This is a genomic window from Propioniciclava tarda (assembly GCF_900182665.1).
Taxonomy (GTDB): domain Bacteria; phylum Actinomycetota; class Actinomycetes; order Propionibacteriales; family Propionibacteriaceae; genus Propioniciclava; species Propioniciclava tarda.
Map to the genome: position 1 here is coordinate 1 of NZ_FXTL01000003.1, position 56,722 is coordinate 56,722.

Sequence of the window (56,722 nt, forward strand, 5' to 3'; positions counted from 1 at the left end):
GGCCGGCCGAAGTGTTGCGCGATCGCGACCAGGGCCATGAACCGGCGGGTGCCGGTGGCGATCATCTGCGACCCGTTGTCCGATACCGCCAGCAGTAGCGGGGTGAGGCCGTCGTCGGCGTCGGGGTCGACCCGGCCGGTCGCCGTCCGAGCCAGGGCTTCCTTCAGCAGGCCCTCGGATTCCAGGGCCGTGGTGAACGCGGCCTGCACTTGGGTGGTGGTCTCCTCGCTGGATACCAGGTGGGTGAGCCACTTGCGGGACACGAGGTCCTCGATGATCAGCACCTTCGCCCCGCAGCGGGTGAAGTGGGTCGTGTCGTAGATCCATAGGGAATTCGGCTTGTAGGACGCCCAGTCCGGGAACGGCTTGCGTTCCCCACGGACCGGCCGCGGCAGCGGACGAAAGTGCTTGTCAGACTCGATCAACACCCTGCGCACGGTGGACGGTGATGCCCAGAACCGGCCCACATACGAGCCCCGATGCGCCAGCCGCCGGTGGGAGCGGTCCCGTTCGCCCCACTCGTTGAACACCGCCAGAATCTGCTGAACCTCATCGTCGAGGAGACCGTTGACTGCGACCCCGCCGGGCTTCCGGTCGGCCAGGTCCGTGCGCCGGGCCTGCCAGCGTTCGACCCGCCGCCGGCTGATCTTGAGCACCTCGCACACGGCCTGCAAGCTCCAGCCCTCGCCGACCGCGTGGTCCACCAGACCGAGGAGGCCGGCCTTGCCGACGGCGTCGACACGCACCGGAACAGGCCCGGTCACCGCCATCCGGAGCCCCCTTTTCCCTCCAGCAAGGTGAGCTTGACCGCCAACTCCTTCACCGCCTCCGACAGCCGGGCGACCTCGGCGTTCGCGGCCTCCAACTCGACATCCCGGGGGGTCTTGCCCACCCCGGGTTTCGACGCCGACAAGGCCGCCATCGCGCCCTCCTTGGCGACCTGGCGGAGCTTCATGATCGTCGAACGGTCCACCCCCGCCGCCTCCGCGGCGGCGTTGATGGTCGTCTCGCCACGCACGAGCTGGAGGAAGATCTCGTACTTCACCGACGGCGCCAACAACTTCTTCGCGCGCCGCGTAGGGCTCGCCGGGCTCGCCCCGGCATCCTTGTTCGTCGAGGACATCGACACTCACTCTCGGGTCAGCCAGACCCCCACAGTGTGGTCTGATTCAAACCCCGAAATGCGACACGATCCCTGACGCAAGACAGGAGCGTCGTACGAGGCGCCTTGGCCTTGCTGACACCGCGGAGCCCGTTGATCCGCATCAGCCGTTCCACGGTGCACCGGGCGACATCGGTGTGCCCCTGCCGACGCAGTTCGTGCCAGACCTTCCGCACGCCGTACACGCCGTAGTTCGCCTGGTGAACCTCAGAGATCAACCGGACCAGACCGGCATCGGTCAACGCGCGCCGGCTCGCCGGCCTCGACCGGAACGCGTAGTAGGTGCTCGGGGCGATCGGGATCCCGTGAGTGGTCAGGACCCTGCAGATCGGCTCGACCCCGTGCTCGTGCTTGTGGTCGTCGATGAACGCGACGATCACCGCTGTGGGCGGTCGAGCTCCGCCTGCGCGAAATACGCGCTCGCTTGCCGCAGGATCGTGTTCGCCCGCCGCAGCTCACGCACCTCACGCTCCAAGGCGACGATCTTCGCCTTGTCGTCGCTGCTGACACCCTCCCGCACGCCGGTATCGACCTCCGCCTGGCGGACCCAGTTCCGCAACGCCTCCGGATGAATCCCCAACTGCTTGCCGATCCGGCTGATCGCCCCGGCCCGGCTGGCTGGATCCCTCCGCGCCTCCACCGCCATCCGAGTGGCGCGCTCCTTCAATTCTTCCGAATACTTCCTCGGTGCTGCCATGACTCCCATCCTTCCGTGTGATGAGAGCCTCCATCAGACCCGGGGCGATGCAGGCTCATCACCGGGCAGTCGCTCCCCGCCTTGCCAGACGGATGACCCCGAGCGCTCCCCGCCCCAGCCGGCTGGCTTGCGCGCGCAGAACCTCGGCGGCGTTGGCCGGATGACCCACTTGATGGTCGACCCGGTCGGACTTGGGATGGATTGAATACAGGATCGCCCGGACGCGGTCCAAGGCCGTCGGCGCGGCCTTCACGAAGGCCACCCACAAGTCGAAGACGTCGGCGTCCGGTTGGCCGAGCAGTCGCCAGAGGTCGTACTCGGGACGATGGGCAAACTCATCAAGGCGTCCGGTGGCGCCGGCCAAGGCCACATCGGCGCCGAACGCTACCGCCAACATGCGCACCCGGCCTTGGATGGCCGTTGTGGCGTTAGTCCACGGGGGGCCCACGTCGGCCGACGCGGGCCCCCCGTTCCGTGCGGCGTGCAGGAGAAGCAGCAACCGCTGCGCGTCCACGCTTGGGGCTGGGCACGGGCGGCCCGCGATGTCCCTCGACTGCCGTTCGCTCCAGAGGGCTGCGAAGGCACGTTCGGGGGTGACTCGGATGCCGGGGAAACGGATGTGGACGTCGGCACCGCCGAGTTCGGGGTGCGACCAATCCTCCGAGTGCTCCACGGCGCCGCCGCTGTACAGGCGCGTCTTGCGTTGCCAGCCGTGCCGCCTCAACGCAGCCTGAAACCGCTTGAGGTGCTCCGGGCGGACAAGGATGTCGGCGTCCGCGCTGAGTCGGGGGAGTGCACGCTCCTCCGCGCTGGCGTCGGCGGGGGCCTCCGGTCTGGTGGGAAGGAGCGAGGCGTCCACGGCCGCCCCCTTGATGTGCAGGATGTCGGCGCCGCAGGAGTCCGCGATGGCCTGCAGTGTGGCGTGGGCGAGGCGGGTGCGGAGGTCAGCGGGATCGGCGGCAACTCAGCCATGGTCGACCTCCCGCAGGACCCCTTGGGCGATGAGGGTGGCCACCGCCGCGCGGGTGGCGTCCACTGCGCTGCCCTCGGCAGGCGCGCCGAAGGTGGCGACGAGGGCGTCCGCCAACTCGTCGAGCGTGCGCGGCGTCGTGGTGTGCGTCACCAGGTGGGTCCCGAGCGGGCCAAGCCGGACGTAGCGATCCTCGTAGAGCAGGATGCATTCGCCGCCGAGCACCAGCTGGTCGAGCGCGTCGGCGCGCAAGTACGAGGCGGTCACGCGACGTCCCCGATCAGGTCGGCGGCCAGCGGCACCAGGTCGTCGGCCTCGGCGTACGAGCACCGCAGCACGGGCCCCCACCGGTCGGCCAGGTCAGCCAGCCTGCGCAGAGGTTGGGGGAGCCGGCTCAGCGACGAAGTCTCCGGCAAGATCTGCTCGACGGCGTCCAGGGTGCTGAGGTCGACGATGTCCGGTGCGCCGGCGTGCCCGGGTGGGCGATCCAGCAGGATCACCCGGCGGACGGTCGGCTCGGGGTGGGCCCGGGCCAGGCCGAGGTCGTCGGGGGACGCCTCCTCTTTCTGTCCGCCTCCGGGCACGCGTAGCGACAGCGGCTTGGGGTACTGGTGGACGCGCCCGGAGTCGTCGATGCCGACTGTCTCGTCGGTGAGGTAGCCGTACCGGCGGCCCAGGGTGCGAGCCAAGGTGGTCTTCCCGGTGCCGCCGGGAGCCACGAACACGAGGCTCTCGCCCGTGACCGGGTGGCTGACCGCCCCCGCGTGCAGCATCAGCAGTCGACCGACCTGCGCCGCGATCAGGCGACGTGTCACGTCCTGGGTGAGTCGTTGGAGGGCCATCGCCTGTCCGAGCCCGGGATTGCCGGGCGCTCCCACGGAAGCTGGACCGGGGGCCGGAACGAAGACCTCGAGCGGCTCCGCAACGCGGGCGGGCGCGCGGGGGCCCTCGGCTAGGCACCGCGACCAAGCGCGCTCGGCAGCGCCGAGAAGGAGCTGGGTTGCTGGCCCAACGAACCGCACCTCGACCGACGCGTCGAGCGCCGCGAGGTGCAGGGCGTGGAGCATGGGGGCGACGTTACCAATTCGGGCCGTCCCGCCCGAATTGGCTCGGGCCAACAGGGAGGCAACTCCTATTGGGAGGCTCTCGCCCGTTCCGGTAACCTGACTAGTGTTCACCCCGCGACACTGGGGTTTGCCGCGAACGGAAGGGCGACGTGGAACTCCTCGATTACTGGCGACTGGTCAGGCGCAACTGGGTGGTGCTCCTGGCCTCGACCCTCGTGGGGTTGGCCCTCGCAGCCGTCTACACGCTGGTGCAGCCCACGCTCTACTCGGCCACCGCGTCCGCCTATGTGGTGGCTGGCACGACGGGCACCACAGGCGACGCCCTCGCTGGCAGCGCGCTGGCGAAGGCTAAGGCGCAGACCTACCTTCCGTTGGTGACCAGTCAGCAGGTGGCAACCCGCATCACCGAGGATCTCGGGCTGGGGTCGACGGAGGGTATCGCGTCCAGCCTCGAGGGCACCGTTGCCAAGGAGTCGGTGCTCCTCCAGATCACCGCCACATCATCCTCCGCCGACGCGGCGAGCCGGCTCGCGGACGCCGCCATCCGCGCCACTGCCGCCGAGGTCGAAGCGCTCGAGACGATCAATCCCGCAGGTGCGGCCAACCCGTCGACCGTGATCAAGGTCGTGCCGGTGCAGCAGGCTGCGACCCCGGCCGTCCGGACCTCGCCGACGTTGTCGCGTAACTTCGCCATCGGGCCCCTGCTGGGTCTCATGGCCGGCTTCGTGATCGCGCTCGTGCGTCGTGTTGCCGACCGGCGCGTCCGGACCTCCGTCGAGGCCGAGGAGCACACAGGTGTCGGTACGCTCGGCATCATCCCCGACGCCCCGGAGCTCGCCGGAGGTGTCGTCCTCTCCGGCAACATGGGGCCCGCGGCCGAGGCGATGCGCCTGCTGCGCACCAACATCCGCTTCGTCAGCGTCGACCAACCCCCGCGGAGCATCGTGGTGACGTCCGCCAACCCTGACGAGGGCAAGTCCACCATCGCGGCGCACCTTGCGGTGATGCTGGCCGAATCCGGGCAGCCGACGGTGCTGATCGACGGCGACCTGCGGCGTCCGACGTTGGCTGGGCTGTTCGACGTCGACGGGACAGTGGGCCTCTCCCAGGTGCTCGCCCGGACCGTGCCCCTGGCGGACGTCCTGATAGACGGCCCCCACCCGAACTTGCGGCTGCTGGCGGCCGGGCGTGTTCCCCCGAACCCGAGCGAGCTCGTCGGTTCGGAGCGGATGCAGGGCTTGATCGCCGAGCTCGCCGCCACACACCTGGTCATCATCGACGCCCCGCCGCTGCTGGCCGTGACCGACGCGGGGCTGCTGACGGTGGCCAGCGACGGTGCCCTGCTGGTCATCAAGGCCGGGGGAACCTTCAAGGAGCAGGCTTCGCTCTGCCGTGACACCCTCGACAAGGTCGGGGGCGTCCTGCTGGGGACCGTGCTGAACCTCGTCTCCAAGAAGGACATGGGCTCGGCGCGCTACGGCTACGGCTACTCCAGTCACGTGACCGAGTACTACTCGCGGCGCGAAGCCCAGCACGGGCCCTAGGGTCGGGGTGCCTTCCGCGATAGCAGTCGCGCACAGCGGGCCGTCGAAGAACCCTTGAAGGCCCCGGCCCGTCTCGCGGGCCGGCCGACAGGCGCCGAACGCTCGCACGCGCTAGGCTCCTGAGCGACGCATTTCCTGCCGCCACTCTCACGGGCGCACGCGCCCACTGATTCCCTTGAGGTTGCTCTAGAACGAGGAGACCAAGATGTCTGACCTGACCGACCTGACTGAAAATTCCGTGGGCCGTCCGAGCCGGCGCCAGGTGCTCGTCGGCACCGCATGGGCCGTGCCCGTGGTGATGGGTGTCGGGGCTACGCCGGCGATGGCTGCCAGCAGCGTGGTGAGCGTCGGGGTTACTACTTCGGGCAACAATGGGAAGACTGTCACGTTCACGTTTACGTTCACCGACGCCAAGCCGAACGATACGGTGCAGATCACCGCGTTCGGCGACGGCTTCAAGGTGTCAGGTCAAATGCCGAGTGCCGTAACTATTTCCAACAACAGCGCCGTCATCACTGTCCACACCCCGACGAACCCGAGCAATCCGAAGAAGACTTACAGCGTCACTTACTTGGTGTCGGGTGTGGTGGGTTCGAAGACGACTTACTTCAGTTACTGACATTGGTCCAAGCTAGGGAGTTTTTCGCTCGCCAGACAATTCCCACCCTGAGTGCCGACACGGCAACTGCGGGCTGGGCGCCTCAGTTGGGTTGGCCAGGAGCCCAGCGCCGGACAGGTCCTGCAAGAACGTCCCGACGGCTTCTGCGATGTCAGCGGACGGGCGCCCGACCAGTCTGGCGACCTCGCTGGCCACGTCGCCGCCCTCGATGGCGACCAGCCAGATCAAGCGTGCAGTGCCCTTGAGGAGCACGGTCCGGCCCTCGGGGACGACTGTCAGGTACAGCTCCTCGGCCACGCCGAAGTCTGGGCCATCCACCCAAGCGACGTTGTCCGGCACGCGGTAGGAATGCGACGGCTGGGCTTGCTCGTGGGAACTCACGCGGGCTGACCTCCCGAGCCGGCCAACCGGGGCAGGATTCCTGCCAGGAGACGATCGAGGTGCGTGGCGCACTGGGCGGCCGCCTCGGCTCCCCGTCCGTACGGGTCGGGCACGTCGCCTGACGCGTGAGTCGGCCTGCGAATCCGGTGAGCCTCGGCGAGGAGACCACGGGGGTCCAGGCCCGGTGCGGCGGCGGCCAGGTCGGCGAACTGCTGCAATGTGAAGGTGTGCCGGAACGCCCCGGGCCATTCGTCGAGGATGAAATCGCGGTGCAGGGATTCCGCAGTGAGGATCAGTTGCACCTCGCGGATGATTTCCGGGGTGAGCCGCCGCGACCTGAACCGGGAGGGGTCTCCGTGCCGGGAGCGCACCTCCGCTGCCATGGGCGGGTCCATGGGCTGGTCGACCCAGCCGTGCGTGCCGGCGCTGGAGACCCGAACCGGGGCGTCCGCACCGAGCAGCTGTTCCGACCGGACCGTCGCGTACGCCGACCGACAGATGTTCGCCGTGCACACGAACAGCACGCGAAGCGGGTCAGTCATCGGGCGGGCGGTGCAGCCAGGGCGTCGGCCACTGTTTCCGCCCACAGCCGGGAGCCCTGTGGGGTCGGGCTGCCGTCGACCTCCACCAGCCCGTCTCGGGGGCTGGGGTCGCCCGTGAACGCGCTGTAGATGTCGACGGTGGGGAAGCCCTTGGCGTCTGCCCACTTCTTGATCGCCTGAGTCGTCTCCTGCTGGATGGCTTCGGTGCGCGCGCGCTCCGGGTTCTGGATCAGCACGACGACAGAAGCCGTTTGGCTCTTCGCGCGGACCGCTTCAAGGACGGCGTCGAGCTGCGCGGGGATCTCCGTGGCGGAGCGGCGGTGACCGTAGCTGAGGAGCACGACGTCGGCCTCCTGCCAGGCCCGGACGACGCGATCGGGTTCACGCGCCATGTCGGGCGTCCTGACGCTCGCGTTCCAGACCCTGAGGCTGCGGGACGCCGATCCGAACGTGACGGGGTCGGCGTACCTGCCCGAGGTCCAGTTCCAGGCGTTGTAGGAGACCGTGGCCTGCCCGGCGAGGTGGTCGCGCGCCCACACCGACACCCATTCGTCCATTTCGTCGCCAGAGCCGTCGCCGACCACGAGGATCGACCCTCCGCGGGGAGACTTGATGATGTCGGCGACGCCGTTCAGGTCTTGGCGGGACGCGTCTGCGGTTGCGGGTGCGAGCTTGGACGGGGTGGCGGCCGGCGCTGTGCTGGCCCCCCGTACCGGTCCCGGGAGTGCCTCGTCAGGTGGCGCCCACGTCTTGAGGGCCGCCAGCATCACCAAGTTCGCGGTGACCACTGCCAGAGCCGCGAGACCCACCAGCGGCCACTAGCCCCTTGTCAGTCGCGCTCGTGCCACACGGGTCACCCTACCCGAGGTCTCGGCTTGGTCGGGCGATCCCGCGGTCTGGTCGCCCGAGTGGCCCCTGAGGTCCGTCGCGTTGCGCCGCAGAAGGGGAGCCGGCCGAGTCCCTCAAGCCCGGCTTGGGAAATGGCCGCGAGGTCCACAGGGCCCGCGATGTCTCCCACCGCCACGGTTCCGCTGGTCGGCGCTGCCACCGAGGTCGAGCTCAAGGAGAAGAAGCACCGCATCGAGGACGCCGTCTCCGCGACGCGCGCCGCGATCGAGGAGGGCATCGTCGCCGGTGGCGGCTCGGCTCTCGTCCACGCGGCGTCCGTGCTGGCCGATCACCTCGGCAAGACGGGTGACGAGAAGGCGGGCGTCCAGATCGTGGCGAAGGCTGTGGCCGAGCCGCTGCGCTGGATCGCGGAGAACGGCGGCGAGCCGGGCTACGTGATCGTGTCCAAGGTCAAGGAGCTGCCGGTGGGCCAGGGTTACAACGCCGCCACCGGTGTCTACGAGGACCTGGTCCAGGCCGGCGTCATCGACCCGGTCAAGGTCACGCGCTCGGCGCTGGCGAACGCCGCGTCCATCGCCGCACTGCTGCTCACCACCGAGACCCTGGTGGTCGAGAAGCCGGCCGACGAGGACGAGCACAAGCACTGAGTTGCTCAGCAAGGCGCCGGTCGGGTCTCCCGACCGGCGCCTTCGTCATTGACCGCCGGACGCCGTGGGCGCCGCAGACTGCCCCGCTAGGATGCCGAGCTATGCCCACCACGACGACGTCACACCCGATCGAGGCGGTTCGCGGAACCGTCCCCGCGTCGGCTCTGGGGTTCGTCGCCACCGCGCTGGTCGCCTGGGGCACCACCGACGACTACTTCTCGTTCGACCCCGCCGGTTGGCCCGCCGCAGGGATCAAGGCCCTCGGACGCCTCGCGCCGTGGGGCGTCCACGTCGCCGCCATCATCGTCGGGATGGCCGTGCTGGTCGCGCTGTGGTGGGCCATCCGGCCCTGGGACGGACGACCGGGCGTGCGGCGTCCGGGATTCGTCGTTGCGGTCTGGAGTCTGCCGATGCTGCTGGCGCCCCCGATTCTCAGCGGGGACGCGACGCTGTACGCCGACGCGGGCTACGCCGTCCTGCACGGCGTCAGCCCGTACACGGCCGGCCTCGGCGGTGCCGGCGGCCCCTTCGCCGCCGCCGTTGACCCCCTGTGGCTGGGCCACGGGGTGGCCTACCCGCCGCTCACGCTGCTCGTGGACGCGGCCGTCGTCGCCCTGGCTGGCGCGCATCCGTACTGGTCGGTCGTCGCCATGCGCCTCCCCGCGCTGCTGGGGGTCGCGCTGCTGGGGCTGTCGATCACCCGCATCGCCCGCTCACGAGGCAAGAGCCCGGATGTCGGCCTGTGGTGGGGACTGCTGAATCCGCTCTTGCTCTTCCACTTCGTGGGGGGTGCCCACAACGACGCGCTGATGGCCGGTGTGGCGCTCGCGGCCATCTGGGTCGCGGTGGAGTTTCCCGCCGCCTGGGCCCGGTGGGTCGTCGCGCCGGTCCTGGTCGGCATCGCGATGAGCCTCAAACAGCAGTCCGGGCTGACGGTCCTGGCCGTCGCCGGCGTCCCGATTCTGCGCGAGCTGCGGCGGGCCACTATCGGCCGTCGGCTGCACCTGCTCGGACGCCGCACCGCGGCCGTGACCGCGATCGCGCTCGCGGTGTTCGCGGCCATCTCTGCGGCGTCCGGACTGGGGCTGGGCTGGACGAAGTGGCTCTCGCTGATGGGGGTGGCGGGCACCATCGCACCGTTCGGGATGGTGGCGCAGTACGGAGGGATCCTGCTGACGAACCTCGGCGTGGACCCGACGGCCTTCAAGGTCGTCGTCAGCGTGGTGTCGAACGTCGTGCTGCTGCTGGTGCTCGTGTGGATCGTCGTGCGCTGGAGCGATCGTCCGATCCACGCGGTGGGCTGGGGCTCCCTGGCCGTCGCGGTGCTGGGGCAGGCGCTCCACCCGTGGTACGTCCCCTGGAGCCTCGCCGTGCTCGGGCTCGACAAGCTCACGCCGCGGCAGCGGGCCTGGCTGACGGCCTTCGTGATCGCCTTCGTGGTGTGGAACTCGATCCAATCGAGCGTCTGGTACAAGGTCCGGATCTAGCCGTCCACCGGATCGGCGCGGGGCGATAGCGCCCAGAACGTCAGCTCGCCAGGCGCGGCTGATGCCGCCGAGTGAGCTCGTCACCGCCGGAGTCATGCCGGCGGATCTCGTGCGACAGCCAGAGGTGGTCACGCATCGCCGACATGGTGGAACAGGCGAACAACGTCAGCTGGCGGTGGGGCAGGTTGCACACGTAGGTGACTCCGGAGGGCTCGAACTGGCGCATGGATCAACCGTAGGACGCGGGGCCGCCGCCAGGAGCCGCTGTTACCACGCGGCCCACAAGTCAGTACTTTCGACGGAGGCAGTAGCTGGAGAATTCATCCTTTGGTGCCGGTCGGGGTGTGCGGCGGTCACGACCACCACTGAGGCACGGGTTGTTCGCGTCCCACATCTGAACCTGGCCGACCCTGCCTCCGTCCCCCCGCGTCGCGGTGCCTACGCCCTTCCGACCTACCCGAGACCGGACCAGCGCCGAGGCGCGCGTCGGCGTCCGGATAGGATCGAGGCTCCCGAGAAGAAGGTGCCCATGGACCTCGACGCCCTGACCGCAGCCGGTGTTCCCGAACCTTTCGCGCCCCTCGGACTGACGTTCGACGACGTGCTGCTGCAGCCGATCGAGAGCGACGTGGTGCCGTCCGAGGTCGACACGTCGACGCTGGTGTCCAAGCGGATCAAACTCCGGACGCCGCTGCTGTCGTCGGCGATGGACACCGTCACCGAGGTCCGGATGGCGATCGCCATGGCGCGCGAGGGCGGTCTCGGGATCATCCATCGCAACATGACGGCGTCCGAACAGGCGCGGATGGTGGACCAGGTCAAGCGGTCCGAGGCCGGCATGATCGACGAGCCGATCACGACGACGGTCGACGCGACCCTCGGCGAGGTCGACGAGATCTGCGGCCAGTACCGCATCTCTGGGCTGCCGGTGGTGGACGCCTCGGGCGTCTTGGTCGGCATCATCACCAACCGCGACATGCGTTTCGCCGAGGATCTGAACGAGCGGGTCGGCACGGCCATGACGCCGATGCCGCTGGTGACGGGTCCGGCCGGGATTTCATCAGCGGACGCGTTGAAGATCCTGGCCAGGCACAAGATCGAGAAGCTGCCCCTGGTGGACGCCGCCGGTCGGCTGACCGGGATGATCACGCTCAAGGACTACGTGAAGTCCGACAAGTACCCGCTGGCGACGAAAGACGACGTCGGACGCCTCCGCGTCGGGGCCGCGGTGGGCACTTTCGGCGAGGCCTGGGAGCGGGCCATGCTGCTGGTGGAGGCCGGCGTTGACGTGCTCGTCACCGACACCGCGCACGGCCACTCGCGTTCGGAGATGGACCTGATTCGTCGGCTCAAGGCCGAGCCCGCGGCGGCGCACGTCGACATCATCGGTGGGAACGTCGGCAGTTACGCGGGCGCGAAGGCGCTGGTCGAGGCTGGCGCGGACGGCGTCAAGGTCGGGATCGGTCCCGGCTCGATCTGCACCACGCGCGTGGTCGCGGGCGTCGGCGTCCCGCAGGTGACGGCCATCTACGAGGCCGCCCGGGCGTGCAAGCCCGCCGGGGTGCCGGTCATCGGCGACGGGGGACTGCAGTACTCGGGCGACATCGCCAAGGCGATCGTGGCGGGGGCGAACACGGTGATGCTCGGCTCGCTGCTGGCCGGCTGCGACGAGTCTCCCGGCGATCTGGTGTTCATCAACGGCAAGCAGTTCAAGAGCTATCGCGGCATGGGCTCGCTGGGGGCCATGAAGGCGCGCGGCAAGCAGGGCTCGTTCGCGTCCGACCGGTACTTCCAGGCGTCCGCGACGACCGACGATCAGTTCATCCCCGAGGGCATCGAGGGCCAGGTCGCCTACCGCGGGCCGCTGGCGGCCGTTGCCTACCAGCTGATCGGCGGGCTGCGGCAGTCGATGTTCTACTCGGGTGCCCGGACGATCCCCGAACTGCAGGCGAACGGCAGGTTCGTTCGCATCACCGCCGCGGGGCTGAGAGAATCGCACCCGCACGACATCCAGATGACCGTCGAGGCGCCGAACTACTCGCGCCACTAAGGAACGCAGCAATGATCGAAATCGGACGCTCCAAGCGGGCCGCCGTCGTCTACGGCTTCGACGACATCGCGATCGTGCCCACCCGGCGCACGCGGACGCCCTCGGACGTCAACCTCACCTGGTCGATCGATGCGCTGTCGTTCGAGTTCCCGCTGGTCGCCGCGCCGATGGACTCGGTCATGTCGCCCGCGACCGCGATCGAGTTCGGCAAGCTCGGCGGCCTCGGCGTCCTGAACCTCGAGGGCCTGTGGACGCGCTACGAGGATCCGACCGAGCTGTTCGCCGAGCTGGCAGCCATCAGCGATCCGATCAAGGCGACCCGCCGGCTGCAGGCGATCTACGCCGAGCCGGTCAAGGGCGAGCTCATCGCGGCCCGCATGAAGGAGATTCGGGACGCCGGCGTCCCGGTCGCGGGGTCGCTGTCGCCGCAGCGGACGCGCGAGTTCGCGTCGATCGTGGAGAAGGCGGGGGTGGACTTCTTCGTGATCCGCGGCACCACGGTTTCGGCTGAGCACGTGGCCACCAGCGAGGAGCCGCTCAACCTCAAGGAGTTCATCTACGCGCTCGACGTTCCCGTCATCGTCGGCGGCTGCGCGACCTATCAGGCCGCCCTACACCTGATGCGGACCGGCGCCGCGGGCGTCCTCGTCGGCTTCGGTGGCGGGGCGACGAAGAAGACCCGCAACGTGCTGGGCGTCGAGGTGCCGATGGCGTCCGCGATCGCCGACGTGGCGGCGGCGCGTCGGGACTACCTGGACGAGTCCGGTGGCCGGTACGTGCACGTGATCGCCGACGGGGCGCTGGGCAAGTCGGGCGACATCGCCAAGGCGATCGCCTGTGGCGCGGACGCCGCGATGGTTTCGACGCCGCTGGCGCGAGCCACGGACGCCCCCGGCCGCGGCTGGCACTGGGGTCCGGAGGCCTGGCACCCGCGGCTCCCGCGCGGTGAGCGCGCGCGCTTCGACCAGGTCGGGACGCTCGAGGAGGTCATGTTCGGCCCGGCCGTGACGGCGGACGGCACGATGAACCTCGTCGGGGCGCTGAGGAAGTCCATGGCCACCTGCGGCTACACCGAGGTCAAGGACTTCCAGCGCGTCGAGGTCGTCGTCCACAACTAGGGCGACGCCGGCCGGTGGTTGGCCGTTCAACGTCAGGTTCGGGCCCCTTGGGGGGCGCGAAACCAGCAGAGATTGCGCTCGTTACGACGCCGAACCGGTCGGTGTCCCCGTGGAGGCATCCACTGTGATGCCCGGCACCGCGGAGGCCGCGGCGTCGGCGTCCCGCTGGACCAAAGACCTCATGCGGGACTCCTGGTCCGGCGACGACCAGCGGACGCCGTCGAGTCCGGTCCGGGACTCGGAGACGACCCGATCGAGCCCGGCGCGCGAGATGAGTCCCAGCTCGAGCGCCTTCGTCGCGCAGCCGACGTAGGTGTCGTGGAAGAAGATGCCCTTCGCCGCGTACTCGGCGCGGCGGGTGTCCGGGGTGTCGACGACGTCGTGGATGAACGCCGCGCGCAGCGTGCCGGGGAAGCGTTCGGCGAGCTTCTCGCTCAAGATGACGTCGCCTTGGCCCGAGTCGCCCAGGAACACCAGGTGATATTCGGGGAACAGGCCGTGGTAGTGCTCGATGTTGACCAGTTTCTGGCCCGCCATCAGGTCGTGGGTGAACAACGACAGCCAGGTGCCGGTGATCACCGACGACTGTGCGATGCCGGCCTTGGCGAGCGACGACCTGGTGGCCGTCTCGATCAGCCCCAGGACGTCCCCCGGACGGGCCGTCACGAACGTCAGGTCGCCGAGCGAGAAGGGGTCATCGTGGGGGCCGTGATCGAGGGCGTCGTAGAGCGCCAAGAGCCCCGGGTAGAGGGTGCCCTTCGGGTAGCGGTTGTCGTGCAGTCGGCAGAAGGCCGTGTCGTCGATGTCGGAGATGATCTTCGCCTCGTCGCACGCGAAGGTGTCCGCCTCGGCGGCGAGGTGGTCCAGGATCTGTCGCCGCAGATCGCCGTCGTCGACGGCCCCGAACACCAGCCCCTCGAGGTCGTAGACGTCGGTCCGGCTGTTGATCTGGTTCTTGAGGTGAGTGAGTTCGACCCCCGTCCGCGCTAGCAGCAGGTCGCGGATCGCCTCTTCGCGGGCGCGTCCGGACCAGCCACGTTGCAGCCCGTAGATCACCTCCGCGGCCGCCGCGACGCTCAGCTCGGACTGCCGCTCGCGAGTCAACAACTCGATGAGGGCGGTCCGGTTGTCGGGTCCGAGCAGGCGATCGTCCAGGCTGGCGAACAGCCGGTGCATGTCGGTGCCGACGATCATGTCGTTCAGCTCGGCGGTCGTCGCGCCCCGCAGGAGGACCAGCGCCTCGCCCTCGCGGGTGGCGTCCGTGGGGCCCTCGATCAGGGCTCGCAGCAGTGCAGTCGGGTCGGTCATCTCAGCCCTTCTTCGGGGTCAACACCATGAGTTCGGACGCCGCGACGCGCCAGCGCGCCTCGTCCACGGCCGGGAACGGGTCGCCGTCGAGGTGGACCGGCTGCGGCGTCCGCGGACGCACCACGACGTCGTGGGCGCGTCCGTAGTCGAGGGCAGCGACGTCGGACGACACGTGCAGGACGCCTTTGGCCGCGACCGACGCCCAGTGCCACGGACGCTTCACGGCGACGATGAGCGTGTCGAGGACGCCGTCGTCGGCGCGGGCGTCCGCGAAGACGGTGATACCAGCCGGGAGGCGTCCGCAGTTGCCGGCGAGCACGCACCAGGCGTCCACCTCGCGCGCCGGACGCCCGTCGATCGCGACGGTCATCGGCAGCGGTGGACGCCAGGCGTGCCGCAGGCCCGCCTCGAAGTAGGCGAGCCAACTGAGCCTGCGCTTGAGCCAGGGCCGGGTTGCCAGCACCGTCGCTGCGTCGCGACCGATGCCGGCGACCACGAGAAACGGTTGCTCGCCGGACCACTCGTCCCCGTGCCGAGACCGCGCCCAGCCGATGTCGCTGCTGGTCGGCGTCCCAATCAATGCCGTGCTGACTTGGCCCGATAGGCGAGCGGGCAGGCCGAGGTTGCGGGCGAACAGGTTCGCCGTCCCGGTGGGGACGATCCCGAGGGGCACGCCGCTGCCGGCCAGCGCGCCCGCCACCTGCCGGACGGTTCCGTCCCCGCCCACGACCACCACGAGCCGCGCACCGGCGTCCAGGGCGGCCCTGGCCTGGCTCCCTCCCGGCTCGGCGACCGACGTGCGCAGGATCGTCAGCGGACGCCCCGAGGCGGCCGCTTGGCGCGCCAACTCGGACGCCGCCCGTCGGGCCGAGCGGTGGACGGGGTTGAGCACGACGAACACGCGCTGAGGAGTGTTCGGTGGGTGCACGCGGCCATTGTCGCAGCACCGTCCACCGCCGAGCTGGGACGGTGGCGTCGCCCGACCGAGCTGGACTCATGGCCCTGGCTGATCCGCCCGTTCGGTCGGGAGACGTCACCGGTCGTTATGGCGCTTCCGCGAGATCGGCCAGCGAGCCCGGGAGCGCCGATTACGCTGCGCCCATGTCCGAGACCCCCGACGAACTGCTCCGGCTCCGCGCCAGCATCGACAACATGGACCAGGTGATGATCCGGGTCCTCGCCGAGCGCTTCAAGATCACGCAGCAGGTCGGTCACCTCAAGGCGAGCCTCGGTCTGCCGCCGTCGGATCCTGCCCGCGAGGAGCAGCAGATCGGACGCCTCCGCGAGATCGCCGTCGACGCGGGCCTCGACCCCGAGTTCGCGGAGCAGTTCCTGGCGTTCGTCGTGCGCGAGGTCATTCGCAATCACGAGGCGATCGCCGACCGGCATCCTGACGAGGCCTAGTCACAGCGCGGCCACCAGGGTCGGGAGGCCGGTCGCGGCGGTGGTCCGCCACGTCACGTCGCACGAGGGCGACAACTCAGTGGGCTCGGGATTGATCTCGACGACGGGCACGCCCATGGATCGCGCCAGGTCGGGAAGCCCGGCGGCCGGGTAGACGATGCCGGACGTGCCGACGACGAGCAGCAGCTCCGTGTCGCGACAAGCCAGGACGCCGTCGGCAAAGGCCTTCTGGGGCAGCGGCTCGCCGAACCACACCACCCCCGGGCGGACGAGTCCGCCGCAGGGGCAGCGTGGAGGAGCGGCGCGACCGACAGCGTCCGGCTCGGGCAGGTCACCGTCGAACGGACGCCCACAGTCCAGGCAGCGGAAGGCGGCCAGCGAACCGTGAAGATGGGCCAGCACCTCGCTGCCCGCGCGCTCGTGGAGGTCGTCGACGTTCTGGGTGACGATCCGCACATCGGCCGACCGGGCCCACTGCGCCAGCGACAGGTGGCCCGCGTTCGGGCCAGCCTCGCGGACGCGTCCGAGGCGCCAGACGTACCATCCGAACACGAGCGCCGGATCGCGGCGGAAGGCATCCTCGGTGGCCAGTTGCGCCGGATCGAACCGGGACCAGAGGCCGCTCTGGGCGTCCCGGAACGTCGGCACGCCGCTCTCGGCCGACATCCCCGCGCCGGTCAGCACCGTGATCCGCCGCGCCGTTCGGGCGACATCGAGCACTTCGACAGGGACAATCGTCATGGTGTCCATTTCACTGCGCCACGTCGCGGGTGACCAGCTGGTCCGAGCGGCTGTGGTCGTCAAGGCGGTAGTTGTCGGGGTTGCGGAATCCGCGGGCGATGCGGCACGCAACCCCTAACGGTTCACCGAGCCGGCGGGTGACGTCCGGGCGCGGTTTGAGGTGCGGCGTCGCGAGATTGCCGTCTCGGCGCGCCTGGTCGCGGATCTCACCGCACGGCTGGCCGATCTCACCCCCTCAGACCGTTCCCTGAGCTTGTCGAAAGGCCCGGATGCCGCACAGGAGGCGTCCGCCGGTCTGGGGATCGTGGAGGGCTGGCGCGGGACGATCGTCCACCGCGTCGAACTGGACGCCGCCGGCACGGTCTCCCGCGTGAAGGTCGTCGATCCGTCGTTCTTCAACTGGCCGGCGATCGGTCCGGCGCTGACCGACACGATCGTTCCGGACTTCCCCTTGGCCAACAAATCGTTCAATCAAAGCTACGCCGGCAACGATCTTTAGCCCTGCTCACCAGGCCCAACGGCGTCCGAACGAGGGAGCGTCCAGCCCTAGACTGAGCGCCATGGCACACCCGCACGACTCAGTGATCGTCATCGACTTCGGGGCCCAGTACGCGCAGCTGATCGCTCGGCGCGTCCGCGAGGCCAAGGTGTTCTCCGAGATCATGCCGCACACCGCATCGGTCGCCCAGATCATGGCGAAGTCGCCGAGCGCGATCATCCTGTCCGGCGGGCCACAGTCGGTCTACGCCCCCGGAGCGCCCCAGGTCGACCCGGCGCTGTTCGCCCAGGGCGTCCCGGTCTTCGGCATCTGCTACGGCTTCCAGGCCATGGCGGACGCCCTCGGCGGACGCGTCGCCCGCACCGGCTTGTCCGAGTTCGGCCGCACCACCGCCTCCGTGGACGCCCCCGGCACGCTGCTGGCCGGGCTGCCGACGGCCTTCAGCATCTGGATGAGCCACGGCGACTCGGTCCAGGACGCCCCGGCCGGCTTCATGCCGCTCGCACATACCCCCGGCGCCCCCGTCGCGGCCTTCGAGGACGCCGACCGGCGACTGGCCGGCGTCCAGTGGCACCCGGAGGTACTGCACTCCGAGCACGGGCAGACGATCCTGACCCACTTCCTGTACGACATCGCCGGCTGTGAGCCGACTTGGACGCCGGCGTCCATCGTGGACGACGCGGTTGCTGCGATCCGCGCGCAGGTCGGGGACGCGGCCGTCCTCTGTGGACTCTCGGGGGGCGTCGACTCGGCCGTGGCGGCGGCGCTGGTGCACCGCGCGATCGGCGATCAGCTGACCTGCGCCTTCGTCGATCACGGGCTGCTGCGCGCCGGCGAACGCGAGCAGGTCATGCAGGACTTCCCGCGAATCACCGGCATCAAGCTCGTCGTCGCGGACGCCGAGGACCGCTTCCTGTCGGCCCTCGCCGGCGTCACTGAGCCGGAGACCAAGCGCAAGATCATCGGCCGCGAGTTCATCCGCACCTTCGAGCAGACGGTGCGCGACATCGACGCGGACGCCCACATCGAGTACCTCGTGCAGGGCACGTTGTACCCCGACGTGGTCGAGTCCGGGGGTGGCGAGGGTGCCGCCAACATCAAGAGTCACCACAACGTCGGCGGCCTGCCGGACGACCTGCAGTTCAAGCTCATCGAGCCCCTGCGGACCCTGTTCAAGGACGAGGTCCGCGCCGTCGGCACCGAGCTCGGGCTGCCCGACGAGATGGTCTGGCGGCACCCGTTCCCTGGTCCTGGCTTGGGCATTCGCATCATCGGCGAGGTCACGAAGGAGCGACTCGACATCCTGCGTCAGGCGGACGCCATCGCGCGCCACGAGCTCACGGAGTCCGGCCTGGATCGCGAGATCTGGCAGTTCCCGATCGTCCTGCTCGCGGACGTCCGCAGCGTCGGCGTCCAGGGTGATCAGCGGACGTACGGGCACCCGGTGGTGCTCCGTCCGGTGACGTCGGAGGACGCCATGACCGCCGACTGGGGACGCCTGCCCTACGACCTGCTCGAGAAGATCAGCACCCGGATCACCAACGAGGTCCGCGAGATCAACCGCGTGGTCGTCGACGTCACGAGCAAGCCACCGGGCACCATCGAGTGGGAGTGACTCAGCGGCGTCGCCACACGTAGGGCGTCGTCGTCGTGACCTTGACCAGCCCCGACCATTCGAGGATGGGGCGGGAGAACTCGGTGGAATCCGAGTGCAGGTAGCGCTTGCCCAGTGCCATGGCGGCGCGGGCCGTCGAATGATGCGTACGTCACGAAGCCGCGGCGTCCACCGACGACGGCCAGCCACAGCGGACCCATCCCGTGGAGCGAGTCGGCACCAACAACCTCGGCCTCGGTGCGCAGTTGCGCGTCGTAGGCGCGCAGAAGAGGCCTCAGCGGTCATGGGGGGAACCGACCCGGGTCCACGTGTGTCTTGGTCGGGGTAGACGCCAACAAGGTCACACGTGGAGCGAAGCTCGGCTCAGCCCAGGAGCGTGAACCCGGCGGGCAGCGGCTCGCGTCCGGCCGCGGCCAGGAGCAGCGGCGCGGCCAGGCCGCGTTCCGCGGCGATTTCGGACGCCAGCGCGAGAGCTGGTCCGGTAGCGCGATCCAGAGCCTCCGGTATCGGAAGACCGGCAGCGCGCGCGATGTCCAACCCGTGCACCGTCAGCTCGAAGGCCCTGGTCTTCACGAACTCGCCCAAGGGCAGCGGGCAGATTCTCGTGGGGACGAGCCGCCCCGGAGGGGTCGCCGCAACCAGGGCCATGGCCTCCGCCGCGAAGCCGCGCAGCGTCGTCGCGGGGTCATCCCCGAGCCCGAGTGCATCCTCGCGGCCGCGCGCCAGCACTCCGGCGTGGATCCCAGGCTGGACCAGTCCGCGAGCGACATAGGACGCCGCCGTTCCGACGCCCACGGCGCCCGGGGTGGGCTCGGCCAGGTAGGTGCCGAGCAGCGTCCAGGACCGACCCGTGTGCGCGACCAGCTCGCGCAGTGTCCAGTCCCCAAGGCCAGGGACATCCCACGTCCCGGCTGGAATCTGCTCGACCAATTCCAGGACCCCTTGGGTCGCATCGGTGAACCAAGCCTCAGCGGTCGTCATGGGGCCAGTAGATGCCGGTCAGCTCGGTGGGTCAACCCGGCCGAGGACGCCGTTGGGCTCGGGTCAGCGAACTACCATGGCCGCGTGAAGCTCACCCCGCCCCTGCCGACGCCGCCGATCCTGCGGCTGGGGAAAGCGGTGGGCAAGGTCCAGCAGACGTTCGGTGAGACCCTGCGATCGAAGGTGGCCGGCCCGGACGCTGCCGAGCGCGGCCAGACGATCTGGGGCAAGCCGGGGGAGCGGTGGTTCACCCCGGACGACCCCATCTGGCGCGTCCACGAGGACGCCTCGATGTTCGTCGGCGGCATCACCGCGCTGCTGTTGCAGTCGCTGCATCCGGCCGCCATGGCCGGTGTCGCCGGGCACTCGGGCTACCGCTCCGATCCCTGGGGACGCCTCGCCCGCACCGCCGACTACATCGCTTACACGACCTACGCCACCTTCGAAGACGCCGAGGCCGTCATCGCCAAGGTGCGCGGCGTCCACGACCGCGTCCAGGGCAAGGACCATGCCGGACGCCCCTACCGCGCGTCCGATCCGCACCTGCTGACGTGGGTCCACGTCGCCGAGATCGACTCGTTCTTGACCGCCTACCAGGCCTACGGCGCCGGACGCCTCACGCCCGCCGAGGCCGACACGTATGTGGCCCAGGCCGGACGCGCCGCTTCACTGCTCGGCGTCCCCGAGCCGCCGACGACCTTGGCCGACCTGCGCGCCACGATCGACGCCTACCGCCCCGAGCTCGAGGTCACCGAGCCCGCCCGGGACGCCGCCCGCTTCCTGATCGTCGAGCCGCCGCTTCCGCTCGTCGCTCGTCCCGGCTACGCCACCCTCGTCGCCGGCGCGATCGCGATCCTGCCCGACTGGGCGCGCACGATGCTGGACGTCCCGTTCGACCGCGTCGCGACCATCGCCGGACGCCCCCTCGGCCGGTTCGGGGCGGCGGCGGTCCGCTGGGGGCTGGCCGGCGTCCAAGACGGACGCCGCAGCGCCCCGCCCGCCGGCTGAGCCCCGCCGACGACGGCGATCAACCCTGCTTCGGCCCTAGGCGGTTGACCGTGAAGCGATGGCCCGTTGCCGTGTTCGTACAACTCGGACCGTCCGTTGTCATCGTGCAGCGGAAGTCTCCGGCCAGCGAGCTGACGCGTCTCGTTCGGCCAGGACGCGGTCCCGCCGAAGGACGCATCCCACCAGCGGGTGCCGTCCCCGTTCAGGAACGGGAAGGCCATCGGGTCGCTGCCGCAGGCCCAGGACGCCGGGCCGGACGCGTTGACGGCGACGCCCTTGACGACGCCCTGGGTGGCGCAGGTCGACGGATCCGGGAGCACCCCGGGGTCGGCCCCCTTGAGCCCGCAGCCGGCGAGGTCTCCGTCCAGGCGGCAGTAGACGTTGCCGTCGGGCGAGGTGAACTCGGCCGCCGGGTAGGTCGACACGTCACGCGCCAGTCCACTCCCGGGGGGTGTTGGGCGCTTCGGACGCCGACGGCTGGGTGGTGGGCCGGGGCCTCGAGGCCACGCCCCACGCCCCGCCCGCGACGGCGACGAGCGCGGTGGCGGCCAGCGCGGTGCGCCGGTGGCGGCGGACGCGGATGCCGAGCGTCGAGGCGATGGCGGCGTGATCGAGGTCCTCGTAGAACCGCAGGACGACGATCGCGCGCTGGCGGCGTCCGAGATCACGGAGACCGCGCCAGATCAGGTCGTTCTCCGCGATCCCGGACGCCTCCGGCGCGGCCGTCTCGGGCACCGCTGCCGACGCGACCTCGCCGCGTCCCCAGGCTCGCCACAGCGAGACATACGTGCGCGACATGGTCGTGCGCGCGTAGGCGCCGAGGTTGTCCCGGTCGTCGAGCCGGCTCCAGGCGAGGTACCCCTTCACCAGGGTGCTTTGGAGGAGGTCATCGGCGTCCGCGCCGTTGCCCGTGAGGGCGAGCGCGGACCGGCGAAGGCCGACCTGGTGGTCGGCGACGAAGCCCTCGAAGTCCCGTGCGTCGAGCGCGGGGACTGGGGTGGCCACCGCTGTCATGCCCCCTACACGCCGGACGCGTCAGGAAGGTTGCACGTCAGCATCGGGAGATCACGTCGTCCAGCATGGCGGTCGTCAGGCGTCCGGTGAAGGTGTTCTGCTGGCTGACGTGGTACGAGCCGATCAAGGCCAACCCGTGGCCGTCGGCGTCCACGATCGCCGCGGATCCGTGCCCGAACGTGGGCTTCGGCGACGGGACGCCCCAGCCGAGCCGCTTGGCGGCAGCCAGGGTGGCGTCCCAGGCGATCCCGCCCAGGCACAGGATCGAGCGAAGCTGCGGCGCCAGCACCGTCAGTTCCCGGTCGAGCCAGCCCGCGCACGTGGCCTGCTCTTCGGTCGTCGGTTTGTTGGCCGGCGGCGCGCAGTGGCAGGTTGCGGTGATCCGGACGCCGGTCAGCGTCAGCCCGTCGTCCGCCGCCACGCTGGACGCCTGCGACGCGTAGCCCGCCCGGTGCAGCGCGGCGAAGAGCCAGTCCCCGGACCGGTCGCCGGTGAACATGCGACCGGTCCGGTTGGCGCCGTGGGCCGCCGGCGCGAGTCCGACGATGAGGACGCTCGCGTCCACATCGCCCAGCGACGGCACCGGACGCCCCCAGTACGCCTCGGACGCGAACGCCGCCCGCTTCTCGGCGGCGACCCGTTCGCGCCACTCGACCAGGCGCGGGCAGGCCGCGCAGACCGAGACGGCGGTGTCCAGGCCGGTCAGCCCGAGGTCGGCGGCGATTCGCCGCACGTCGGACGCCGACCGCGCGACCGGCGTGGCGGCGTCCGCGGGATCGCCCGGCCAGCCGGCGCCGGGCTCAGCCGGGCGCCGGGAGACCTCAGCCACGAGCCGCCAACTGGTCCCGGACCTGCTTGCGCAGCACCTTGCCCAGCAGCGACGTGGGCAGTGCCTCGACGGCTACGAACTCGCGCGGGACCTTGTACGCCGCCAGCCGCTCCTTGGCCCACGTCCGCAGCTCGCCGCTGTCGATCGTCGCCCCGGCCGTCGGCACGACCGCCGCCACGACCCGCTCGCCGCCGGACCCGTCGCGCATCCCGACGACCGCGACGTCCGCGATGGCGGGATGCTCGCGCAGCTCGGCCTCGACCTCGGACGGCGCCACGTTGAACCCGCCCGTGATGATCAGCTCCTTGATGCGGTCGACGATGGTGGTGAAGCCGTCGGCGTCCACGATGACGAGGTCCCCGGTGCGCAGCCAGCCGCCCTCCAGCAGCGACTTGGCGGTCTCGTCGGGGGCGTTCCAGTAGCCCGAGAACACCTGCGGCCCCTTGATCAGCAGCTCACCGGGTGTGCCGGCAGGCACCTCGACGGACGGATCGTCCGGGTCGACCACCCGCGTCAGCGTCGACGGGAAGGGGACGCCGATCGTCCCCGTCTTCCGCGTGGGGGCGAAGGGGTTGCCGAGCGCCACCGGCGACGACTCGGTCAGCCCGTAGCCCTCGACGAGCAGGCCACCCGAGACGGACTCCCAGCGCGCCACGATGTCGTCGGTCAGCGCCATCGCGCCCGAGATGCAGAACTTGGCGCTGGCCAGGGAGATGCCACGCTCGGCGGCCCGCTGGGCGGTCCGGTCGTAGATCGGCGGCACGGCGCAATAAATCGTCGGCGGGGACTTCTTGGCGGCGTCCAAGACGAGGTCGACGTCGAAGCTGGGGAACAGCACCAGCCGCGTCCGCTTGAGCAGGCCGAACGTGAGGTACAGCGTCATCCCGAATGCGTGGAACATCGGCAGCAGCGCGTAGTTGACCTCTCGACCGTCGACGGCGTCGCACATCCAGGCCGCGCCCTGCAGCGCGTTCGCGTGCAGGTTGTAGTGCGAGAGCATCGCGCCCTTGACGTTGCCGGTCGTGCCCGACGTGTACTGGATGACGGCCAGGTCGTGCAGTCCGGGCCGGGGGTGGGACGCCGTCAGCCGGCTCCCCTTGAGGGCGGTCTTCCACGGCGTCGTGCCCGGGGCGTCCGCGTGCAGCCGGTCGCGGGTCGCGCGCAGTTTCTTGACGGGCAGCCCCAGCGCGAGGCGCTTCAGGCGCGGGAAGGCGTCCAGCAGGTTGACCGCGATGACGTGGTCGAGCGACGGCAACTTGGGCGCCGCGACGTCCCAGGCGATCGCGACGCGCGCGTCGTGGTCGGCGAACATGCCCGCGAGCTCGTGAGCGGTGTAGAGCGGATTGTGCTCGACGACCACGGCCCCCAGCCGCAGGACGGCGTAGAAGGCCACGACGTGCTGCGGACAGTTCGGCAGCACGATGGCGACCCGGTCGCCGGCGCGGACGCCGAGGCGACGGAGAGCGTCCGCCAATCGCGCCACGTCGTCGCCCAGCTGCCGGAAGGTGGTCGTTGCGCCGAAGAACTCACACGAGACGGCGTCCCCGCCGGCCGCGATCGCCCGGTCGAAGAGGTCGACCAAGGAGTCGGTCGGCAGCTCGATCTCTGCGGGGACGCCGGGGGCGTAGTTCTTCACCCAGGGTTGTGTGGTGGTCACATGCCTATTCTTCCGGACGCCGACGCGTCCGTCCGCCGGAGGTCGAGAAGGCTCAGCGCCATGCCCGCGGATCAACCGCGGCGGTGATGCGTCGAGCGCGCAGCACGGAGGCCTCCATGCCTACCTCGACGCGTCGCTTGGGGTTGGCTCGGGATCTCCGATCCGGACGCCCCGCGCGGTCAGCACGACGTCGCCGCGGTCCGGCTCGGCCCGCCAGCCGCGGGCCGAGACGATGCCGAAGGCCACGAGGCCACCGCCGAGCACCCCGGCGATGCTTCCCTGGATGAGATTGGCCAGCTGGCTGCCGTTCACGTCGGCGAATCCTTCCGCCAACGTCTTGACCCCGCCGGCGACGATGAGCAGCCCCAGCACGGCACTCAAGGCGGCTGCGGCGCCGCCGCGCCAGCGAGGCTGGTCGAAAGCGATGCCGAGATCCGCTTCTTGGGCATCCGGACGCCTCAGCAGCACGTCGCGGTGGGGGAGCCGCCGCCACACCAGAGGCGATGCCGCGATCAGACCGAGAACGATGCCGAGCAGTCCGTTGAGGATGAGGCCCTCCGCCATCATGAAGCAGCCGCCCACGACGACCATCGTCGCGACGAAGCCGACCAAGAACGCCATCCACAACGTCAGGCGTGGACGCGTGTTCCAGTCCGACGGAATGCCGAACGCCAACTGCTCGGGCTCTTGGCGAATCTCGTACGTCATGCCGGGGAAACGACCCGCGCGGCCCATTCCGGCCGCCCCCGCAGAAGATGAGGCGTGGGGCGGCCGAGGCTGGCGCACGTCAGCGGCGGTTGGACTGCTTGACCCAGTCGGTCAGCTGCGCCAGGCCGGACGGGCCGCCGTTGTCGGTCGGCATGAGCAGCCACAGGGCCGGGTAGAGCATCCAGCCGATGGGCTGAATCAGGAGCGCGATGAGCACCGCACCGATCCGGACGAGCGTGGCATCGATCCCGAAGTACTTGGCGAGGCCGCCGCAGACGCCTGCCAGGAACTTGTCGGAGGTGCTGCGGACGAGTTTCTTGTCCATCGTGGTGCCTTTCATGGGGTTGAGGGTTACTGGTGACGACTGATGTTGATGCCGAGGACGCCGATCGCGACGAGGGCCACGGGGAGCCCGACGCCCACGAGCGCCCAGTCCACCGTGCCCACGGCGGACCACAGCCCCACGGCCGCGATCGCACCGAAGAGCAGGCCGACGGTGACGCTCATTCCATCCGGACGCCCGGTCATCGGCGCACCTCCACGGTACCCATGCCCAGCGCCACCAACACGCGCAGGGTGGGCTTGGCGGGGTCGCTCGCGTAGGACTCGCTGAGTTGGAGGTCCATGCCCTGGGCGTCGCTCTGCTGAGGCGTCCGGACGCGGCCCGCGTCGACCTGGTAGGTCACCTCGACGTTGACGTCCGTGGGCAGCAGCAGGGTCAGCGAGCCGGCATCGCCGGTGATGGTGACCTCGTGATCCGAGGTGAGCGTCCGCTGGCTGAGGTCGACGGTGTTGCGGCCGATTCCCAGCTCGATGACCTCTTCGGACGCCGAGATGGGTCCCTGCGTCACGGCCTGCGAAGCCGGCGTCGCGGACGGCAGGATCAGCGACAGCGTGACGAGGGAGGTGGCCAGGCCAGCCAGCACCAGACCCCGCGGCCGCGGACGCGCGACGCCGCGCGGGCGGGCCGAGGCCAACAGCGCGATCGCCATGATCGCCAGTGCGATGGAGGGGTAGGCGACGGGCCGCACGGAGCCGGCCGCGACCGAAACGATCGCGAGCGCCAGCCAGGAGGCGCCCACGGCGCTGACGATCGGGACCCAGCCGCCCAGGGGAGCCCGTCGCGTCACAGCGAGCAGCGGGTTCTGGGCCAACCCGACCTGGGGCGAGCCGGGCGGCTGCTTCCACTGCGAGACCTGCTCGGCCGGACGCGTGGTGGACGCCGGCCGGCGCCGATGCCGGGTCAGGTACCAGCCAGCCGCCAGCAGGGCGAGGATGCTGAGGCCCACCGCCGCGTAGCGGCCCTCGGGAAGCGCCATGGAGATCGCGAAGACCAGCAGGGCGATGATGGCGATGACGTGCGTGGGGGAGAGGTTGCGCGTCGGCGTCCGCCGTGAGGCGTCGGCAGGAAGGGCCGCCCACAGCACCCCGTACAGCACCAGGCCGAGGCCCCAGCTGATGACGACGGCGACGAGGAAGCCGGCCCGGACCAGCAGCGGATCCACCTGCCAGGTGCGGGCCAGACCGGCGCACACGCCGCCCACGACGCCGTGGGACGAGTCCCGGCGCAGCATGGGCGTGTTGGTCATGGGCCCATCCTGCTACGCGTCCCCAGGGCGCCCTATCGGGACGGCCCCTGAAGCCACCCCCAACGACGTCGGCCCTAAGCTGGCACCGTGACCCTCGACCGCCTGGACGCCCCGGCCCCTCGGCTGGTCGTCCGGCTGCCCGACCAGGGCTGGCTCGGCGGAGTGTGCGCCGGAATCGCCGCCTACCTAGGGGTTTCGCCGCTGTTCCTGCGGCTGATCTTCATCGTGCTGGCGTCCTGGCGCCTGACCGGCGTGCTTGCGTACGTGTTGGTGTGGCTGATCGTCCCGCTGATGTCGGACGCCCCCGACGCCCCGGGCCTGGACGCCCACCGCCGCGCCGGGCTGCGGCCCCAGGGCGCAGCTGCCCAGGCCCACGGGCCGGGCGACTGGGGCCAGCTGATCGCGCTGGCGCTGTTCGGCTCCGGCCTGGTCTGGATCGTCCAGCGCTCGGGCCTGGGCCTGCCCACCAACTGGTTCCTGGTCGGCGTTCTGGCCTCGGGGGGCCTGGCCCTGGTGTGGTGGCAGGCCGACCACGCGTCGGCGAAGGACCTCAAGGCGTCCGACGGCCCCTTCGCCTGGCTGCTGCCCCTGCTGGCCAACTGGACGACGGCCCTCGCGCTCGGCGTCGGGCTGCTGGCGGGGGCGTCCGCGGTGGTGCTGACGGCCATGCTGCTGCCGCTCGGCGAGGGGGCGGTCGCGTCCCGCACGCTGGCGGCCATCGGGCTGGCGCTCGTGGGCCTGGCCGCCCTGGCGGCCCCGTGGCTGTTGCGCGTCCGGCGGGCGCTCGTCCAGGCGCGCGAGGCGCGCATCGTCTCGGACGCCCGCGCCGACATGGCCGCCCACCTCCACGACTCGGTGCTGCAGACGCTCGCCCTGATCCAGAAGCAGGCGTACGAGCCGCACGAGGTCACCCGGCTCGCGCGGCGGCAGGAGCGCGAGCTACGCACGTGGCTCTACGGAACCGAGGTGCCGATGGCCACCCTCAAGGCGGCCCTCGCTGACGCCGCCCAGGACATCGAGGACGACTTCCCCGTGAACGTCGAGGTGGTCGTGGTCGGGGACGCCGAACTGACGCCCCAGCTCGCCGAGCTGGTCAAGGCCGCGCGCGAGGCGATGCTGAACGCGGCCAAGCACTCGGGGGCGCCATTGGTCGACGTCTACGCCGAGGCGGACGCCGATCACGTCGAGGTGTTCGTCCGCGACCGCGGCCGCGGGTTCGACCCCGCGGCCGTCCCCGAGGATCGGCTGGGCATCGACAAGAGCATCGTGGAGCGCACGCGCCGCCACGGTGGGACCGCCCGCCTACGATCGAGTGCAGAAACCGGCACCGAAGTGACCCTGGAGATGACGCGATGAGCGAGAACGAGACCGCCCTGCCCGAGACCACGTCTCCCGGACGGGCCCCCCAGCAGCGACGAGTCGTCATCGTCGACGACCACGCGATGTTCCGCAGCGGCGTCCGCCACGACATCGGCCCGTTCGTGACCATCGTCGCCGAGGCCGAGGACGTGCCGTCGGCGGTGGACGCCATCACCCGGACGCTTCCCGACGTCGTCCTGCTCGACGTGCACCTGCCCGGCGGGGGTGGTGCGGAGGTGATCAAGCAGGTCCACGCGACGCATCCGGACCAGCGCTTCCTCGCGCTCAGCGTCTCGGACGCCGCCGAGGACGTCATCGGCGTGATCCGAGCCGGCGCCCGCGGGTACGTCACGAAGTCCATCTCGGCGCCCGAACTCGTCGAGGCCGTCGGACGCGTCGCAGAGGGCGACGCCGTCTTCAGCCCGCGGCTGGCCGGGTTCGTCCTGGACGCCTTCAGCGGGGCGATCGACCTGGCGTCCATCGACGAGGACCTCGACCGACTGAGCCCCCGCGAACGCGAGGTGCTGCGGCTGATCGCCCGCGGCTACGCCTACAAGGAGGTGGCCAAGGAGCTATTCATCTCGATCAAGACCGTCGAGACCCACGTCTCGTCGGTGCTGCGCAAGCTCCAGCTGTCCAACCGCCACCAGCTCACCCGCTGGGCGACCGACCGCAAACTGGTCTGACGGCGTCCGCTACACAACGAAAGGCCCGGGAGGAATCCCGGGCCTTCGCGGTTGGTGGGGTGGGTCAGCGGCGAGCGCCGAGGAAACGGCCCGCGACCCAGATGACGATGCAGGAGCCGCCGATGGCCAGCACCCACGAAATCGGATTGAAGAGGCTCAGTCGGCCGCCGCCGAAGAGCAGGTCGCCGATCCAGCCGCCGACGATCGCGCCGACGATGCCGAAGAGCAACGAGGACAGCCAGCTGCCGTTGCCCTCCTTCATGATCATCTTCGCGACGGTACCGGCGACGAGACCCATGATGATCCAAGCAATGATTCCCATGCCGACGACGGTACTGCCCGCCTCGGCGTCCGCAGAAGGGCACCGGGGGCTGCCCCAGGGTGCAATCAGTGACGACCGCGCTACAGCAGCGGACGCAGCGGGGTGATGACCTTCTCAGAGATCTTCGCCGCGAGCGGACGGTTCTGCCACTCGGTCAAGGTCAGCTCGATGCAGTTGCCGGCGTCCATCGCGAAGATCGACTCCATCTCGGCCGCGACGTCGGCGTCCGTGATCTCGATGTTGATCTCGTAGTTGCCCATCAGGCTCAGCCGGTCGAGATTCGCGGTGCCGATGGTCGACCACATGCCGTCGATCGTCGCCGTCTTCGCGTGCACCATCGCGTTCTGGTACAGGAACAGCCGGATGCCGCGGCTGAGCAACAAGGCGTAGAACCCGCGAGACAGCCAGTCGGCGACGATGTGGTTGGACTCGGCCGGGACGATGATGCGGACGTCGACGCCGCGATCCGCTGCCTCGAGCAGGGCCAGGGTCAGGTCGTCGTCCGGGATCAGGTAGGCGTGGGTCAGCCAGATCCGCTCGGACGCCCGATCGATCGCCTCCAGGTAGCTGTAGCGGATCGGGTAGACCCCGACGCTCGGCACGTTGCGCGTGACGCGGATCGGCGACTCCCAGGCCCGATCGGTCGGGCTCTCCAGGTATGGCGAACCTTTGGGCGAGATCTGATTCCAGTAGTCGACAAACGCGTTGGCGAGGTCAGCGACGGCCTCGCCGGTGACACGGGCGTGGGTGTCGCGCCAGCGGTTGGCGTACAGCGAGCCGATGTTGTAGCCGCCGACGAAGGCCACCTCGTCGTCGACGATGAGCATCTTGCGGTGGTTCAGGCCGGGGCTACGCCGAACGATCGGGCCCCGCAGGCCGGACCAGGGCAGGTGCCGAAGCACGTGGACGCTCGCCGGAAACTTGAAGAACGACTGCTTCACCACGAGGTTGCCGAAGACGTCGTAGGCGCAGAAGACGTCGACGCCGCGCTCGGCGGCCCGGATGAGGGCGTCCTTGAACCGACGACCGACGCGGTCGTCCTTCCAGATGTAGGTCTCGAAGTAGATGCGATCGACCGCGCCGTCGATGGCCGCCAGCATGTCGTCGTAGAGCGCGCGGCCCTTGGTGTAGATGGTGACGGCGCCCTTGTCGACGGGCAGTTCGCGCGGCGGAGCGCTCGGGAAGCGCTCGGTCACCTGGTTGCGCTTGCGGACCGAGTCGACCACGGTCAGCGCGGCGATCGTGACGGCCTGGGACGCCGCCAGCCCGGCCAGGGCCCACTTCAACAGCCGCTTGGGGGATGGGACGTTCACAGGGTCATCTTCACACACGGTCCCGGTGCTGCCCAGGGTGGCAGGCGGCCGAAGCCCCCCCGACCGCCTACCCTGGTACGGCCATGACCGACACGCTGTTCCCCGACCTGTTCGGCCCCGACTCCGGGTCCGGACGCGTCGCCGACCGGGTGCTGCGGGCGCGCGGACGGGCTGAGGCGCCGGTCGAGCCGCCGAGCCGGCCGGACGTCGCGTCCGCACCGTCGGCACCGAGGTCGGACGCCGCCGCGCCGGCGCTGCAGGTCGACTTCGCGGCCATGTTCGCGGCCCCGGTCCAGCGCACCGGGGAGCCCGGCGCAGGGGAGCCGGGCGTCGGCGTCCCGGGTGCGCCGAAGGCTCGGCGTCCCCGAGGCGACGAACTGCTCGAGGGACTGAACCCGCCCCAGCGCGAGGCGGTCCTGCATGCCGGCTCGCCCGTCCTCGTGGTGGCGGGAGCCGGGTCCGGCAAGACGCGCGTCCTGACGCGGCGGATCGCCTACCTGATCAGCGAACGGAACGTGCACCCGGGCTCGGTGCTGGCCATCACGTTCACCAACAAGGCCGCCGCCGAGATGCGCTCGCGCGTCGTCGAGCTCGTCGGCAACCGCGCGCGGCTGATGTGGGTGTCGACGTTCCACTCCGCCTGCGTCCGGATCCTGCGGGCCGACATCGACCGCTTCGGCATGGCCAAGAACTTCTCGATCTACGACGACACGGACGCCAAGCGGCTCATGTCGCTGGTCGTCCGCGACGCCGGCATCGACACCAAGAAGTACCCGGTGCGCTCGGTGATGAACTGGGTCAGCAACTGCAAGAACGAGCTGATCGACTTCGAATCGGCCCGTGGCAAGGCGATCAACGGCACCGAGGAGATCTTCGCGGACTGCTACGCGGACTATCAGCGGCGGCTGACGGCAGCCAACGCCCTCGACTTCGACGACCTCATCATGATGTCGGTGAACCTGTTGCAGGCGTTCCCGGACGTTCGGGAGCGTTACCGCAGGCGCTTCCGGCACGTGCTCGTCGACGAGTACCAGGACACGAACCACGCCCAATACGCGCTGATCCGCGAGCTGTGCGGGGTGTCGACCGGCACTGCGGCGTCCAGTGGGGAGGTGGCCGTCGAACCGCCCGAGCTGATGGTCGTCGGCGACTCGGATCAGTCGATTTACGCCTTCCGGGGCGCGGACATCCGCAACATCCTCGGCTTCGCGGCTGACTTCCCGGGCGCCCAGACGATCATGCTGGAGCAGAACTACCGCTCGACACAGACGATCCTCACCGCGGCCAACTCGGTCATCACCAAGAACGCCAACCGCCCTGAGAAGCGGCTTTGGTCGGACGCCGGCGACGGCGACCGCATCGTCGGCTACGTCGCCGACACCGAGCACGAGGAGGCCCGGTTCATCGCGGGCGAGATCGATGCCTTGGTGGACGCCGGCGCGGCCGCCAACGGCGACGTCGCGGTCTTCTACCGGACCAACGCCCAGTCCCGCGCCTTCGAAGACGTGTTCATCAGGGTCGGCCTGCCGTACCGGGTCGTCGGAGGCGTCCGGTTCTACGAGCGGCGCGAGGTACGGGACGCCATCGCGTACCTGCGGGCCATCTCGAACCCGGCCGACGACGTCAGCATCCGGCGCATCCTGAACGTGCCCAAGCGCGGCATCGGCGACCGCGCCGAGGCGATGGTGGAGGCCTTCGCGGCGTCCGAACGGGTGTCGTTCTCGGCCGCGCTGGGCCGCATCGACGAGGTGCCCGGGCTCGCGCCGCGCTCGGCGAAACAGCTGACCGCCTTCGCCGAGCTGATCGCCGCGCACCGGGCCATGGTGGACGACGGCGTGTCGGCGGACGTGATCCTGACCAGCATCCTGACCGACTCCGGCTACCTGGCCGAGCTGCAGGCGTCCACCGACCCCCAGGACCAGACCCGCCTCGAGAACCTCGTCGAGCTGGTCAGCGTGGCGGGCGAGTTCGTCGCGGCGGCGCACACCGAGGACGTCACCCCCAGCAGCGACAGCGAGGCCGGCGCTGGCCTCGCCGCGGGCTCACCCGAGCCGGACGACTCCCTGGGCGCCTTCCTCGAACGCATCGCCCTCGTCGCCGACTCGGATTCGATCCCCGCGGCCGACGGCGGTGGTGGCGTGGTGACGCTGATGACGCTGCACACGGCCAAGGGGCTGGAGTTCCCGGTGGTGTTCCTGACCGGCTTCGAGGACGGGATCTTCCCGCACCTGCGGGCGCTGAGTGACCCGAAGGAGCTGGAGGAGGAGCGTCGCCTCGCGTACGTCGGCATCACCCGGGCGCGCCAGCGGCTGTATCTGAGCCGGGCCACCGTCCGGACGATGTGGGGCCAGCCGCAGTACAACCCCGCGTCGCGGTTCATCAGCGAGATCCCCGACCGGCTCATCGACTGGCGCCGCCTCGCGCCGGCCACGGGTGGCTGGGGGACCACGGAACGGGTGCGCCGGGAGGCGTCCTGGCGGCAGACCGTCGGCTTCACGCCCGGCGCCGCGACGCAGCAGGGGCCGCGGGTGGCCTCCCTGGGCGTCGGTGATCGGGTGCTGCACACCACCTTCGGGCTCGGCACGGTGACCGAGACGTCCGGGGCGGGCGATCAGCTGAAGGCGACCGTCGACTTCGGGTCGGTCGGGGTGAAGGAGCTTTCGGTCAAGCACGCGCCCATGGAGAAGCTCTGAGGGTGAATCGGCGTCACAGCGAAGCGGGATGGTTCGCGCTGTGCTGTAGCCAGGCGCTGGCTAGGGTTTCGTCGTCGCTGTGCCGTCGCGGCCCAGCCTCGGCCCGTGGGCCTCAGCCCTTGGTGAGGAAGCGGGCGGGGTCGGTGCCCTTACCGTCTTGATAAACGGCGAGATGCAGGTGGCACGAGGTCGACAGCCCGGTCGAGCCGACCAGCCCGATCTGCTGCCCGCGGGCGACGACGTCGCCCTTCTGCACCAGGATCTTGTTCATGTGCAGATAAGCGCTGACCAGCTTGTGGCCGTTGACGATCCCGTGGTCGATCTTCACGTAGTTGCCAGAGCTGCTGCCGCGCTGCGCCTCGATGACGGTGCCGCTGAGCGAGGCCCAGATGGGCGAATTGCAGTCGGCTCCGATGTCGACGCCGTCGTGCAGGCGCCAGATGTGGAGGATGGGGTGAAAGCGCATGCCGAACGGTGAGCCGATGGCGCCGACGGCCGGGAAGAAGAACCTGCCCAGGCTGTCCAGGCGCGCCGCCTCGGCGCTGATCTCCTTGCGCACCGTCTCCAATGCGTCCTGCCGGGCGACGACCTCCGCACTGGCCAGGGCGTAGCCGTCGGTGACGGCCTTGACCGGGGTGGGGGCGACGACGAGGGGGGTGAGCGTCACGGGTGTGGGGGCCGTGGCCGACGCGGACGTGGCCTGGCTGAATCCGTAGACCCCGAGGCCGGACGCGAGGGCTGTCACGAGGGCGGCGCTGACGCCTTTGGCGATCGGACGCCGCAAGGCGTTCGCTCGTCGCGGCTGCGGCAGTGCGCGGCGCGGGGCGGGCTTGGACACGCGGTTCCCCCCAGGAGTGGTCGGTCGGTGGCCCTACCTTAGCAGCGCATGAGAATCTCTCAGCAATTTCGAGGAATCTGGTCCAGCCTGTGGATGGCTCTGGGCGTGGCCCTGCGGTGGCCCGTCAACCAGCCTGGGTACGCGCCATTCGCCCAGGCGGATTCGGCCTTACACCGCGGACACCCGCTCGACTAGGCTCCTCGGGTCGCGACGGGACAAGGCGAGGAGCTGCCATGGATCTGTACGAGTACCAGGCAAGGGACCTGTTCGAATCCCACGGTGTCCCGGTGCTGCGGGGCCTGCTCGCCCGGACCCCCGAGGAGGCGCACGCCGCGGCGTCCGCTCTCGGCGGCGGCACGGTGGTCGTCAAAGCCCAGGTCAAGGTCGGCGGTCGCGGGAAGGCCGGTGGCGTCAAGCTGGCCCGCTCGCCCGAAGAGGCCGAGGCCAGGGCGCGGGAGATCCTCGGCCTGGACATCAAGGGACACATCGTCCACTCGGTGATGGTGGCCGAAGGGGCCGACATCGCCGAGGAGTACTACTTCTCCGTGCTGCTCGACCGCGCGCACCGAAACTACCTCGCGATGTGCAGCCTCGAGGGCGGCATGGACATCGAGACCCTGGCCGAGGAGAAGCCCGAGGCGCTGATCAAGGTGCCGATCGACCCGCGGAGCGGGCTGGATGCCGCTAAGGCCGACGAGATCGTCTCGCTGACCGGGTTCGCCGAGGCCGACCGCGACGAGATCGTTCGCGTCATCACGCTCCTCGGCAAGGCCTACGCCGAATCGGACGCCACCCTGGTCGAGGTCAACCCCCTGGTGAAGACGGGCGACGGTCGCATCCTCGCGCTGGACGGCAAGGTCAGCCTCGACGAGAACGCCGCCTTCCGGCACCCGGAGTGGGCCCACCTGCGGGACGAGTCCCTCGATGACCCCCTGGAGATCCGGGCCCGCGAACGCAATCTGAACTACGTGAAGCTGGACGGCCAGGTGGGCGTCATCGGCAACGGGGCCGGCTTGGTGATGAGCACGCTCGACGTCGTCGCCTACGCCGGACGCCGCCTGCCGGGTCACCCGAAGGCGGCCAACTTCCTCGATATTGGCGGCGGCGCCAACGCGCAGGTGATGGCCGACGGCCTCGACATCATCCTGTCCGACCCGCAAGTCACCGTGGTCTTCGTGAACGTGTTCGGCGGCATCACGGCGTGTTCCGAGGTGGCGAAGGGCATCCGCGAGGCGCTCAAGCAGCTGGGCAACCGCGCCACCAAGCCGATCGTGGTCCGGCTAGATGGCAGCGCGGTCACCGTCGGCCGCGCGATGCTCGAGGAGTACGCGCACCCGCTGGTGACCATGGTGGACACCATGGACGGGGCCGCCACCAAGGCAGCCGAACTGGCCAGCGCGGCGATGGGTCCCGAGGGGCATGCGCTGCACGACAGACTCCACCACGGCGAGCAGGCGCCGGATGCGGCGTGCGAAGGAGCGAACTGATGGCGATCTGGCTGGATCACCGCTCGAAGGTCATCGTCCAGGGCATGACCGGTAGCGAGGGGCGCAAGCACACCCAGCGCATGGTGATGTTCGGCACGCGCGTGGTGGCGGGCGTCACGCCCGGCAAGGGCGGCTCCTCGGTGACGTTCGAGGAGGACCCGATCCCGGTGTTCAACACCGTGCGCGAGGCCCGGCACGCCACCGGCGCCACCGTGTCCGTCATCTTCGTCCCGGCCCCCTCCACGAAGTCGGCCGTCATGGACGCCATTGAGGCGGGCGTCGAGCTGATCGTGTGCATCACCGAGGGCGTCCCGGTGCGGGACACCGCCGAGTTCTACGCGGCGGCCGCCGCCAAGGGCGTCCGGCTGATCGGTCCCAACTGTCCCGGACTCATCTCGCCCGGCCGCAGCAACGTCGGCATCATCCCGCCCAACATTGCTCGCGCGGGCCACATCGGCCTGGTCAGCAAGTCGGGCACGTTGACCTACCAGATGATGTACGAGCTCGGCGACCTCGGCTTCTCAACCTGCGTCGGAATCGGTGGCGATCCGGTGATCGGGACGACCCACATCGACTGTCTGCAGGCCTTCCAGGACGACCCCGAAACGGACGTCATCGTCATGATCGGCGAGATCGGCGGGGACGCCGAAGAGAGGGCCGCCGCCTATATCTCCGAGCACGTGACCAAGCCGGTTGTCGGCTACATCGCCGGCTTCAGCGCACCTGAGGGCAAGACGATGGGCCACGCGGGCGCCATCGTGTCGGGGTCGGCCGGAACCGCCCAGGCCAAGAAGCGCGCGCTTGAGGCGAACGGCGTCCGGGTCGGGCATACCCCGAGCGAGACGGCGGACATGGTTCGCGAGGCGATGCGCGCCCTGCGGCGCTGAGTCGGCTAGGGCAACTGCGCCGTCCGCGCGAGGGCGCGCTCGGCGATGGCGAGCCAGGACGCGTCCGGCAGGTCGTAGTCGGACGTCGGGTTGGCCGCGATGTAGATCGCGTGGACGCCTTGGGCCGCCACCACGACCCGCGACCGCGCCACCGTGTCGACGGTCTTGCGCTGGTCGACGGTGAACAGCTGTCCGGACGCCGCCCCCGCGACCTTCGCCAGCGCCGTCACGGAAGCGGTCTGCTTGGTCTTGGCGCAGTTGGTCACATTGGCCACGACGGTGTCGGAGAAGGCCTTCGCGTCGGCGTCCGTGGCGAAGGCGTACACGACCTCGTCGAGGCCGAAGTGGGCGGACGCCTTGGGGTCGTCGGTCAGGACGTAGGCGTGCTGCTGGGCGGCGGCGACGCCTGCGGGCGCGGTGAGGTCGACGCCCTCGCACTCCGATCCGACCAGCTTCAGCGGCTTGATCTGGGCGCCGACCCAGCTGCCGGCGCCCGGGGTGACCCGGAACAGGTCGCCCGTCGCGAGGGAGCCCGGGAAGTCGCCTGGCGGCGGAACGGAGGAAAGGGTGACGGTGGGGTTGGTTGGGCAGGTGCCGTGCGTCGAACCGCAGAGTCGGGTGAGAGCCGGAGCGACGGCGCGAGCGAGGGCGTCCATGAGCAACGGCGTCTGCGCGGTGGCGTCCACGAGCAGCAGGGTCGTGCCCGTGCGGGTGATCATGATGCGGTGGACGGCACCGGAGGCGTCCTGGACGACCGCCTCGGCGGCGACGGACTGGTCCGCGAGCCCGGTGACGACGAAGCCCTTGGCGAGGTGATCCGGCGTGGCCGCGCAGGAGCCCAGCTGGACCGAGCGCTCGCTGAAGGCCCGCGTCGCGGCCTCGGCGGTCTGGTAGGTCTCGAGCTGCTGGACGATCGTGGCGGGCTCGCCGGAGGTGGCGGACAGGCTCCGCCGGTGGACGCTCCCGGCCACCGGTGGGATGGACAATTCGGTCGAGGGCCGCACGCAGCGGATGCCCCGGGTCTCGTCGGGGGAGGCGTCCGTGGTGGCCGCCCACGTCGTCGCGGCGCGGACGCCGTCGAGCTCGGCCGGCTCCGAGAAGGGGCTCAGGGTGGGCGTGGGCGACGGCACCGCTTGGCCGGCCGATGGCGGACGCGTGAGCAGGAAGCCCGCGAGAACCAGCGCCGTCACGACGGCCACCGCGACGATGGGCCAGAGCCAACGGCGGAGCCACGGTTCCCGGGGCGATGGTCCGGCGACGCGCGTCGCATGACCGATCCGGGTGACCATCTGGGTCTCGCTGGGCGACGCGACGTAGCGTCCGGCCCCGACGCGCGGCACGGTCTGGGTCTCGCCAGGCGACATGCCGAAGCGGGTGGGGCTGGAGGCCGAGCGGCGGGGGGCGGCCGGCTCCCAGTCGTCCGGCAGGTCGTCCGCGGAGAACCGGCGCCCGGCGGAGGCTCCCCGGGACGTCGATGGAAGCACCGGCAGCGGCGGGGGGACCTGGTCGGGGGACCCCTCGACGGCGGGTCCCACGACGTCGGCCCACCGGCGCGCCGGGTCGGCGGCGGACCCACCCTGGCTCGGCGGAAGCCCGCGACGGGGAAGCGGCGTTTCGGCGTCCGACATCGCGCTTCTCCTGTCTGGCGAACTCAGGGCGTGGGGCTGAGCGCGATTTTAGCCCCCGTGGCGTGTCCCCGCCCGGCTGCCCGCCGCGCGGGTCGAGCATGGTGGGACCATGCCCAAGCCCACTGACCGTTCCCCGGCGTCCGTCGAACTGGCGGTCTCGAACCCGGCTGAACGCGACCTGTCCGGGAGCATCGGCAGGATCCCGTACCTGCCCTGGGTGGCGTCCGCGCTGCTGGGCTCCGGGGCTGCGGTCCTGCTCGGGTGGGTGACGGTCGGTGTGGCGGTGGCGGCCGGCTGGCTCACCATGACCCGGCTGCCGCCGACGACGGTGCTCGACACCATCGCCCAGCTCTGGCTAGGCCTGCATGGCGTCCCGTTCACCGTCGCGGGGCTGACGGTCGGGCTGACACCGCTGGGGCTCACCGGACTCGTGGCCGTCGCCATGGCTGCCGTGGCCCGCTACGCGGCTGGCCAGCGCGAGGACGACGGTCAGGCGCGCATCCGGACGGCCGCCCTCGTCGCGGGCACGTGCACGATCACCTACTCGCTCCTGGTGCTGCTGCTGGCCAGCCTGGTGGCGCCCCCGCGCCAGGCGGCGTCCGCCTTCGTCGGCGCCGTGGCGGTGGCCGGCACGGGCTCACTGATCGGCGCGATCCGCGCCTGTGGCGTTCGGCTGCCGATCGGCCTGCGGGCGGCGCTGCGCGGAACCGGCGTCGGTCTGGCGCTCCTCGGCTTGGGCGCGGCAGTGGCCCTCCTGATCGCCATCGTCACCCACACGGCCCAGATCGGCGCGCTCCAGTCCGCGGTGGCCCCGGACGCCGTTGGCGCGGTGCTGCTCGTGGTCTGCTACCTCGCCTACGCGCCCACCCTGCTGCTCTGGACGGCGGCGTACGCCACGGGCGCGGGCTTCACGGTCGGCGCCGGCACCCTGTTCACCCCGTGGGTGGCCGTGGGCGGGCTGGTTCCCGGCCTGCCCATCGCGGGCGCCCTGCCGACGGTTCCGCCGGCGCAGGGCTGGGTGCTGTTGCTCATCGCGCCCATCGCGGGCCTGGCGGCGGGACTGGCGGCCAGCCGTCGCCTCGACCGGCTTGAGCCGGGCTCCAGCCCCGCGGAACGGACGCTCGTGGCGGCGCTCTCGGGCGCGGGCGCCGCCGCCGGCTTCCTGATCGCGTCCTGGCTGGCGCGCGGGAGCCTCGGCACCGGACGCCTCGTCGGCCTAGGCCCTCGCTTTCCCGAACTCCTGGTCAACGGGGGGCTGCCGATCGTGGCGGGCGCCGTGGTGGCGGGCCTGGCGCACGCGGTCTGGCGAAGGCGGCGTCCGACCCTGATCGACGATCCGCAGCTGGACGAGACGGCCCCCTTTGGGCTTGTCTGACGTGGTGCCGGACCTATCGGCGATAGTGTCGCTGGCGACGAACTTCTGACATCGGAGCACCTATGGCTGAGCCACGCATCCTGCCGTCCGCTGACCTGGACGACGGCGTCTCGATCGGTGACGGGTCGTCGATCTGGCACCTCGCCCAGGTGCGGTCGGGCGCCCGCGTGGGCCGGAACGTCGTCGTCGGACGCGGCGCCTACATCGGCACGGACGTGCACGTCGGCGACAACTGCAAGATCCAGAACTACGCCCTTGTCTACGAGCCGGCCCTGCTCGAGGACGGGGTCTTCATCGGCCCGGCTGCGGTGCTGACGAACGACACCTTCCCGCGCGCCATCAACCCGGACGGCACCTCCAAGAGCGCCCACGACTGGGAGCCGGTGGGCGTCACGTGTCGCGAGGGGGCGTCCATCGGGGCGCGGGCCGTGTGCGTGGCTCCGGTCGTCATCGGACGCTGGGCGACGGTGGCCGCCGGCGCGGTGGTCGTCCACGACGTCCCCGACTACGCGCTCGTGGCCGGAGTGCCGGCCCGTCGGATCAAGTGGGTCGGCCGCTCCGGCTTCCCCCTGGAGCAGATCGGCGACAACGAGTACCTGGATCAGCGCACCGGCGACCGCTTTGTCCAAGATGGCGAATCCCTCACCCGCGTGAACGGAGAGAAATGACGGACCTGGCCTTCATCCCACCCGCGAAGCCGATCATCGGCGACGAGGAGCGGGCGGCCGTCGATCGGGTACTCCGCTCGGGCATGATCGCCCAGGGCCCCGAGGTGGCCGCGTTCGAGACGGAGTTCTCCGCGCACTTCGGCCTGGGTCGCGCCTGCGTCGCGGTCAACTCGGGCACGTCCGGTCTGCATCTCGGCCTGCTGTCGAGCGGCATCAAGGCCGGCGACGAGGTGATCGTGCCGTCGTTCACGTTCGCGGCAACCGCCAACTCGGTGGCGCTCACGGGCGCGACCCCGGTCTTCGCCGACATCGCCCTCGACGACTTCACCCTCGATCCGGACGCCGTGGCGGCGTCCATCACCGAGCGGACGAAGGCGATCATGCCGGTCCACCTCTACGGGCACCCGGCGAAGATGGACGCCTTGGCGGCCTTGGCCGACCAGCACGGCCTGCTGCTGTTCGAGGACGCCGCCCAGGCGCACGGCGCGTCGCTGCATGGGACGCCCGTCGGCGCGTTCGGCACGTTCGGGATGTTCTCGCTGTACCCGACCAAGAACATGACATCGGGCGAGGGCGGGATGGTGTCGTGCGCCACCGCTGAGGTCGAGCGCAACGTCCGGCTCTATCGCAACCAGGGCATGCTGCAGCAGTACCACAACGAGGTCGTCGGGCTGAACAACCGGATGACCGACATCCACGCCGCCATCGGACGCGTCCAGCTGACCAAGGTGGACGCCTGGACGGCCCAGCGGCAGGCCAACGCCGCGTTCCTCACGGCCCACCTGGAGGGCGTGACGCCGCCGCCGGTGGCCCCGGGCGCGGTGCACGTCTACCACCAGTACACGATCCGCGTCCCGCACGACCGCGACGGGCTGGCCAAGGCTCTGAAGGACGAGTACGCGGTCGGGTCGGGCATGTTCTACCCCGTGCCGAACCACCGTCTCAAGCCGTTCCAGGTCGACAAGCACCTGCCCAACACCGAGCAGGCCGCGCTGGAATGCCTGTCGCTGCCGGTGCATCCGTCCTTGTCGCAGGGCGATCTCGAGCGCATCGTGACCGCCGTGAACGCCCTGGCGAAGGCTGGTGCGTAAATGGCGAACCTGAGGGCGGGCCTCATCGGCCTGGGGATGATGGGACGTCACCACGCGCGCAACCTGCGTGCGATCGACGGCGTCGATCTGGTCGCTGTGGCGGACGCTCAGGGCGATCCGCACGGCGTGGCAGGCGACCTGCCGGTGCTGCCGAACGTCGAGGCCCTGATCGAGGCGGGCCTCGATTACGCGGTCGTGGCGCTGCCCACGGAGTTCCATGCGGACGCCGGGCAGAAGCTGGCCGCCGCGGGCGTCCACGCTCTGATCGAGAAGCCACTGGCCAAGACCACGGGCGAGGCCAAGGCGCTGGCGTCCGCCTTCTTGGACGCCGGCCTGATCGGCGCCGTTGGGCACATCGAGCGTTACAACGCGGCGCTGCAGAGCCTGCGGCGCCGGCTGGAGGCCGGCGAACTCGGCGACCTCTACCAGATCGCGACCCGGCGCCAGGGCCCGTTCCCGAACCGCATCGCGGACGTGGGAGTGGTCAAGGACCTGGCCAGCCACGACATCGACCTGACCGCCTGGGTGACGCAGCGGCGCTACGAGCTGGTGTCGGCGCGGACCATGTTCAAGTCCGGTCGGGAGTACGAGGACATGGTCGCGGCCACCTGCCAGCTGTCCGGGGGTCTGACGTCCAGCCACCTGGTCAACTGGCTGACTCCCGCAAAGGAGCGCATGACGATCGTCACGGGCGAGAAGGGCATGTTCGTCGCGGACACCCTGACCGCCGACCTCACGTTCTACGGCAATGGCTCGGTCACCACCCAGTGGGACGACATCGCACAGTTCCGCGGGGTGTCCGAGGGCGAGGTTCGCCGCCTGGCGATCCAGAAGCCGGAGCCGCTGCGCGTCGAGCACGAGCACTTCCGGGACGCCGTCCTCGGCAAGCCGTCCGACATCGTCACCCTGGAGCAGGGGGCGGCGGTGCTCCAGGTCTGCGAGGCCATGATCGAGTCGGCCCGCACTGACCGGTTCGTGGCCATCGTCTAGTCCGTCCCCCCTCGAGAGGAAGCTCGTGAAGATCTCGGTCATCGCCCTGGGCAAGATCGGCTTGCCGCTCGCGGTCCAGTTCGCGGAGCAGGGCCACGACGTGGTCGGCGTCGACGTGCAGCAGTCGGTGGTCGACCTGGTGAACCGGGGGGTCGAGCCCTTCCCCGGCGAGGCGCACCTGCAGGAGAAGCTGTCGGCGCTCGTCCCCGCCGGACGCCTGCGCGCCACCACCGACTACGCGGACGCCGTCCCGGGCTCGGACGCCGTCGTGATCGTCGTCCCGCTGTTCGTCGACGACGCCACCTGGGAGCCCGACTTCGGCTGGATGGACGCCGCGACCCGCTCGCTGGCCGAGCACCTCACGCCCGGGACGCTGGTCTCCTACGAGACGACGCTGCCGGTGGGCACGACGCGGAACCGCTGGCGTCCGCTGATCGAGGAGGTCTCCGGCCTGGTCGAGGGCCGCGACTTCCACCTCGTCTTCTCGCCCGAACGGGTCCTGACCGGACGCGTCTTCGCCGACCTGCGCAAGTACCCCAAGCTCGTGGGCGGACTGAGCCCCGAGGGGACGGCCCGGGGGATCGCGTTCTACCGCGAGGTCTTGGAGTTCGACGACCGTCCGGACCTGCCCGACGGCAACGGCGTCTGGGACTTGGGCTCGGCCGAGGCTGCCGAGCTGGCCAAGCTCGCCGAGACGACCTACCGCGACGTCAACATCGGCCTGGCGAACCAGTTCGCGAAGTTTGCCGCCGCCAACGGCATTGACGTCTTCAGCGTGATCAAGGCGTCCAACAGCCAGCCGTACAGCCACATTCACCTGCCCGGCATCGCCGTCGGCGGGCACTGCATCCCCGTGTACCCGCGCCTCTACCTGCACACCGACCCGGACGCCACCATCGTCCGCGCCGCCCGTGAGGCCAACATGACCATGCCCGACTACACGATCGGTCTGGCCGAGGGCGCCCTGGGGGGACTGGGCGGACGAACCGTCGTCGTCTTGGGGGCGTCCTATCGCGGACGGGTCAAGGAGACGGCCTTCTCCGGGGTCTTCCCGACCGTCACCGGGCTCGCCGCCCGCGGGGCCCGGGTGCTGGTGCACGACCCCATGTTCACCGACGAGGAGTTGCGCCGCTACGGCTTCGATCCGTACCACCTCGGTGAGCCAGTGGACGCCGCCATCGTCCAGGCCGATCATCCTGAGTACCAGTCACTGGGAGCGGACGACTTACCCGGCGTCCGCGTCGTCGTCGACGGCCGAAGGGCCACGGACCCCGGGCGCTGGGAGGGCGTCAGCCGGCTGGTCGTCGGCCAGGCTGCTTCAGGGGGCGGCCGGGACGGGCTTTGACGCAGCTCGGCCACGCCAGGAGAACGCGCTGATGAGCACCACGATGGTCGCGATGTGCATCGCCGAGAGGGGCTGACGGAGCCACGTCGAGTGGCAGGCAGACAGCACCACCCACGTCGCCGCCAAGGTGACTGCAACAAACGCGGCGATGGCGGGCGTACCCCGGGGCTCGATGCGTGCCGATCGCCATCCGTACACGACGACCAGAGTCAGGGCTGCGAGCGTCAGCGCTGCGGCCACGATCCCGTATTCGGACAGAATCTCGACCAGTCCAGAATGGGCGTTGTTGAGTTGGTTCCACTTGTACGGGTTGTCCGGCCGGATCGACCACGTGGAGAACCCGCCCGGGCCGGTGCCCAGAAACTGAGTCTGCTGGGCGATCCACCAACCGGACTTCGCGAGGCTGAGTCGAGCGGCGTCGCGAGGGTCGCCATTGGGGTCGAAGGTCGAGATGACCTGCAGGGTGAGCAGCCATAGACGTCGGGCAGGGGCGAATCCGGCGGCCACCAGTGCGGCAAAGCCGGCGACTCCCACGCCTATCCCGAGCCATCCCCACTTCGAGCGAGCCAGCCAGAGGAGCACAGCAACAAAGACGCCCAGCAGCGCGAGGCGTCCGTTGGTGGCGAGCAGAACGAAAGCGATGATCACCGCAGCCGGAAGAGCGAGCCAGGATGCCCACCTCGGCAGCACGCTGATCGCGAGGGGGAGAACCAACAAGATCAAGGCGCACTGGTAGGCGAGCAGGTTGGGGTTGTCGAACCAGCTGGCGATCGGGTTCCAGTCGAAGCTGGGTGCGTCGAGCTTGTACAAGTTCTTCGGCAGATGGTCGCCCGACGCGATCTCCCAGAGGGCAACGGGGATGGCTAGCGCTGCCGCTGCACACCACCCGGCGAGCAGCCACACGACCGACCGGGGGGTGGCCAGGATGGCAACAGCGATGGCGAGCGACAACAACAACGCCACACGCACTGCGTCGTCTACCGCCCCGGGGCCGATTCCGTAGCGCAGCCAGCCAACGAGGCCGAAGACGCCGACGATGGCCGCCAGGCCGCCCAAGGCGATGATGACGCGGTCGACAGTCCGTTCGCAGGCGGCGATCCGCACCACGGCCAGTGCGACGAGGCCGAAGGTGACGAGGCGGAACGGCATCAACACGCCACTCGGCAAGTAGAGGGCCACGGTGGCTAGAGACGGGAGGACGAAGAGGCCGATGTCGGCGAGGAGCTCACGGTGACGGCGTCCTCCGACGGTCATGCCGACTCGTCCCCCGTCGTGACGCCGGAACCAGCGGAGGCGGCGACCGTCTCATGGGCCGGGCCCGACTGACGAGTCAGTGTTCGCATCGCCTCGGGATCGCCTCCATCGATGGAGGCCAGGTCCGAAGGTGCCAACGGTGGGACCGCCACCCGGCTGATCAGCGGGTGCGAGGTGGCCGACCGGTCCTCGTCACCCGAGAACAGCACTTCGTGCAGCTTCTCGTTCGGGCGAAGCCCCGTAAAGACGATCTTGATGTCTCTTCCCGATCGGTTGATCAGGCCCTTGGCCACATCGAGAATGCGCACGGGCTCACCCATGTCCAGCACCAGAACGTCACCGGGCTCGCCAATGGCGCCAGCCTGGATCGTCAGCTCGCACGCCTCCGGGATCGTCATGAAGAATCGCGTGATGTCCGGGTGCGTCACTGTCAGAGGTCCGCCAGCCTCGATCTGGGCGGTGAACGTGTGCAACATCGATCCGCGAGAGCCCAGCACGTTGCCGAAACGCACTGAGAGGTAGGTCCTCCCAGTGGTCTGCGCGAAGTAGGCGGTCAGTTCCTCCGCCAGTCGCTTGGTCGTCCCTAGCACGCTGGTCGCGTCGGCGGCCTTATCGGTGGAGATGTTGACGTAGCGGTCGACTCCATACTTCTCAGCGGCCATCAAGACGTTGAGAGAGCCGAGGACGTTGGTCTTCCACCCCTCCGCCGGGTACTGCTCAAGCATAGGCAGGTGTTTCAGCGCCGCCGCGTGGAAGACAACTTGCGGGCGGTGGGCTGCGAAGACGGCATCCAGCGCTTCGGCGTCCCGGATGTCGCACAGCACCATGTTCGGTGTGTCGAGCAGACCCTGCTTGAAGATGGAGAGCTGCGTGCCGTGCAGCCCCGACTCGTCCCGGTCGAGCATGACGAGCTCTTTCGGTCCGAATCGGTAGACCTGTCGCGCCAGCTCCGAGCCGATGGAACCACCTGCGCCCGTCACCAACACGACCTTGCCCTGCAGGTAGCCGGAGATTTCGGAGAGATTGGTCTGGATCTGCGCACGGCCGAGGAGATCTGTCACGTCCAGCTGATGCAGGCTGGTCAGCCGCGCGCGACCTGCCACGATCTCGCGGGTCGGAGGCATGACCAGGGTCTTGAGCCCGGCCTCCTCGGTGATGGCAGAAATGTCGCGCATCAGCTGTCGGGTGGCCGTCGGAATCGCCACGATCACGGTCTTGACGGACGCCTTTCGTGCCGCTGCCACCAGGTGCGTCCGGTCGCCGAGGACCTTGGTCCCGGAAACGTGCAGGTTGCGCTTGTTGGGGTCGTCATCGATGTACCCGACGATCTCGTACGGGGCGTCCGCGTCGTACTCGAGGAGGCGTCCGAGCTGCTGGCCAGCATTGCCCGCGCCGTAGACGATGACGGGCTCGGCCTCTGGCGCGTGCTGACTGCGGGCCATGGTGCGGAACAGGAAACGTCCGGCGGCCATGAGGGCCAACGCCGCGAACGGCACGGTGAACGTGACCACGCGCGGGTAACTGGGCGGCGCCAAGACGGCAAAAGCCAGAGCGAGGATTGCTCCGATGCCCAAGGTGATGAGGGCCAGCAGTAGGGCCTCCTCGAAGGAGGCTACGCGGTGCCGTCCCCGATACAGCTTCGTGGAGATGCCGGTGACCACCTGAAGGACCATCGCCAGTAAGGCGTAGACGACCACCACCTGCGTGTTGAGGTCTGTGAAGGTCAGGCTGTAGCGCGCGATGACCAGGGCAATGGCAGCCAAGGCCCAACTGAGCGCATCCCAGGCTGCGAGGCCAATCCTGAGCAAACCGATGCGCGAAGACGTGGGCACGTCAACAACCTCCCCAAAGTTCGTTGAACGGGCACAAGTCTAGCTGTGCGGCCCCTGCTGCCCGACACGCCGTGCGGGCCACAAGCCGTTATCGGCTGCCAACCTCGACTGGACGCCCCTCGTCCAGCAGCACCTGTGCGACCCGGGATGCCGCTCGTCCGTCGCCATAGGGCTGCGCCTGCTGACCCGTCGGACGCGGCCGAACGGCCACCTCCGTGAGGCGCTCGAGTGCGGGATCGAGGATGTTCCAGCCGTCGACCAGGGTCTCCACCCACTCGGTCTCGGAGCGCAGCGTCGTGCACGGCGTCCGGAGGAGGTAGGCCTCCTTCTGCAGGCCACCGGAGTCGGTGATGACTCCGGCGGCGCCCGCGACCGTCCGGACCATCTGCGGGTAAGCCAGCGGGGACACGACGTGGACGCCGCCGCGGGCCAGCTCGATGCCGGCCTGCGCCGCCTTGGCGACGAGCCTGGGATGGGCCAACAGCACCACCGGCGCGGCGACCTGCCCGAGGGCGTCCGCGATGGCCGAGAGTCGGGCGGGATCGTCGGTGTTGTCGGCCCGGTGGATCGTCGCCACGACGTAGGGCGCGTCCGGCGACACGCCGGCCGGGAGGGTTGGGTGGTCGCCGGCGACGGCGTCCCGGGTCGAAAAGCAGACGTCGGTCATCACGTCACCCACCAGCCGGGCCTTGCCGCCGAGCCCCTCGTTGACGAGATGCTGGACGGCCACCTCGGTGGGGGCGAGCAGCAGGTCGGCCGCGTGGTCGGTGAGGACCCGGTTGTGCTCCTCGGGCATCCGGCGGTTGAAGGATCGGAGGCCGGCCTCGAGGTGCGCGAGCGGGATGTGCATCTTCACCGCGGCGATCGCGGCGGCCAGGGTCGAGTTGGTGTCGCCGTAGACCAGCACCCAGTCGGGGGCGTGTTCTTCGAGGACGCCGTCCAGATCTGCCAGCATCGCGCCGGTCTGGCGTCCGTGGGTGCCCGACCCGACCCCGAGATGGACGGTCGGCGGCTCGATCTCGAGGTCGGCGAAGAAGGCGTCCGACAGCATCGGGTCGTAATGCTGCCCGGTGTGGACGATCAGGTGCTCGATCTCAGGGTGGCTGCGGAACGCGCGGGCGATGGGTCCGAGTTTGACGAACTGGGGCCGCGCCCCGACCACGCTCATGATCCGCACAGGCTCATCCTAGGGGTGGCGGGCGGGACCTAGGCCGAGCGTCGGCGTCCCGCCAAGGAGCGAAGCGTGGGGAGACCAGGCACAACCGCCACGAGGGCGAAGCCGACCGCGACCGCGACATCGAGGACGTGGTTCACGGGCTGGGTCTGCCGCCACCAGCTCAGTCCGGCGATGGACACCGCTCCCAGAGCGAGGTAGACGACCAGATCGACCCAGCGCTGGCCGTTGATCCGCCAGGCCACGACCAGCAACGCGAAGGCGGTGGTGAGGGCTCCCGCGGCGTAACCGCCGGCGACGCCGAGCAGGCCCCACTGCGGAACCGCCACCGCCCAGCCGGCGACGGCGACGGCGAGCCCCACCCAGGACAGGGTCAGGGGATACCACATGTGGCGGTGCGGGCCGCTGGTGATCGACCCGACCGCGGGCGCCGCCACGTTCTGCACCAGCAGGGCTAGGCAGAAGGCCGGCATCAGGTGCGCGGACTCCGGGTAGCGACCCACCCAGACCAGCTCCATGACCGGACGCGCCGCGATGGCCAGGGCACCGAAGACCGGGATGAGGACGGCGGCGAAGCCGCGGGTCGCGAGGTCCGTGGTGCGGCGCAACCGGTCGAGATCGCCCGCTCCCTGGGCCTCCGCCATCGACGGGAACAGCACCAGCGTGAGCGCGCCCGCAATGATCGAGAGCGGCGTGACGAGCTGTAGCGCGGGCGCGTACTCGCCGGCCAGCTCGGTGGACAGCCCACCCGCGATCAGCTGGGAGAGCTGCAGCATGCCGGCGCTGGCGATGCTGCCGAGCGCGGCGAACGTGACGAACTTGTCGATCTCGGCGCGTAGGTCGGCCGCCGGCTTCCCGCGCGCCGTCCACGGCCAGCACAGCAGCGCGTAGCAGGTCATCGCGATGGTCAAGGGCAGGGTGAGCAGGATGTTCCGGACGCCCAGGGCGAGCAGGATGCCGGTCGCGCCGACCCCGATGACGCTGGTGACCAGGTCGACCTTGGTGCCCCGGGCGACCTGACCGGCCCCGAAGTGGACGCCACGGGCGAACTGTGACGCCGCGACGGCCACCACCATGGCGCTGACGCAGATCCCCTCCCAGGCCGGCCGCCCGTACATCAAGTGCCACACCACGGGGGCCGCAACCGCGAGGACGCCGATCGCCTGCAGCACCCGGACGCCCACGTGCCGGGCCACCGCCGCGACCTCGTCCGGGTCGCCCTTGCCGCGGGCTCGGGCGATGAACTTGGACGCCGCCCCCTGCGTGCTGGACGGCCAGGCGGTGTTCAGGAGGAACGCGAGCGCGGTCGCGTTGGCCACCAGGCCGAAGACGGCCTTGCCTGCCAGCAGTCCGATGAGCCAGTTGGATGCGAACCGGGTGCCCCCCTGCAGGCCGATCGTGGCCAGCGAGAAGATCCCGCGTCGGGCGGTCGACGTCGGCGCAGGATTGTCGAGTTCGACGGGGCGAAACCTCACCGGCGTCCCTGGAGCCGATCGACCAGGCCGACCAGGATCTCCGCCTGCGACGCGAACGTGAACTGCTCGTGGACGGCCCGGCGTCCGTTGGCTCCCAGGTGGGCGCAGCGGGACGGGTCGCGCAGCAGGTCGGCGAGCGCCGACGCCGTCGCCTCGGCATCGTCGCTGTCCATGAATGCGCCGGCGTCCAGGGGACCAAACTCGGACACCCAGAAGGCCATGTCGGTCGCCGCGAACGGGACGCCGGCCGCCATGTACTCGAACAGCTTGTTGGGCAGGGCCTTCTCGTGGTTCGGGACGTGGGCGAAGAACAGCAGCCCGACCTGGGCGGACGCGATCACGGCGGGCACCTCCGTGGGGCGGAGCAGGCCGAGGTACTGGACGGACTCGGTGTCGCGGGCGGCCATCGCGGGCTCGCCGTCGGCGACGATGCGTCCGGCCAGGACCAGGTGCGCCTCGGGCACCTGCTCGCGAACGCGGCGGGTGACGTCCAGCATGAACGACAGCTTGCGCTCCTCGGACAGGTCGCCGACGTAGACCATCCGCCCGGGCACGGGCGCGGGCTCGGCGGAAAAGCTGTCCAGCAGCGGGTAGTTGTGAACCACCTCAGTGTTGGGGTTGCGGAACCCCTCGGCGATGGTCTCCGTGGCGGTGACGATGGCGTCCATGCCCTTGTCAGCCCAGAAGTTGAGGACGTGCGCGTAGGCCCTGACCGGCAGCATCTGCCACGAGCGCAGGTAGGCCTTCGAGTCGACCTGCTTCACCAGCTCCTCGTGCGAGTCGAAGATGCATCGTGCCCCGTGCAGCCGGGCCCAGGCCCAGGCCAGCGGGATGAGCTCGGGGTCGTGGATCTGCAGGATCGTGGGCTTGAGGCGGTTGAGCGCCCGCCACGCGTGCACCTGGGTCTTGGTGAGTCGCTCGATCCGGTTGCGTGGGGTCGGCAGTGCCACGAGGGGGACCGGCTCGACCTCGTCGGCGTCCGCGCGGATGACCAACGTGGCGTCGTAGCCGGCGCGCAGCAGCGCTGGGACCTGCTTGTTGTAGATCCGGTTGTCGCGCGTTTGATGCACGGTGCTCAGGTGGACGATCCGGGGTTCGGTCACCTCGCCAGCCTATCGGGGAGGCCGAGGAAGCCGGCCAGGCGTCGCGCCGACTCGCGTCCGTCGTGCCATCGGGCGACGAAGGCTGGTCCGGCAGCTGCGGTTGCCGCGGCGGCGTCCGGCGCTGTCAACACGCCCTCGAGGACGTCCAGCAGCGTGGCGGGGGAGGCGTCCAGGATGGGGGGCAGCTCAGGCATAACGTCACCGAGTCCCTCGATGCTGCCGATCACGACCCGTCCGGCGGCGAGCGCCTCGACCGCAGCGACCCCGTAGAAGCCGGACTGCACCTGGTCGACGACGATGTCGGCGTCCTTCACCAAGTCGATCATCTGGGCATGCGGGACGCCGGTCGCGGCGAGGTATTCGATCCGTCCGGACGCCGCCAGGCCCTGCAGCACGGGCTCGATGTAGCGCGTCCCCTTGATGGGCGGCTGGCGCCAGCTCGGGACGAACAGCACCTTGGGCACCCGTCGGGCCAGCGGCGTGCGTTCCGTGGCGAACGCTGGTGCATCAACGCAGACCGGCACCCAGCTCGCGTCGGGAAGGTCGCGCAGCAGGTCGGGGGTGCTGACGAACAGCGGGACGCCGACGCTGCGGGCCGTCTCCCGGTTGCGCGCCGTGATCGCGCGTCGCTCGTCCACCCAGGCCTGACCGCCCTCCGTGAAATACGAGTGCGGCAGTCGCGACAGGTGGGCGTCCGGGTCGCGGACGTCCGAGCCATGAGCGAGCAGGCCCAAGGCGGGTCCCTGCTGCTTCACAAGCTCGGCTTGGGCGCGGAAGCCTCGTCCGGACCGGTCGTAGAACAGCGTTCGGTAGCCGTCGAGGATCACGTGGGAGTAGGGCCGCAGCAGACGCCGTGAGCGGGATCCCGACAGGAGTGGGTTGTAGAAGCTCCAGCGAGGGATGCGGCGGTGCGAGTCAAACTGGAAGCCGGCACCGCGCCGGTCGGCCGTCATGGCGACGGCGTCGGCGTCCAGGTGGCGGTTCACAGCCTCTGCCCAGGCGTAGGCCTGTCCGGCGTAGTTCGCGGGTCCGATCGCCAGCCGAGGACGGCCCACGGTTGCCTCCTTCGTTGCGTCCGAAGCAGTCTAACGAACACCCCTTCCAGGCCGACCCCCGGCCGGAACGCGTTCTGGGCGCCGGTGGGGGATCGCTAGGGTGAGCTCATGAGCTTGCGACTCGTGGTGCTGGTGTCGGGCTCGGGAACCCTTCTTCAATCGGTGTTGGACGCCGAGGCGTCCGGCCAGCTTCGTGCCCGGGTGGTGGCGGTCGGTTCCGATCGGGCGGGCATCCAGGCGCTGGCTCGGGCGGAGGCGGCGGGCGTGGCGACGTTCGTCCACCCGCTCGCGGCCGGGTCCGACCGGGCCGTTTGGGACGCCGCCCTCGCCGACGCGATCGACGCGCACGCGCCCGACCTCGTCGTCAGCGCGGGCTTCATGAAGCTGCTCGGGGCCTCGTGTCTCGCGCGCTTCGCCGGACGCGTCATCAACACCCACCCCGCGCTGCTGCCGGCCTTCCCCGGCATGCACGGCGTCGCGGACGCTCTCGCGCACGGCGTTAAGGTCACCGGTTGCACGGTCTTCGAGGTGGACGCCGGGGTCGACACCGGACGCATCCTCGCCCAGGAGCCGGTCCGCGTCCGACCCGACGACACCGAAGACACCCTCCACGAACGCATCAAGGTCGCCGAGCGCGCCCTGCTCATCGACACCATCAACGCCCTCGCCGACGAAAGGCACCCATGACGGACGCCCGCCAGTCCAGCCCGCTCGATCCCGGACGCGTCCCGATCAGACGAGCGCTCATCTCGGTCTACGACAAGGCAGGACTGGTCGACCTCGGCCAGGCGCTGGCGGCGTCCGGGGTAGAGATCGTGTCGACCGGAGGGTCCTTCCGGGCGCTGGTGGACGCCGGCGTCCCGGTCACCGAGGTGTCCGAGCTGACGGGCTTCGCCGAGTGCCTGGACGGCCGCGTGAAGACCCTGCACCCGCGCGTGCACGCCGGGATCCTGGCCGACCGTCGCCTCCAGACCCACCGCGACCAGTTGTCCGCGCTCGGCATCGAGCCGTTCGACCTCGTGGTGAGCAACCTGTACCCGTTCGCAGCCACCGTCGCATCGGGGGCGACGCCCGATGAGTGCGTCGAGCAGATCGATATCGGCGGTCCCAGCATGGTGCGCGCCGCGGCAAAGAATCACCCGTCCGTGGCGATCGTGACGTCGCCCGACCAGTACCGCGGCGTCATCGAGGCGCTGGCCGACGGCGGGTTCACGCTCGCCGACCGCAAGCGTCTGGCCGCCAAGGCCTTCCAGCACACGGCCGCCTACGACGTGGCCGTCGCGTCCTGGATGGGCTACTTCCTCACCGACGACACCGACGGCACTGGCTTCCCGACCTGGCTGGCCGGGACGTATCAGCGCCAGGCCGTGCTGCGCTACGGCGAGAACTCCCACCAGCCGGCGGCCCTGTACGCCAACGGCTTCGGCGCGCCCGGGCTCGCCGGGGCCGTGCAGCTGGGTGGCAAGGAAATGAGCTTCAACAACTACGTCGACACGGACGCGGCGCGACGGGCGGCGTCCGACTTCGACGAGCCGGCGGTCGCGATCATCAAGCACTCCAATCCGTGCGGCATCGCGACCGGACGCGACATCGCGGACGCCCACGCGCGCGCCCACGCCTGCGATCCGGTGAGCGCCTACGGGGGCGTGATCGCCGCCAACCGCACCGTCACGCTGGCGATGGCCGAGCAGGTCAAGCCGATCTTCACCGAGGTCATCGTCGCTCCCGGCTACGAGCCCGCGGCGCTCGAGGTGTTGCAGGCCAAGAAGAACCTGCGCATCCTCGTCGCGGACGCCCCAGCGCGGGGCGGCGTCGAGACGCGTCCGATCGACGGCGGGCTGCTCATGCAGGTCCGCGACGTGTTCCAGGCCGAGGGCGACGATCCCGCCACGTGGGAGCTCAAGGCCGGCGCGGCGGTGGACGCCGAGACGCTCGCCGACCTCGCCTTCGCCTGGCGCGCCTGCCGCGCGGTGAAGAGCAACGCCATTCTGCTCGCGACCGCCGGCGCCTCCGTCGGCGTCGGGATGGGCCAGGTGAACCGCGTCGACTCGTGCAAGCTAGCCGTCGAGCGGGCCGGTGAGCGCGCGCGGGGAGCCGTCGCGGCGTCCGATGCGTTTTTCCCCTTCGCCGACGGGGCTCGCATCCTGATCGACGCGGGCGTGAAGGCGATCGTCGAGCCGGGCGGCTCGATCCGCGACGACGAGGTGATCGCCGCCTGCGCTGAGGCCGGCGTGCCGCTGTACTTCACCGGCGTCCGGCACTTCTTCCACTGAGCCAGGGAGCGATCAGATGACAGCACGGATCCTCGACGGGAAAGCGACGGCGTCCGCGATCAAGGCAGAACTGGCCGTCCGGGTCGCGGCGCTGCGTGAGCGCGGAGTCGTGCCCGGACTCGGCACCGTCCTGGTCGGCGACGACCCCGGCTCGCAGAGCTACGTCAAGATGAAGCACCGCGATTGCGCCGAGGTGGGCATCACGTCGCTGCGGGTCGACCTGCCGGCCGAGGCATCGGACGCCGACGTGCGGTCCGCTCTCGCGGAGCTCAACTCGGACCCGGCCTGCACGGGGTACATCGTGCAGCTGCCGCTCCCCAGGCACCTGGACGAGAACGCGATGCTGGCGCTGATCGATCCCGACAAGGACGCCGACGGCCTGCATCCGCTGAACCTGGGACGCCTCGTCCTCAACGAGCCCGGACCGCTGCCCTGCACGCCGCGCGGCATCGTCGAGCTGCTGCGGCGCTACGACGTGCCGCTGGCCGGGGCTGAGGTGTGCGTGGTCGGCCGAGGCGTGACGGTGGGGCGTCCGCTGGGCCTGCTGCTGACGCGCCGCTCGGAGAACTCAACGGTGACCCTGTGCCACACCGGGACGCGCGACCTGGCCGAGCACACCCGGCGCGCCGACATCGTCGTCGCAGCAGCCGGGGTGGGCGGGCTCGTCACCGCCGACCTCATCCGCGAGGGGGCCGTCGTCCTCGACGTCGGTGTGTCGCGCGGGCCAGACGGGAAGCTGGCCGGCGATGTGGCGCCCAGCGCGTGGGAGAAGGCGTCCGCGATCGCCCCCAACCCCGGCGGGGTGGGGCCCATGACCCGCGCGATGCTGCTGTCGAACGTCGTCGACCGGGCCGAGGCGCTGGCGCGTCGCTGAGCGGGGAAGGTGGGTCAGGGCGACCTGGGCTCGAGGCGTCCAGGGCTGTCGCGACCTGACAGCGCCGGGGGCACCGGCTAGCGTCGGGGAATGGCTTGGGAGATTCCTGAACTCGCGCTCTATCGTCACCCGCGGCTGATCCTGGGCCTGCGCGCGCTGCGGCGCCGCGTCCATCGGCGGATCGGTCCGCTCCGCGTCACGCTGGCGACGTCGCCCGAGCCGGTCGCTTTCGCCGAGCGCGGACGCCTTCGCCCCCGTCCGGCCGGGCGCGGCACGCTCTGGGGCACGGCCTTCACCTGCGCCTGGTTCCACGTGACCGGCGAGATCCCCGCCGAGTATCGGGACGCCCACGTCGCGGCGATCCTCGACATCGACGGCGAGGCGATGGTGCTGGACGCGTCCGGTCGCGCGGTCGGCGCCGTCAGCAGCCGGACCACCCCGGTCGAGGAGCAGGGCAGCCCACGCGGCAAGACCCGTCTCGACCTCACGCCCGAGCTCTGCCCGAACGGCCGCATCGATCTGTGGCTGGACGCGGGCTTCAACGGCAAGCTGATGGCACCCTTCGGCGTCGCCCAGGTCAAGAGGCTCGACCTCGTGGTCGTCGACGACGAGGCCGAGGCCCTCTACCTGGACGCCCTCGCCGTGGCGTACGCCGTCGTCGCCGCGACCGACGGGCAGCAGGCGGCGGCGTCCCGGGCCTTGTTCGATGACGCGGTGCGGCGCGTCCGGGCCGGCGACGCTGCGGGGGCGCGCGCCGCTCTCGCGGCCGTGCTGCAGGGGCGTCCGGACCCTCGCCTGGAGCTCACCGCGATCGGCCACGGGCACCTGGATCTGGCCTGGCTCTGGCCCCTCCGCGAGACGCGCCGCAAGGCGCGGCGCACGCTGACCCATCAGCTCGACCTCATCGATCGCTATCCCGAGCACGTCTACGGCGTGAGTCAGCCACAGCAGCTGGCGTGGTTGGAGGCCGACGACCCCGAGCTGTTCGATCGCGTGGTGGCGGCGATGAAGGCCGGACGGATCGAGGCCCAGGGCGGCATGTGGGTCGAGGCGGACGCGAACCTGCCCTCGGGTGAGTCGCTGGTCCGGCAGAGCCTGTACGGGCAGCGTTGTTGGCAGCGGCTGCTCGGCCGCACGGTCGACGTCTGCTGGCTGCCGGACGTGTTCGGCTACAACGGCAACCTGCCCCAGTTGCTGGCCAAGGCGGGCATGACCCGGTTCATGACCATCAAGCTCAGCTGGAACGAGCACAACGACTTCGGCCATCGCTCGTTCGTGTGGCGGGGCATCGATGGCTCCGAGGTGTTGGTCCACATGCCGCCGGAGGGTAACTACGTCTCCAGCGGCACGGCGATCGCGACCGCCCGCGCCCGCGACCTGAACCCCGAGCTGGACGTCGCGCCCGAGGCCCTCCTGGTCTACGGCTCCGGCGACGGCGGGGGAGGTCCGGGTCCGGTGCACCTGGAGATGCTGCGCCGCTCGGCGTCCATCGAGGGCTTCCCGGCCGTCGTCCGGACCGGCACGTCGGCGTCCTTCTTCGACCGGCTGGACGCCTACCGCGAGGCGCTGCCGGCGCACTCCGGCGAGCTCTACCTCGAAAAGCACCAGGGCACCTACACCACCCAGGGCCGGATCAAGCGCTGGAACCGGCTGCTCGAGCATCGGCTGCACGACGTCGAGTACCTCGCGGCGCTGGCCGCGCTCGACGGACGCCCCTGGCCGCGCGCGCTGCTGGACTCGGTGTGGAAGGACGTGCTGCTGCACCAGTTCCACGACATCATCCCGGGGTCGTCCATCGAGCGCGTCAACGTCGAGGCCGAGGCGCGGTACGCCGCGCTGGACGCCGCCCTGCGCGCGGAGCAGGAGGCGCTGCTCGGGGCGTCCGGTGACGAGGTCTTTGTGAACACCACCACAGTGCGCCGCCAGGGGCACATCCGAGGCGTCGACGGCTGGGCGTCCTACGACGCCGCCCCTTTCGAGACCGTCGCGCTGGCGCCCTGGTCGGGGACCGCACCGACGGCGTCCGCGAAGGCGTTGGAGAACGACCTCCTGCGGGCGACGTTCGACGACGCCGGAGCGTTGGTGTCGTTGATCGACAAGACAACCGGACGCGAGTCGCTCGCGGCGGCGTCCAATCACCTGGTGATCTACCAGGACAAGTGGACGTACTTCGACGCCTGGGACATCGACATCGACTACCGCAAGCGTCCGAGCGAGGTGCTCAAGCCGAGCTCGGTCGACGTGTTTGTGGACGGCCCTCGGGCCGTACGGCGCAGCCGCTATCGGCACGGCACGTCGGTCATCACCCAGGATGCCGTCCTGACCACCGGCTCGCCGTGCCTGCGCTTCGAGACCCACGCGGACTGGCACGAGACCTGGCGGATGCTGCGGGCCGAGTTCGTGCCGAAGACCTGGGCGGACGAGGTCACCTGCGACATCCAGTACGGGCACCTGGCCCGCTCGACGCGCGACGAGACACCGCAGGAGCGCGCACAGTTCGAGATCTGCGCGCAC

At 70.3% G+C, this 56,722-nt stretch carries 54 protein-coding genes, 2 pseudogenes and 1 other annotated feature (1 of these 57 cut by a window edge); of the genes and pseudogenes, 24 read left to right on the plus strand and 32 right to left on the minus strand.

What is annotated here, in order from left to right:
- The 7 genes from FN821_RS03690 to FN821_RS03720 form a co-directional block, all read right to left on the minus strand.
- Window positions 1-770 (minus strand): DDE-type integrase/transposase/recombinase (locus tag FN821_RS03690; RefSeq protein ID WP_185956574.1); only part of this gene is annotated, 770 nt, incomplete at its 3' end.
- Window positions 761-1,123, minus strand: a complete 363-nt coding sequence (locus FN821_RS03695) for a hypothetical protein (protein ID WP_131173182.1) — start codon at window positions 1,121-1,123, stop codon at window positions 761-763. The genes FN821_RS03695 and FN821_RS03690, both read right to left, overlap by 10 nt.
- 17 nt (window positions 1,124-1,140) lie before the next feature.
- The gene (locus tag FN821_RS03700) at window positions 1,141-1,542 is read right to left on the minus strand and encodes an IS3 family transposase (protein ID WP_131171395.1); all 402 of its coding nucleotides are present in this window, start codon (window positions 1,540-1,542) and stop codon (window positions 1,141-1,143) included.
- Window positions 1,450-1,581 (minus strand) — a sequence feature (AL1L pseudoknot). Its footprint overlaps the gene before it by 93 nt.
- Window positions 1,539-1,859: a transposase gene (locus FN821_RS03705; protein ID WP_028705512.1), complete on the minus strand. Its 321-nt coding sequence runs from the start codon at window positions 1,857-1,859 to the stop codon at window positions 1,539-1,541. It overlaps the preceding feature by 43 nt. Before FN821_RS03705 ends, FN821_RS03700 begins: the two co-directional genes overlap by 4 nt.
- Window positions 1,860-1,917: 58 nt before the next feature.
- Window positions 1,918-2,718: a nucleotidyltransferase family protein gene (locus FN821_RS03710; protein ID WP_165489240.1), complete on the minus strand. Its 801-nt coding sequence runs from the start codon at window positions 2,716-2,718 to the stop codon at window positions 1,918-1,920.
- A 105-nt stretch (window positions 2,719-2,823) separates the two neighbouring features.
- Window positions 2,824-3,096, minus strand: coding sequence for a PqqD family peptide modification chaperone (locus FN821_RS03715; RefSeq protein ID WP_131171394.1), 273 nt, complete (start codon window positions 3,094-3,096; stop codon window positions 2,824-2,826).
- Complete coding sequence (locus FN821_RS03720) at window positions 3,093-3,896, minus strand: ATP-binding protein (RefSeq protein WP_131171393.1); 804 nt, start codon at window positions 3,894-3,896, stop codon at window positions 3,093-3,095. Before FN821_RS03720 ends, FN821_RS03715 begins: the two co-directional genes overlap by 4 nt.
- A gap of 149 nt (window positions 3,897-4,045) precedes the next feature.
- Here FN821_RS03720 and FN821_RS03725 point away from each other — a divergent pair, with 149 nt between their 5' ends.
- Window positions 4,046-5,440 (plus strand): tyrosine-protein kinase domain-containing protein, encoded by a 1,395-nt coding sequence (locus tag FN821_RS03725; RefSeq protein ID WP_131171392.1) that lies wholly within the window; start codon window positions 4,046-4,048, stop codon window positions 5,438-5,440.
- A 205-nt stretch (window positions 5,441-5,645) separates the two neighbouring features.
- Complete coding sequence (locus tag FN821_RS03730) at window positions 5,646-6,059, plus strand: hypothetical protein (protein ID WP_131171391.1); 414 nt, start codon at window positions 5,646-5,648, stop codon at window positions 6,057-6,059.
- Window positions 6,060-6,071: 12 nt separating this feature from the next.
- On the opposite strand, the gene FN821_RS03735 is transcribed toward FN821_RS03730, so the two are convergent.
- From FN821_RS03735 to FN821_RS03745, 3 genes are read right to left on the minus strand one after another with little or no spacing between them, the layout of a single operon-like run.
- Window positions 6,072-6,377: a hypothetical protein gene (locus FN821_RS03735; protein ID WP_131171390.1), complete on the minus strand. Its 306-nt coding sequence runs from the start codon at window positions 6,375-6,377 to the stop codon at window positions 6,072-6,074.
- Window positions 6,378-6,436: 59 nt separating this feature from the next.
- The gene (locus FN821_RS03740; protein ID WP_131171389.1) at window positions 6,437-6,982 is read right to left on the minus strand and encodes an arsenate-mycothiol transferase ArsC; all 546 of its coding nucleotides are present in this window, start codon (window positions 6,980-6,982) and stop codon (window positions 6,437-6,439) included.
- Window positions 6,979-7,791 carry an SGNH/GDSL hydrolase family protein gene (locus tag FN821_RS03745; protein ID WP_131171388.1) on the minus strand — a complete coding sequence of 271 codons (813 nt, stop codon included), beginning with the start codon at window positions 7,789-7,791 and terminating at the stop codon, window positions 6,979-6,981. Before FN821_RS03745 ends, FN821_RS03740 begins: the two co-directional genes overlap by 4 nt.
- A 216-nt stretch (window positions 7,792-8,007) precedes the next feature.
- Between FN821_RS03745 and FN821_RS03750 the strand changes: the two are divergent.
- A pseudogene (locus FN821_RS03750) lies at window positions 8,008-8,478 on the plus strand (TCP-1/cpn60 chaperonin family protein); the annotation flags it as partial.
- A 101-nt stretch (window positions 8,479-8,579) separates the two neighbouring features.
- Entirely contained in the window at window positions 8,580-9,965 is a 1,386-nt protein-coding gene (mptB, locus tag FN821_RS03755) for a polyprenol phosphomannose-dependent alpha 1,6 mannosyltransferase MptB (RefSeq protein ID WP_131171387.1), read from the plus strand.
- A 40-nt stretch (window positions 9,966-10,005) separates the two neighbouring features.
- On the opposite strand, the gene FN821_RS03760 is transcribed toward mptB, so the two are convergent.
- Window positions 10,006-10,191 (minus strand): hypothetical protein, encoded by a 186-nt coding sequence (locus FN821_RS03760; protein WP_131171386.1) that lies wholly within the window; start codon window positions 10,189-10,191, stop codon window positions 10,006-10,008.
- A 303-nt stretch (window positions 10,192-10,494) separates the two neighbouring features.
- Here FN821_RS03760 and guaB point away from each other — a divergent pair, with 303 nt between their 5' ends.
- On the plus strand, window positions 10,495-12,015 hold the full coding sequence (gene guaB / locus FN821_RS03765; protein WP_131171385.1) for an IMP dehydrogenase: 1,521 nt from the start codon (window positions 10,495-10,497) through the stop codon (window positions 12,013-12,015).
- 11 nt (window positions 12,016-12,026) lie between these two features.
- Window positions 12,027-13,133, plus strand: a complete 1,107-nt coding sequence (locus tag FN821_RS03770) for a GuaB3 family IMP dehydrogenase-related protein (RefSeq protein ID WP_131171384.1) — start codon at window positions 12,027-12,029, stop codon at window positions 13,131-13,133.
- A gap of 81 nt (window positions 13,134-13,214) precedes the next feature.
- Here the strand turns inward: FN821_RS03770 and FN821_RS03775 are convergent, their stop codons facing one another.
- Together FN821_RS03775 and FN821_RS03780 are read right to left on the minus strand one after the other, a co-directional pair.
- Entirely contained in the window at window positions 13,215-14,441 is a 1,227-nt protein-coding gene (locus tag FN821_RS03775; RefSeq protein ID WP_131171383.1) for a phosphatase domain-containing protein, read from the minus strand.
- 1 nt (window position 14,442) lies between these two features.
- The gene (locus FN821_RS03780; RefSeq protein ID WP_131171382.1) at window positions 14,443-15,369 is read right to left on the minus strand and encodes a diacylglycerol/lipid kinase family protein; all 927 of its coding nucleotides are present in this window, start codon (window positions 15,367-15,369) and stop codon (window positions 14,443-14,445) included.
- Between the two features lie 173 nt (window positions 15,370-15,542).
- Between FN821_RS03780 and FN821_RS03785 the strand changes: the two genes are divergently transcribed.
- Window positions 15,543-15,845: a chorismate mutase gene (locus FN821_RS03785; protein WP_131171381.1), complete on the plus strand. Its 303-nt coding sequence runs from the start codon at window positions 15,543-15,545 to the stop codon at window positions 15,843-15,845.
- On the opposite strand, the gene FN821_RS03790 is transcribed toward FN821_RS03785, so the two are convergent.
- Window positions 15,846-16,586, minus strand: a complete 741-nt coding sequence (locus tag FN821_RS03790; RefSeq protein WP_131171380.1) for an SIR2 family NAD-dependent protein deacylase — start codon at window positions 16,584-16,586, stop codon at window positions 15,846-15,848.
- A 253-nt stretch (window positions 16,587-16,839) separates the two neighbouring features.
- Between FN821_RS03790 and FN821_RS03795 the strand changes: the two genes are divergently transcribed.
- A complete protein-coding gene (locus FN821_RS03795; RefSeq protein ID WP_131171379.1) occupies window positions 16,840-17,085 on the plus strand; it encodes a hypothetical protein in 246 nt (81 codons plus the stop codon).
- A 61-nt stretch (window positions 17,086-17,146) separates the two neighbouring features.
- Window positions 17,147-18,700, plus strand: coding sequence for a glutamine-hydrolyzing GMP synthase (gene guaA / locus FN821_RS03800; protein WP_131171378.1), 1,554 nt, complete (start codon window positions 17,147-17,149; stop codon window positions 18,698-18,700).
- A 363-nt stretch (window positions 18,701-19,063) separates the two neighbouring features.
- Here the strand turns inward: guaA and FN821_RS03810 are convergent, their stop codons facing one another.
- Window positions 19,064-19,681 carry a maleylpyruvate isomerase N-terminal domain-containing protein gene (locus FN821_RS03810; RefSeq protein ID WP_131171377.1) on the minus strand — a complete coding sequence of 206 codons (618 nt, stop codon included), beginning with the start codon at window positions 19,679-19,681 and terminating at the stop codon, window positions 19,064-19,066.
- Window positions 19,682-19,765: 84 nt separating this feature from the next.
- Here FN821_RS03810 and FN821_RS03815 point away from each other — a divergent pair, with 84 nt between their 5' ends.
- A complete protein-coding gene (locus FN821_RS03815) occupies window positions 19,766-20,689 on the plus strand; it encodes an oxygenase MpaB family protein (protein ID WP_241660093.1) in 924 nt (307 codons plus the stop codon).
- 426 nt (window positions 20,690-21,115) lie between these two features.
- Here FN821_RS03815 and FN821_RS03820 read toward each other — a convergent pair whose 3' ends face one another.
- From FN821_RS03820 to FN821_RS03845, 7 genes are all read right to left on the minus strand, one after another.
- Window positions 21,116-21,694 carry a sigma-70 family RNA polymerase sigma factor gene (locus tag FN821_RS03820; protein WP_185956575.1) on the minus strand — a complete coding sequence of 193 codons (579 nt, stop codon included), beginning with the start codon at window positions 21,692-21,694 and terminating at the stop codon, window positions 21,116-21,118.
- Window positions 21,695-21,740: 46 nt separating this feature from the next.
- Window positions 21,741-22,532, minus strand: a complete 792-nt coding sequence (locus FN821_RS03825; RefSeq protein WP_131171375.1) for a uracil-DNA glycosylase — start codon at window positions 22,530-22,532, stop codon at window positions 21,741-21,743.
- Entirely contained in the window at window positions 22,525-24,189 is a 1,665-nt protein-coding gene (locus FN821_RS03830; RefSeq protein ID WP_131171374.1) for a long-chain-fatty-acid--CoA ligase, read from the minus strand. Before FN821_RS03830 ends, FN821_RS03825 begins: the two co-directional genes overlap by 8 nt.
- A gap of 120 nt (window positions 24,190-24,309) precedes the next feature.
- Entirely contained in the window at window positions 24,310-24,897 is a 588-nt protein-coding gene (locus FN821_RS03835) for a hypothetical protein (RefSeq protein WP_131171373.1), read from the minus strand.
- Window positions 24,898-24,976: 79 nt separating this feature from the next.
- Window positions 24,977-25,237, minus strand: a complete 261-nt coding sequence (locus FN821_RS03840; protein ID WP_206661988.1) for a PspC domain-containing protein — start codon at window positions 25,235-25,237, stop codon at window positions 24,977-24,979.
- An 11-nt stretch (window positions 25,238-25,248) separates the two neighbouring features.
- Window positions 25,249-25,425 (minus strand): hypothetical protein, encoded by a 177-nt coding sequence (locus tag FN821_RS14165; protein WP_165489239.1) that lies wholly within the window; start codon window positions 25,423-25,425, stop codon window positions 25,249-25,251.
- Window positions 25,422-26,486: a PspC domain-containing protein gene (locus FN821_RS03845; RefSeq protein ID WP_131171372.1), complete on the minus strand. Its 1,065-nt coding sequence runs from the start codon at window positions 26,484-26,486 to the stop codon at window positions 25,422-25,424. The genes FN821_RS14165 and FN821_RS03845 overlap by 4 nt, the downstream gene beginning before the upstream one ends.
- 87 nt (window positions 26,487-26,573) lie before the next feature.
- Between FN821_RS03845 and FN821_RS03850 the strand changes: the two genes are divergently transcribed.
- Together FN821_RS03850 and FN821_RS03855 are read left to right on the plus strand one after the other, a co-directional pair.
- Window positions 26,574-27,842 (plus strand): ATP-binding protein, encoded by a 1,269-nt coding sequence (locus FN821_RS03850; RefSeq protein ID WP_131171371.1) that lies wholly within the window; start codon window positions 26,574-26,576, stop codon window positions 27,840-27,842.
- On the plus strand, window positions 27,839-28,531 hold the full coding sequence (locus FN821_RS03855) for a LuxR C-terminal-related transcriptional regulator (protein ID WP_131171370.1): 693 nt from the start codon (window positions 27,839-27,841) through the stop codon (window positions 28,529-28,531). The genes FN821_RS03850 and FN821_RS03855 overlap by 4 nt, the downstream gene beginning before the upstream one ends.
- Window positions 28,532-28,595: 64 nt before the next feature.
- On the opposite strand, the gene FN821_RS03860 is transcribed toward FN821_RS03855, so the two are convergent.
- Both FN821_RS03860 and FN821_RS03865 read right to left on the minus strand, forming a co-directional pair.
- On the minus strand, window positions 28,596-28,853 hold the full coding sequence (locus tag FN821_RS03860; RefSeq protein ID WP_131171369.1) for a GlsB/YeaQ/YmgE family stress response membrane protein: 258 nt from the start codon (window positions 28,851-28,853) through the stop codon (window positions 28,596-28,598).
- Between the two features lie 80 nt (window positions 28,854-28,933).
- Window positions 28,934-30,118: a phospholipase D-like domain-containing protein gene (locus FN821_RS03865; protein ID WP_131171413.1), complete on the minus strand. Its 1,185-nt coding sequence runs from the start codon at window positions 30,116-30,118 to the stop codon at window positions 28,934-28,936.
- Between the two features lie 323 nt (window positions 30,119-30,441).
- Here FN821_RS03865 and pcrA point away from each other — a divergent pair, with 323 nt between their 5' ends.
- Window positions 30,442-32,859, plus strand: coding sequence for a DNA helicase PcrA (gene pcrA / locus FN821_RS03870; RefSeq protein ID WP_131171412.1), 2,418 nt, complete (start codon window positions 30,442-30,444; stop codon window positions 32,857-32,859).
- Window positions 32,860-32,971: 112 nt separating this feature from the next.
- Here pcrA and FN821_RS03875 read toward each other — a convergent pair whose 3' ends face one another.
- A complete protein-coding gene (locus FN821_RS03875; protein WP_131171368.1) occupies window positions 32,972-33,697 on the minus strand; it encodes a M23 family metallopeptidase in 726 nt (241 codons plus the stop codon).
- 233 nt (window positions 33,698-33,930) lie between these two features.
- Here FN821_RS03875 and sucC point away from each other — a divergent pair.
- Window positions 33,931-35,094, plus strand: a pseudogene (gene sucC, locus FN821_RS03880) (ADP-forming succinate--CoA ligase subunit beta); the annotation flags it as partial.
- Between the two features lie 89 nt (window positions 35,095-35,183).
- On the plus strand, window positions 35,184-36,071 hold the full coding sequence (sucD, locus tag FN821_RS03885; protein WP_131171366.1) for a succinate--CoA ligase subunit alpha: 888 nt from the start codon (window positions 35,184-35,186) through the stop codon (window positions 36,069-36,071).
- A 5-nt stretch (window positions 36,072-36,076) separates the two neighbouring features.
- Here sucD and FN821_RS03890 read toward each other — a convergent pair whose 3' ends face one another.
- Complete coding sequence (locus tag FN821_RS03890; RefSeq protein ID WP_131171365.1) at window positions 36,077-37,699, minus strand: hypothetical protein; 1,623 nt, start codon at window positions 37,697-37,699, stop codon at window positions 36,077-36,079.
- A 109-nt stretch (window positions 37,700-37,808) separates the two neighbouring features.
- Between FN821_RS03890 and FN821_RS03895 the strand changes: the two genes are divergently transcribed.
- The 5 genes from FN821_RS03895 (at window position 37,809) to FN821_RS03915 (ending at window position 43,168) form a co-directional block, all read left to right on the plus strand.
- On the plus strand, window positions 37,809-39,074 hold the full coding sequence (locus FN821_RS03895; protein WP_131171364.1) for a cell division protein PerM: 1,266 nt from the start codon (window positions 37,809-37,811) through the stop codon (window positions 39,072-39,074).
- 62 nt (window positions 39,075-39,136) lie between these two features.
- A complete protein-coding gene (locus FN821_RS03900; RefSeq protein WP_131171363.1) occupies window positions 39,137-39,742 on the plus strand; it encodes an N-acetyltransferase in 606 nt (201 codons plus the stop codon).
- The gene (locus tag FN821_RS03905) at window positions 39,739-40,833 is read left to right on the plus strand and encodes a DegT/DnrJ/EryC1/StrS family aminotransferase (RefSeq protein ID WP_131171362.1); all 1,095 of its coding nucleotides are present in this window, start codon (window positions 39,739-39,741) and stop codon (window positions 40,831-40,833) included. Before FN821_RS03900 ends, FN821_RS03905 begins: the two co-directional genes overlap by 4 nt.
- Window positions 40,834-41,823 (plus strand): Gfo/Idh/MocA family protein, encoded by a 990-nt coding sequence (locus FN821_RS03910; protein WP_131171361.1) that lies wholly within the window; start codon window positions 40,834-40,836, stop codon window positions 41,821-41,823. It abuts the gene before it with no gap.
- A gap of 25 nt (window positions 41,824-41,848) precedes the next feature.
- Window positions 41,849-43,168, plus strand: a complete 1,320-nt coding sequence (locus FN821_RS03915; protein ID WP_131171360.1) for a nucleotide sugar dehydrogenase — start codon at window positions 41,849-41,851, stop codon at window positions 43,166-43,168.
- On the opposite strand, the gene FN821_RS03920 is transcribed toward FN821_RS03915, so the two are convergent.
- From FN821_RS03920 to FN821_RS03945, 6 genes are all read right to left on the minus strand, one after another.
- Window positions 43,142-44,272: an O-antigen ligase family protein gene (locus FN821_RS03920; protein ID WP_165489238.1), complete on the minus strand. Its 1,131-nt coding sequence runs from the start codon at window positions 44,270-44,272 to the stop codon at window positions 43,142-43,144. The two genes, FN821_RS03915 and FN821_RS03920, sit on opposite strands and share 27 nt — an antisense overlap.
- A 146-nt stretch (window positions 44,273-44,418) precedes the next feature.
- Window positions 44,419-46,185: a polysaccharide biosynthesis protein gene (locus FN821_RS03925; RefSeq protein WP_241660092.1), complete on the minus strand. Its 1,767-nt coding sequence runs from the start codon at window positions 46,183-46,185 to the stop codon at window positions 44,419-44,421.
- Between the two features lie 157 nt (window positions 46,186-46,342).
- Entirely contained in the window at window positions 46,343-47,431 is a 1,089-nt protein-coding gene (gene wecB / locus FN821_RS03930; protein ID WP_131171357.1) for a non-hydrolyzing UDP-N-acetylglucosamine 2-epimerase, read from the minus strand.
- 29 nt (window positions 47,432-47,460) lie between these two features.
- Window positions 47,461-48,903: a lipopolysaccharide biosynthesis protein gene (locus FN821_RS03935; RefSeq protein ID WP_131171356.1), complete on the minus strand. Its 1,443-nt coding sequence runs from the start codon at window positions 48,901-48,903 to the stop codon at window positions 47,461-47,463.
- Window positions 48,900-50,006: a glycosyltransferase gene (locus FN821_RS03940; RefSeq protein WP_131171355.1), complete on the minus strand. Its 1,107-nt coding sequence runs from the start codon at window positions 50,004-50,006 to the stop codon at window positions 48,900-48,902. Before FN821_RS03940 ends, FN821_RS03935 begins: the two co-directional genes overlap by 4 nt.
- Complete coding sequence (locus FN821_RS03945; RefSeq protein ID WP_131171354.1) at window positions 50,003-51,061, minus strand: hypothetical protein; 1,059 nt, start codon at window positions 51,059-51,061, stop codon at window positions 50,003-50,005. Before FN821_RS03945 ends, FN821_RS03940 begins: the two co-directional genes overlap by 4 nt.
- A gap of 108 nt (window positions 51,062-51,169) precedes the next feature.
- On the opposite strand from FN821_RS03945, the gene purN reads away from it, so the two are divergent.
- From purN to FN821_RS03965, 4 genes are all read left to right on the plus strand, one after another.
- Window positions 51,170-51,748, plus strand: a complete 579-nt coding sequence (gene purN / locus FN821_RS03950; RefSeq protein ID WP_131171353.1) for a phosphoribosylglycinamide formyltransferase — start codon at window positions 51,170-51,172, stop codon at window positions 51,746-51,748.
- Complete coding sequence (gene purH, locus FN821_RS03955; RefSeq protein ID WP_131171352.1) at window positions 51,745-53,334, plus strand: bifunctional phosphoribosylaminoimidazolecarboxamide formyltransferase/IMP cyclohydrolase; 1,590 nt, start codon at window positions 51,745-51,747, stop codon at window positions 53,332-53,334. The genes purN and purH overlap by 4 nt, the downstream gene beginning before the upstream one ends.
- Window positions 53,335-53,350: 16 nt before the next feature.
- Window positions 53,351-54,208, plus strand: a complete 858-nt coding sequence (locus FN821_RS03960; protein WP_131171351.1) for a bifunctional methylenetetrahydrofolate dehydrogenase/methenyltetrahydrofolate cyclohydrolase — start codon at window positions 53,351-53,353, stop codon at window positions 54,206-54,208.
- A 90-nt stretch (window positions 54,209-54,298) separates the two neighbouring features.
- Window positions 54,299-56,722, plus strand: the 5' portion of a protein-coding gene (locus FN821_RS03965) for an alpha-mannosidase (RefSeq protein WP_131171350.1). Its footprint extends 576 nt past the window's final position; 2,424 of the gene's 3,000 nt are visible here — the first part of the coding sequence; it begins with the start codon at window positions 54,299-54,301; its stop codon lies off the right edge, out of view.

What these genes read in the sequence shown, in the direction of transcription:
- FN821_RS03695 (WP_131173182.1), bottom strand. Translation starts at nt 1,123, where the DNA reads ATGTCCTCGACGAACAAGGATGCCGGGGCGAGCCCGGCGAGCCCTACG.
- FN821_RS03705 (WP_028705512.1), bottom strand. Translation starts at nt 1,859, where the DNA reads ATGGCAGCACCGAGGAAGTATTCGGAAGAATTGAAGGAGCGCGCCACT.
- FN821_RS03720 (WP_131171393.1), bottom strand. Translation starts at nt 3,896, where the DNA reads ATGCTCCACGCCCTGCACCTCGCGGCGCTCGACGCGTCGGTCGAGGTG.
- FN821_RS03730 (WP_131171391.1), top strand. Translation starts at nt 5,646, where the DNA reads ATGTCTGACCTGACCGACCTGACTGAAAATTCCGTGGGCCGTCCGAGC.
- FN821_RS03740 (WP_131171389.1), bottom strand. Translation starts at nt 6,982, where the DNA reads ATGACTGACCCGCTTCGCGTGCTGTTCGTGTGCACGGCGAACATCTGT.
- mptB (WP_131171387.1), top strand. Translation starts at nt 8,580, where the DNA reads ATGCCCACCACGACGACGTCACACCCGATCGAGGCGGTTCGCGGAACC.
- FN821_RS03760 (WP_131171386.1), bottom strand. Translation starts at nt 10,191, where the DNA reads ATGCGCCAGTTCGAGCCCTCCGGAGTCACCTACGTGTGCAACCTGCCC.
- guaB (WP_131171385.1), top strand. Translation starts at nt 10,495, where the DNA reads ATGGACCTCGACGCCCTGACCGCAGCCGGTGTTCCCGAACCTTTCGCG.
- FN821_RS03770 (WP_131171384.1), top strand. Translation starts at nt 12,027, where the DNA reads ATGATCGAAATCGGACGCTCCAAGCGGGCCGCCGTCGTCTACGGCTTC.
- FN821_RS03775 (WP_131171383.1), bottom strand. Translation starts at nt 14,441, where the DNA reads ATGACCGACCCGACTGCACTGCTGCGAGCCCTGATCGAGGGCCCCACG.
- FN821_RS03785 (WP_131171381.1), top strand. Translation starts at nt 15,543, where the DNA reads ATGTCCGAGACCCCCGACGAACTGCTCCGGCTCCGCGCCAGCATCGAC.
- FN821_RS03790 (WP_131171380.1), bottom strand. Translation starts at nt 16,586, where the DNA reads ATGACGATTGTCCCTGTCGAAGTGCTCGATGTCGCCCGAACGGCGCGG.
- guaA (WP_131171378.1), top strand. Translation starts at nt 17,147, where the DNA reads ATGGCACACCCGCACGACTCAGTGATCGTCATCGACTTCGGGGCCCAG.
- FN821_RS03810 (WP_131171377.1), bottom strand. Translation starts at nt 19,681, where the DNA reads ATGACGACCGCTGAGGCTTGGTTCACCGATGCGACCCAAGGGGTCCTG.
- FN821_RS03835 (WP_131171373.1), bottom strand. Translation starts at nt 24,897, where the DNA reads ATGACGTACGAGATTCGCCAAGAGCCCGAGCAGTTGGCGTTCGGCATT.
- FN821_RS03840 (WP_206661988.1), bottom strand. Translation starts at nt 25,237, where the DNA reads ATGAAAGGCACCACGATGGACAAGAAACTCGTCCGCAGCACCTCCGAC.
- FN821_RS14165 (WP_165489239.1), bottom strand. Translation starts at nt 25,425, where the DNA reads ATGACCGGGCGTCCGGATGGAATGAGCGTCACCGTCGGCCTGCTCTTC.
- FN821_RS03845 (WP_131171372.1), bottom strand. Translation starts at nt 26,486, where the DNA reads ATGACCAACACGCCCATGCTGCGCCGGGACTCGTCCCACGGCGTCGTG.
- FN821_RS03855 (WP_131171370.1), top strand. Translation starts at nt 27,839, where the DNA reads ATGAGCGAGAACGAGACCGCCCTGCCCGAGACCACGTCTCCCGGACGG.
- FN821_RS03860 (WP_131171369.1), bottom strand. Translation starts at nt 28,853, where the DNA reads ATGGGAATCATTGCTTGGATCATCATGGGTCTCGTCGCCGGTACCGTC.
- pcrA (WP_131171412.1), top strand. Translation starts at nt 30,442, where the DNA reads ATGTTCGCGGCCCCGGTCCAGCGCACCGGGGAGCCCGGCGCAGGGGAG.
- sucD (WP_131171366.1), top strand. Translation starts at nt 35,184, where the DNA reads ATGGCGATCTGGCTGGATCACCGCTCGAAGGTCATCGTCCAGGGCATG.
- FN821_RS03890 (WP_131171365.1), bottom strand. Translation starts at nt 37,699, where the DNA reads ATGTCGGACGCCGAAACGCCGCTTCCCCGTCGCGGGCTTCCGCCGAGC.
- FN821_RS03895 (WP_131171364.1), top strand. Translation starts at nt 37,809, where the DNA reads ATGCCCAAGCCCACTGACCGTTCCCCGGCGTCCGTCGAACTGGCGGTC.
- FN821_RS03900 (WP_131171363.1), top strand. Translation starts at nt 39,137, where the DNA reads ATGGCTGAGCCACGCATCCTGCCGTCCGCTGACCTGGACGACGGCGTC.
- FN821_RS03905 (WP_131171362.1), top strand. Translation starts at nt 39,739, where the DNA reads ATGACGGACCTGGCCTTCATCCCACCCGCGAAGCCGATCATCGGCGAC.
- FN821_RS03910 (WP_131171361.1), top strand. Translation starts at nt 40,834, where the DNA reads ATGGCGAACCTGAGGGCGGGCCTCATCGGCCTGGGGATGATGGGACGT.
- purN (WP_131171353.1), top strand. Translation starts at nt 51,170, where the DNA reads ATGAGCTTGCGACTCGTGGTGCTGGTGTCGGGCTCGGGAACCCTTCTT.
- purH (WP_131171352.1), top strand. Translation starts at nt 51,745, where the DNA reads ATGACGGACGCCCGCCAGTCCAGCCCGCTCGATCCCGGACGCGTCCCG.
- FN821_RS03960 (WP_131171351.1), top strand. Translation starts at nt 53,351, where the DNA reads ATGACAGCACGGATCCTCGACGGGAAAGCGACGGCGTCCGCGATCAAG.